The sequence below is a fragment of the Oceaniglobus indicus genome, from assembly GCF_002751875.1.
GTDB lineage: Bacteria > Pseudomonadota > Alphaproteobacteria > Rhodobacterales > Rhodobacteraceae > Oceaniglobus > Oceaniglobus indicus.
In genome coordinates this window covers 170664-225773 of record NZ_NMZM01000001.1, presented here as the reverse complement: position 1 = coordinate 225773, position 55110 = coordinate 170664, and the positions used below count along the sequence as shown (strand labels likewise).

Here is a 55110-nt window from a genome sequence, read left to right as displayed (position 1 = left end):
GGGAATCCGCAAGACTTCGCGCTGCACCGCGGCGTCACCGACCGACAGGCCGATGCGCGCCGCCTCGTTTTCAAGCGCGGTGCTGGCGACGACCTGTTGCAGGACGGCGCGATCCAGACCGAAGGCCTGGGCCTGTGCGAAACTGAACTGCTGGCCTGTCTGGGCCGAGAGCGAGCGCAGTTCCTGTTGCACGGCCCGCGCATAGCGATCGACCGAAATCTCGGTGTCGCCGACACGACCGATGCTGCGGATGTTGCCGCCGAAGTTCACCGCGCCAAAGCCGGCAAGGCCGACAATCAGCAACAGCAGAATGATCCAGACGAAGACGTCCGAAGCCTTCTTTCCCTTGCTTTTGGCCATATCGTCTCCCTCCGACAGCATTTCCGGCGATGCCGGTCTGGCGAAACTCCTATGACAGGGCGTTCAGGGGGGCAAGGGCCAAGGCCGGTGATGGGGGCCGGGCTGTCAGGCGGCGAAACCCTTCAGCCGGTCGAACAGGGTTGCGATGCCGGTGCGATCGACATTGGCGAACGCGATCCTGAGCTGGCGCCGGCCATTCGAATCGCCGGCCGGAGTGAACATCGTGCCGGGCAGCAAAAGCACCCCGGCCTCCTGAACCAAACGTTGCGCAAGCGCGTCCGAGGCCAGGTCGAACGGGTGCCGGGCATAGGCGAAGTAGGCGCCGCATCCCAGCAGTTGCCAGCCCGGCAGCGTCTTGAAACCGGTTTCGATCGCCGCGCGCCGGTCCAGGATCTCGGCCCGCTCGCCGGCCAGCCACGAATCGAGATTGCGCAATCCCCACAGCGCCGCGTGCTGGCCCAGTTGCGCCGGACAGATCGTCACCGTGTCGAGGAACTTCTCGACCTGCGCAAGCCGCGCGGTCGAGGCGGTCAGTGCGCCGACGCGATGACCGGTCAGCCGGTAGGCCTTGGAAAACGAATAGAGCTGAATCAGCGTCTCGGCCCAGTCGGGATCGCGGAACAGATCGTGGGGTGCGCCATCGCGGCTGTGAAAGTCGCGGTATGTCTCGTCCAGCAACAGGGCCACGCCGCGCGACCGGGCCAGGTCATAGAAGGCGCGCACGGTGTCGGCCGGGTATTCCGTGCCGCCGGGATTGTTCGGCGTGACCAGAACGATGGCGCGGGTGCGCGGCGTGATCAGGGCGGCGCAGGCGTCGGGGTCGGGCAGCAGGCTGTCGCCGGTGGCCAGCGGGACGGTGCGTATGCCCGACATGTCGAGCCACATCTTGTGGTTGAAATACCACGGGGTCGGCACGATCACCTCGTCACCCGGCACGGCCAAGGTTGCGATCGCCGCCGCGAAGGCCTGGTTGCAGCCCGACGTGATCGCAACCTGGTCGGCAGACACCGCGCCGCCATAGGCGTTGGACCAGCGCGCCGCGACCTCGGCCCGCAGCGCAGGCAGGCCCAGCACGGGGCCATAGAGGTGGGCCTGGGGCAGGTTCACCACCAGATCGGCCATATGCGCGCGCATGTCGGGGTGCGGCTGATCGACCGGGGCGGCCTGGCTGACGTTGATCAGGGGGCGTTCGGCGGCAAAGGTGATCCCTTCGAGCCACCGTCGCGCCTCCATCACCGGGGGCGGAAAGGTGGCGGCCATGTTCGGGTTCAGGGACAGGGGCATCGTTTGCTCCGCAACACGTTGGAATGCCTCCTTCTGCCCGCTTTCACGCCGGAACGAAAGCCATGCCGCGCACCGGATCGGTCAGGGAATGATGCGGTTGTATTTCGTGCCCTTCAGCGTAGCACCCGCAAGCAGGCCCGCCTGACCGAACACCACGGCGATCACCGGCGACAGCTGGGTCGTGGTGTCGGCGCTGACATTGCCGCCCTGATCGTTGGCGACGTATTTGACATCCGCGCCCGCGGCCCAGCCCGGCGACGAGCGGAAGTTGAACAGCGCGTCGTTGGTCATGAAGAACAGGACATGCGCATATTGCTGCGCGCCGATCTGCAACCCGATGCTGGCCTGCGTCGCGGAATAGTAATCGATCGTCTGACCCGCCACCTGCAGGGCGCCGCGCCCATAGGAGCCGCCGATGCCCAATCCCGCCTCGGTGACCAGCGGCATGATCAGCATGCCGGCCGATTTGTCACGCAGATCCTGCGTGGCCGGAAACGAGGAATAGAGATAGTTGAGCGTGCTGGAGACGCGGGCATCGATGGTTTCGGACCCCCGGCTGCCCAGGCCGTTGGAACAGGCGCCAGTGAACACGAGCGCGGACCCTGCACCGGCGAGGATGCTGCGACGGGAATGGATTTTCATCGGGGTTTGCCCTTTTACTGCCAATTGCCTCGGAAATGACGGCCTTATGTGACCGTTCTGGCGAAAGCATACGCGCCGGGCGCGCCAATGTCACCCGTCAAGGGCGTCTATGGGCGGGCTTCTGCCGTGGAATTGGCGCGGGCCGAAAGAGGGGGCGCTGCCCCCGCGGGCGCTGCCCGCTCCCCCGGAGTATTTCGGGCAGGAAAAAGCCGGCCCGGGTCGGTCAGCGGGGGCCGTTCAAGGCGCGCGCGATGCGCGGCGCGTAATAGGTCAGGATGCCGTCGCAGCCCGCCCGTTTGAACGCTATCAGGGATTCCGCCATGGCCAGTTCGCCGTCGATCCAGCCTTGCCGCGCCGCCGCCTCGATCATCGCGTATTCGCCGCTGACCTGATAGGCGAAGGTGGGGGCGCCGAAGCGGTCCTTGACCCTGCGGCAGACGTCCAGATAGGGCATTCCGGGTTTGACCATCACCATGTCGGCGCCTTCCGTCAGGTCGCGTTCGACAAGGCGCAGCGCCTCGTCGGAATTGGCCGGATCCATCTGATAGGTCTTCTTGTCGCCGGTCAGCGCGCCCGACGCCCCGACCGCATCGCGGAACGGACCGTAGAAGGCCGAGGCGTATTTCGCGGCATAGGACATGATGGCGACGTTGGTGTGCCCCGCGCCTTCCAGCGCGGCGCGCATGGCGGCGATGCGCCCGTCCATCATGTCGGACGGGCCTAGGATGTCGGCGCCGGCATCGGCCTGGGCCAGCGCCATCTTGACCAGCGCGGCCACGGTTTCGTCGTTGACGATCACGCCGTCGCGCACGATGCCGTCATGCCCGTTGATGTTGTAGGGGTCCAGCGCCACGTCGGTCATCACCGCGATGTCCGGCACCGCGGCCTTGATCGCGCGGATCGCTGTGTTGGACAGGTTGTCGGGGCTGAACGCCTCTTCGCAAAGCTGGGTCTTGAGCGCGGGATCCGTATAGGGGAACAGGCAGATCGCCGGGATGCCCAGATCGGCCGCCTCGCGCGCCGCCTCGACCACCAGGTCGATCGACAGGCGTTCGACCCCCGGCATCGAATGGATCGCCTCGCGCTGGCCTTCGCCGTCGCGCACGAACACGGGCCAGATCAGATCGCCCGTGGACAGGGTATTCTCGCGCGCGAGGGCGCGCAGGGGGGCGCTGGCCTTCAGGCGGCGGAAACGGGCGGCGGGAAAGCGGGCTGTCGTCATCGGCTGGCCTCATGTCTTGTCGCCCTTGGGTGGCATGGATGCCGCGCGGCCTCAAGACCTGTCGTCGCGATGTGCTTCGCGTCTGGCAATTCGACCGCCCGCTGAGTAGGGTCGCGCCGATTGAACCGCAGGAGCCGCGCGTGAACTGGTATACGGCCGTTTTCGAACTCATCGACATGCGATCCTTCTCAAACCTGTGGTACTGGATCGCGCTGGCGGCCGTGTGGTCCACCGCGTCGCATTGGGTTCTGGGCGTGCCCTTCGACATGGTCACACGGGCGCGCCGGTTCGGCGGTCAGGCGCAGGAGGATCTGGAGATCCTGGCGCGCATCAACGTCAACCGGTTGATGTTCATCGCGCGGGTGTCGGGACTGGGGCTGGTTTCGCTGGTGTCGATGCTGCTGACCGTGCTGCTGATCCTTGGGTTCTGGTATGACGTCGAATTCGCCCAGGCGGTGGTGCTGATCGCCCTGCCGCTGACGGCGGTGGGGGCGCTGTCGATGTCGACGGCCCGCCTGATCGAGGTGCAGGGCAGCGCCGGCGAAGACCTGCAGCGCCGCCTGTCGCGCCATCGTCTGGTGGTGCAGTTGATCGGCATCTTGTCGATCTTTGTCACCGCCATGTGGGGGATGTATCAGAACCTGGATGTGGGGCCCCTGGGGGGTTGATGGCGTTTGGCGATTGACACCGCCGCCCCCGCCGTTACCTCAACCGCCATGTCAAAGCCCGCACATATCACAGTTTCCGGCGCACCCGAAGGGTTCGACGCGCATCTGATCGCCGCTGAACTGGCGAAATCCGACGGCGCCGTCATCCATGTCGCGCGCGACGACAAGCGGCTGGCGGCCATGCGCGCGGCGCTGGCGTTCTTTGCGCCCCAGGCCACGGTCCTGAGCTTTCCGGCGTGGGATTGCCTGCCCTATGACCGCGTGTCGCCCAACGCCGACATTTCCGCCACCCGCATGGCGACGCTGGCGGCGCTGGCCCACGGGGTGCCGGGCAAGTTCATCCTGCTGACCACGCTGAACGCCGCGACCCAGCGGGTGCCGCCGCGGGCCGTGCTGCGCGAGGCGGCGTTTGCCGCCCGCGTCGGATCGCGCATCGACGAGGCGGCGTTGCGCACGTTCTTGGTGCGCATGGGGTTCACCCAGGCGCCGACGGTGATGGAGCCGGGTGATTACGCGGTGCGTGGCGGCATCATCGACGTCTGGCCGCCGGGCGAAATCGGTCCGGTCCGGCTGGACCTGTTCGGCGATGTGCTGGACGGCGCGCGCCGGTTCGATCCGGCGACCCAGCGGACCACCGAAAAGCTGTCGGTGGTGGAACTGGCGCCGGTGTCCGAGGTCATCCTGGACGAGGCGGCGATCACCCGGTTTCGTCAGAATTACCGCATCGAATTCGGCGCAGCGGGCACCGACGATCCGCTGTACGAAGCGGTCAGCGCGGGGCGAAAGCACGCCGGCATCGAACACTGGCTGCCGTTCTTTCATGAAACGCTTGAGACGTTGTTCGATTACCTGCCGGGTGCCACCATCGCGCTGGACGATCAATCGACGGCGGCGCGTCTGGCGCGCTGGGACGGGATCGCCGATCAATACGACAACCGGCGCGAGGCGATGACGTCTAAGGCGCGGGTCGATTCCGTTTACAAGCCCGCGCCGCCGGGCCTGCTTTATCTGGACGACGCCGCCTGGGAGGCGGCGGTCGCCGCGCACCGGCGGTTGCAGTTGAACCCGCTGCCCCAGGCAACCGGGCCGGGTGTGATCGACGCGGGCGGGCGCATCGGGCGCAATTTCGCGCCCGAACGCCAGCAGGAAAACCTGAGCCTGTTCGGCGCCCTGGCCGACCATGTTCGCGCGCGCCGCCAGGACGGTCAGGTGGTGATCGCCAGCTATTCGGACGGCGCGCGCGAACGCCTGACCGGGTTGATCGAGGACGAGGGGATCAGCCAGGTCACGCCGATCAGCGATTTCCGCGATATTCCCGAGGGTTCGGGCGGCGTGTTCCTTGCCGTCTGGCCGCTGGATCACGGGTTCACCGGCGATGGGCTGACGGTGATTTCCGAACAGGACGTGCTGGGCGACCGACTGATCCGGTCGGCCAAGCGCAAGAAACGCGCCGACAATTTCCTGACCGAGGTGCAGAGCCTCAGCCCCGGCGATCTGATCGTGCATGTCGATCACGGGGTCGGGATCTATCAAGGGCTTGAGGTGGTGCAGGCGCTGGGGGCCGCCCACGAATGCATCCTGCTGGAATACGCAGGCGGTGACCGGCTGTATCTGCCGGTCGAGAACATCGAACTGCTGTCGCGCTATGGCCACGAGGAAGGCCTGCTGGACAAGTTGGGCGGTGGTGCGTGGCAGGCCAAGAAGGCCCGCCTGAAACAGCGCATCCGCGAGATTGCCGACCGCCTGATCCGGGTTGCCGCCGAACGCGCCCTGCGCAGTGCCCCGGTGATGGAGCCCGAGCCCCACGCCTGGGACGCCTTTGCCGCGCGCTTCCCCTACGCCGAGACGGACGATCAGCAGGCCGCGATCGACGACGTGTTGCACGACATGGCCGCCGGATCGCCCATGGACCGGCTGATCTGCGGCGATGTCGGCTTCGGCAAGACCGAGGTGGCGATGCGCGCCGCCTTTGTCGCCGCCATGTCGGGCGCGCAGGTGGCGGTGATCGCGCCCACGACCCTTCTGGCGCGCCAACACTACAAATCCTTCGCCGACCGGTTCCGCGGCTTTCCGGTCAATGTCCGGCCGCTGTCGCGGTTCGTTTCGGCCAAGGAGGCCAACCTGACGCGGCAGGGTCTGGCCGACGGGCAGGTGGATATCGTGATCGGCACCCACGCGCTGCTGGCAAAATCGGTGCGGTTCAAGAACCTCGGGTTGCTGGTGATCGACGAGGAACAGCATTTTGGCGTCAATCACAAGGAACGGCTGAAGCAGATGCGCAGCGACGTGCATGTGCTGACCCTGACGGCGACGCCGATTCCGCGCACGCTGCAACTGTCGCTGACCGGCGTGCGCGATCTGTCGATCATCGGCACGCCGCCCGTCGACCGCTTGGCGATCCGCACCTATGTGTCCGAGTTCGACAGCCTGACCCTGCGCGAGGCGCTGTTGCGCGAACATTACCGCGGCGGGCAGAGCTTTGTCGTGGTGCCGCGCATTTCCGACATGCCCGAGATGGAGGCTTTCCTGACCGATCACGTCCCCGAGGTCAGTTTCGTCACCGCCACGGGGCAAATGGCGGCGGGTGATCTGGATGACCGGATGAACGCCTTCTACGACGGGAAATACGATGTATTGCTGGCAACGACAATCGTGGAATCCGGGCTGGATATTCCCACGGCCAACACGATGATCGTCCACCGCGCCGACATGTTCGGTCTGTCGCAGCTCTATCAGATCCGCGGCCGGGTCGGGCGGTCGAAAACCCGCGCCTATGCCTATCTGACGACGAAACCACGGGTGAGATTGACGCCAAGCGCCGAAAAACGTCTGCGTGTTCTGGGATCGCTGGATTCGCTGGGCGCCGGTTTCACGCTGGCGTCACAAGATCTGGACATCCGCGGTGCCGGCAACCTGGTGGGCGAGGAGCAATCCGGCCAGGTGCGCGAGGTCGGATACGAGTTGTATCAGTCGATGCTGGAAGAGGCGATCGCCAAGATCCGCTCGGGCGAACTCGAGGGGTTGCTGGATGCGTCCGAGGACCAGTGGGCACCGCAGATCAACCTGGGCGTGCCGGTGCTGATCCCCGAAGACTACGTGCCCGACCTGGACGTGCGGCTGGGCCTCTATCGCCGGCTGTCCACGCTGAGCAGCAAGGTTGAGCTGGAAGGGTTTGCCGCCGAACTGATCGACCGCTTCGGCAAACTGCCGCGCGAGGTGAACACCCTGCTGCTGGTCGTGCGGATCAAGGCGGAATGCAAGCGCGCCGGCATCGCCAAGCTGGACGCCGGGCCGAAGGGTGCGACCATCGCGTTTCACAACGACAAGTTCGCCAACCCCGCAGGTCTGGTGGCCTTCATCACCGACCAGAAGGGTCAGGCCAAGGTCAAGGGCAACAAGATCGTCGTGCTGCGCGACTGGACCAAGACCGCGGACCGCATCAAGGGCGCCTTCGCGATCTGTCAGGATCTGGCCCGCCATGTGCGCGACGCGCAGCCAGCGAAGACCTGAGGGCGCAAAGAAAAACGGGCAGGTCCGGTCGTGGACTGCCCGTTTCGATAGTGTGAAGATTTGCGGGACGTGGCCGGCTCAGGCACCGTAAACGGCGCGGTGCGCGATTTGCCGGGCGTCGCCCTGGTAGATGTTAAGATCCAGTGCAATGTCGTTCGGAAGCCGCGAAAGTTCGGCCACTGTGCGCCGATAGGCGAGGCGCTGGCGGATGGCGGTGCGGATCTGGTCGAAAAATGTCATCGTGGCGGTCCTTGGTTTGTGGTGCGGGATCATCCCCGTGGCCCACAGATGGTTGCCGCGGCACACCCCAACAACGCACGAAAACCGATGCCCGCCATGCGTTCGCTGCATGGTGCGGGCGATGCGGCTGCTGCCGGTGGCACAAAAAAAACCGGAAAAAACGGGACTTTCTTGGAACGCACGGGACGCCGCACGTGTTGGGGGCACAAATGTAACATCCGAAAGGAAACGACATGAAACTGATCACCGCATCCGCACTGGCCCTGAGCATCGTTGCAACCCCGGTTCTTGCCGACAATCACACCACGGCTGCCGCCACGCCGATGGAAACCGGCACCACCAGTGCCGACCTGATGGGCATGCGCGACATGCTGATCCGCACCCGCGACATTACCGGCGGTGAAGTCTATACCATGAACGAGGCCGACGACGAAGGCTGGGACGACGCCAACGGTTATGGCGCGATCGACTCCAACTGGAACGAGATCGGCGAGATCGAGGATATCGTCCTGTCGCGCGACGGCCAGATGAAGGGCATCGTGGCCGAGGTCGGTGGTTTCCTCGACATCGGTGACAAGCACGTCATGATCGCTCTGGACGATGTGCGTCTGGTCGCCACCGACGACAAGACCTACTCCTTCGTGACCCGGCTGAGCGAAGAGCAACTGGAGCAGATGGAAGGCGTCGACGAAGGCTTCTGGGACTGATTTCCAACATTCCGAGGATCGGGAGGCTCAGTGGCTTAGCCGACGCCTCGCGATCCGAAACACGCAAAGGCCCCGGCAGCATGACTGCCGGGGCTTTTTTGCTGTTCGGTCGTCGGACCAGAAACGTCGGAATCTGTCGGAACGTCGGACAGTTTCCGCGACTGAATGCCGTACCAGTTTCTCTTGGGCAGATTCCCGGAAACGAAAGCGCCCGCCGAGTGCGATCTCGGCGGGCGTCGCAGTCTCGCAAGTGCCCGCGTATTTTGGTAGTCTCGGGCGCTTTTGCCGGTTTCAGCCGGGGTGATCGGTCAGATCAGCTTGCCCATGGCCACGGCAGTGTCCGCCATCCGGTTCGAGAAGCCCCATTCGTTGTCATACCACGTCAGGATCCGGCACATATTGCCTTCCATCACGCGGGTCTGTTCGGTGTGGAAGATCGACGAATGGGGATCGTGGTTGAAATCGCTCGAAACCAGCTTTTCATCGGTATAGCCAAGAACGCCTTTCAGGCGGCCGTCGGCGGCGCTGCGGATCGCCTCGTTGATTTCCTCGACCGTGGTGTCGCGGGCGGCTTCGAACGTCAGGTCGACGACCGAAACGTTCGGGGTCGGCACCCGGATGGCCACACCATCGAGCTTGCCCGCCAGTTCGGGCAGAACAAGACCCACGGCCTTGGCGGCACCGGTCGAGGTCGGGATCATCGACAAGGCCGCGGCGCGGGCGCGATACAGATCCTTGTGCATCGTGTCCAATGTCGGCTGATCGCCGGTATAGCTGTGGATCGTCGTCATGAACCCCTTCTTGATGCCGATCGCGTCGTTCAGCACCTGCGCGACGGGCGACAGGCAGTTGGTGGTGCAGGACGCGTTCGAGACGACGATATCGTCCTTGGTCAGCACGTCGTCGTTGACGCCGAAAACGATGGTCTTGTCGGCGTCCGTGCCGGGGGCCGAGATCAGGACACGCTTGGATCCGTTCTCGAGATGCGCCTGGCACTTGTCCTTCGAGGTGAAGATGCCTGTGCATTCCAGAACGACATCGACATCGCCCCAGGGCAGGTCGGCGGGGTTGCGGATCGCCGTCACTTCCATCGGCCCGCGGCCGACATCAATGGTGGTTTCGGTCGTCGTCACCTGTGCGGGAAAGCGGCCGTGCACCGAATCATAGCGCAGCAGGTGTGCGTTGGTTTCCACCGGGCCCAGATCGTTGATCGCGACAACCTCGATGTCGGTTCGCCCGGATTCGATGATGGCGCGCAGCACGTTGCGCCCGATGCGCCCGAATCCGTTGATCGCTACCTTGACTGTCATCTCTCACGTCTCCTTGCCGAAGGGGTCGCGCCACGCGGCACCATGCCCCGTCCGCGCCTTGTCTTGTCCCCGGCCAACATGAGAATTTCGCGCCAAAGGTCAACCGCAGGTGCAGACCGTCAGCGCCAGAATGCGATGTATTCGACCAGACGCGCGAATTGTCGCGCCAGAAAGATCAGCATTCCCGATCCGGTCGCCAGGTCGTAGCCGATGAAACACAGGATCAGAAAGCCCAGCCAGAGGGCGATGGCATTGGTCATTCCGAAGGCTCCATGGGGGCGGATGTCGGGAAATCCTGACAGAGCATGGCGCGGCGCGAAAGTCCGCGCGAGGCGGAAGCCGGCGGACGTTGCAGTTTCGACGCGGATGCTGTTGGCTCGACCGGTTCGAACGGGGTGCAAAAGGGTCAGGCGATGAGGGATTTCTGTGGCTTTCTGGGCCGGTGTCTGTTGGCGGCGCTGTTTCTGGCGGGGGCCGTGCAGAAGGCGGCCGATCCGGGGCCGGCGATGGCACTTCTGGGCGAACGCGGGTTGCCCGAAGCGCTGATCTGGCCGGCTCTGGCGTTCAACGCCGCGCTGGCCCTTGCGTTGCTGTTGGGGTGGCGGCTGACGCCTGTGGCGTTGGGCGCCGCCGTCTATTGCATGGTCACCAGCGTGTTCCACTGGATACCCGACGATCCATGGCAGATGTCGATCTTCGTCAAGAACTGGGCGATTGCCGGCGGGTTCCTGACGTTGGCCGCGCAGGGCGGCGGGCGCTGGCGGATCGGGTCGGACCGTCCCTGACCCATGTGCGCCCGGACCTCGGCGGCCCGGGCGCGATACGGATCATCCCAGAAGGTCGCGGACTTTCTGCGCCGTTGCTTCGGCGGTGATGCCGAACTTCTCGAACAGCTCTTCCGCGGGGCCGGAGGCGCCGAAATCGTGCATGCCGATGAAGCCGGCCTTCTCGCGCTTGCCGCGCTCGCCGAACAGCCAGCGGTCCCAGCCGAACCGAACCGCCGCCTCGACGGCGACGCGGACCGGGCCGGCAGGCAGAACCTTGCGGCGGTATGCCTCGTCCTGCTGTTCGAAAAGCTCCCAGCAGGGCATCGACACGACACGGGTGCCGATGCCTTCGGCTTCCAGGATGTCACGGGCGGCCAGGGCCACGGACACTTCCGAACCGGTCGCCATGAGGATCGCGCGCCGCTTTTCTTCGGCGTCGCGCAGCACATACGCGCCCTGGGCGGTCAGGTTCCTGGTCTTGTGGTCCAGACGCACCGTCGGCAGCCCCTGACGGCTGAGCGCGAGGACCGATGGGGTGGTGTCGCTGCTCAGCGCGATTTCCCAGGCTTCCGCCGTCTCGATGGTGTCGGCGGGGCGGAACACGTTCATGTTCGGCGTCGCGCGCAGCATGGCCAGGTGTTCGACCGGCTGGTGTGTCGGGCCGTCTTCGCCCAGACCGATGGAATCGTGGGTCATGACATAAACCACGGGGGCCTTCATCAGCGCCGACAACCGCATGGCACCGCGCGCGTAATCGGTGAAGCACATGAAGGTGCCGCCATAGGGGCGCACACCACCGTGCAGCGCCAGGCCGTTCATCGCCGCCGCCATGCCGTGTTCGCGGATGCCATAATGGATATAACGGCCCTTGCGGTCTTCGGGGCTGAAGACGCCGAGATCGGCCGTCAGGGTGTTGTTCGAACCGGTCAGGTCGGCCGAGCCGCCGATGGTTTCCGGCATGATCGGGTTCACGACCTCAAGCACCATCTCCGACGATTTGCGTGTGGCGACCTTGGGCGCGCTTTCGCTGACCTGTTTTTTCAGGGCGCGGATCGTCGCGGTCAGCTTCTTGGGCGCTTCCATCGCGAACATGCGGTTGAACAGCGCCTGCTTGTTGTCCGACAGGTCGGCCAGCCGCTGTTCCCATTCGGTGCGGGCGGTGGCACCGCGGGCGCCGACCTGTTCCCACCACGATTTGATCTCGGCCGGGATTTCGAAGGCCGGGGCGTCCCAGCCATAGACCTTGCGCACATCGGCGATCAGATCGGCATCGGTCAGTGCACCGTGGCCCTTGGCGGTGTCCTGTGCCGACGATCCCAACGCGATATGCGTCTTGCAGGCGATCATCGACGGCTGGCCGGTCACTGCCTTGGCGGCCGTGATCGCGGCATCGATGGCCTCGGGGTCGTGGCCGTCACATTCCTGCACGTGCCAGCCCGAGGCGGCGAAACGCTGAAGCTGATCGGTGCGATCGGCGATCGACACCTTGCCGTCGATGGTGATGTCGTTGTTGTCCCAGAACACGATCAGGTTGCCGAGGCCCTGACGCCCGGCCAGGGCGATTGCCTCCTGGCTGACGCCTTCCATCAGACAGCCGTCGCCGGCCATGACCCAGGTGCGGTGATCGACGATCTTCTTGCCGAATCGCGCGCGCAGGGCTTCTTCGGCGATGGCGAAACCGACGGAATTGGCGATGCCCTGACCCAGCGGGCCGGTCGTCACCTCGATCCCCTTGGCGTGGCCGTATTCGGGGTGGCCGGCGGTCTTCGATCCCCACTGGCGGAAATTCCTGATCTCCTCGATCGTCATGTCGGCGTAGCCGGTCAGGTGCAGCAACCCGTATAGCAGCATCGAGCCATGGCCGGCCGACAGGATGAAGCGGTCGCGGTCGGCCCAGTCGGGCGCCGAGGCATCGAACTTCAGATGGCGCGAGAACAGCACGGTGGCGACATCCGCCATGCCCATGGGCATCCCCGAATGGCCCGAATTCGCGGCGGCCACGGCATCGAGTGTCAGTATCCGCAAGGCAGCGGCGCGCATCCAGTGATCGGGGTCGCGTTCGCGCAGGGTGGCGATATCCATGGTCGTGATCCTTTGGCTGATCCGGGTTGCAAGCGGTGATAGCAGGACAGCGGCCAAGATCAAGCGCGCGCAGTGCCGCCGGTGTGCGGTTAGGGGGCTGAAATCGGCTTTGACTTGGGTTTAAATGGTGCAAATGCCGGGTCTTTTGATTCGTCGGAATATTCCGGCATGGCCCCCCGCAGAGTGAGGACAGGTTGAAGATGAACGATTTGACCGAGTTGGAGCGCCGGGTTTCCGCCGCGCTGGACCGGATCGCCACCCATGTCGATCAGCTGGAACGTGCCCAACCCGCACCCGAGCCCGAACCGGAATCCGACCTGCCTCCGGCTGCCGAACTGATGGCCGACCTCGAAGCCGAGCGGGCGGTGACCGCCCAACTGGAAGAACGGGTGCGCGCGATCCGCGACAAGCAGGACAACCAGGTCGGCATCCTGCAATCCGACCTGTCGCTGGCCCGTGACCGGATCGCGCAGCTGGAAACCGAAAACGCCGCCCTGCGCGACGATGCGACAGCGGCCGTCGCAAAGAAGGACGACAGCGGCGGTGACGACACCGAAAAGCTGCGCGAGGAACTTGAAACCCTGCGCGCCGAGCGTAAGGCCGAACGCGCAGAACTGAACGCGCTGCTGAGCGCGTTGAAACCCATCGTCGAGGAAACCGCCAATGTCTGAGATCAAGATCACCGTCGGCGGTCGCGTCTTTGACGTGGCCTGCCAGGAGGGCGAAGAACATTACCTGCAAGCCGCCGCCAAGATGCTGGACATCGAGGCATCGGCGCTGGTCGGCCAGATCGGCCGTCTGCCCGAAGCGCGGATGTTGCTGATGGCCGGCCTGATGCTGGCCGACAAGACGGCGGGCATGGAGGAACAGGTGCGCGCCGGCGAACAGCAGATCCGCGCGCTGCAGACCCAGCTGGCCCAGGCCGGGGCCGAGATCGAGGCGCTGCGCAACGCACCACCGCCCGAAGCGGAACGCGTCGAGGTGCCGGTGATCCCGTCCTCGGTTATCGACACCCTTGCCGAAATGGCCGCCCGCGCCGAAAGCATCGCCGAAAGCGTCGAGGAAAAAGCCCGCGCCTGACCGACGCCAGACGACAGGCTGGGGAGGCGGCGGCAAGGCGGCGCGCGAGAAAGGAAAAACACCTGTCACGCGAGACGTGACAGGTGTTTGACTATTTCAAACCGCGGGCGCCGGGCGCTTCAATGTCCGGCGCGGCCCGGATCAGCCGTTGGCTTCGCGGATCTTGTCGGCGGCATCCTTGTCGAAGGACACGCCTTTTTCGGTAAACAGGGTGTCGAGTTCGCCCGAAAGGGTCATTTCGGTGATGATGTCACAACCGCCGACGAATTCACCCTTGACGTAGAGTTGCGGGATGGTGGGCCAGTCGGAATAATCCTTGATCCCCTGGCGCACGCCTTCGTCGGCCAGCACGTTCACATCGGTATATTCGACGCCCATGAAGTTCAGGACACCGGCCACGCGGCTGGAAAATCCGCATTGCGGCATCGTCTTGGTGCCCTTCATGAACAGCACGACATCGTTGGCGTCGACGGTCGTCTTGATCTGGGTCTGTGCGTCAGTCATCGGTCGCATCCTTCTTCGGTGTCAGACGCACGTTGTCTTTTTTCAGATAGGGACGAACGGCGCCGTAGGTGATGAGAAAAACGAGGCCGAATGCAAGAAGCATCGGCCAGCCTTCGGTGAACAGGTTGGCAAGAAGGGTCACGCGGAATCGGGCGCCCGCGTCGTCAGCGCCAGCGCGTGCAGCTCGCCGTTGGAGCCGTCCATCTTGCCCTTGAGGGCGGCGAACACGGCGCGCTGCTGCTGAACGCGGTTCATTCCCTTGAACGAGGCATCGACAACGAGGGCGGCGAAATGCGCGCCGTCGTCACCCTGGACCGTGATCTGCGCGTCCGGGAAGCTTTCGCGGATCAGTGCCTCGATTTCGCTGGCCTGTATGGGCATGTCATTTCCTTGTCTGCTGGTCGCAACCTAAGCGAGGTGCGGGGACGCTTCAAGATCCGGGGGCGCGCGGGGAAGGCGCGGATGCCTCCGGCGGGAGTATTTTCGTCAGTAAGAAGCCCCGGTGAGTGCCGCTTCGAAGGCCGAGCGATAGAGGCTGGAAAGCGTCTCGAGAGGATAGGATGTGGCCCCCAGCGTCACCGCGTCGCCCCCGAAGCGGCCCACGGTCTGAACCGGCACGCCCGCTTGCGCCGCGGCAAGCAGCAGCGCTTCGGAAGCGTCGAACGAACATGCGACAAGATAGCGCGCCTGATCCTCGCCGAACAGCTGGGCGATGTCGGCGCTGTCGAGGGTGACGCCGACCCCGGCCGCTTCGGCCAGTTCGAACGCCGCAAGGGCCAATCCGCCGTCGGACAGGTCCGTCACCGCCGAAAACAGGGTGCGGTTGTCGAGGATGAATTGACCGGCGGCGGCTTCGGCGGCCAGGTCGACCGGCGGCGCGTCGCCTTCGGCGCGGCCGAACGCCTCGGCCAGCAAGGCGGATTGACCGAGGTGGCCCAGGGTGGTGCCGATCACCAAGGCATAATCGCCATTGGCCGGGTGGCCCGCGATCAGGTCGTCGGGCTGGTCGATCAGGCCGACGGCGCCGATGGTCGGGGTCGGCAGGATGCCCGTGCCGTCGGTTTCGTTGTACAGCGACACGTTGCCCGAGACGATCGGCATGCCAAGCGCGGTGCAGGCGGCGCCGATCCCTTCGATGGCGCCCACAAGCTGGCCCATGATTTCCGGCTTTTCGGGGTTGCCGAAGTTCAGGTTGTCCGTGGTTGCAAGGGGGCGCGCGCCGACGCAGATCAGGTTGCGATAAGCCTCGGCCACCGCCTGTTTGCCGCCCTCGACCGGGTTCGCCATGACATAGCGCGGCGTCACGTCGGAGGTGAACGCCAGCATCTTGTCGGTGCCATGAACCCGGATCACCCCCGCGTTCAGGCCCGGCGTGCGCACGGTGTCGGCCATCACCTGGGTGTCGTATTGTTCATAGACCCACTGCTTGGCGGCGTAATTGGGCGAGGTGAGCAATGTGCGCAGCCCTTCCATCGGATCGATGTCGAGGGTTTCCTCGAACGGGTCCGCCGGAGGGGTCGCCACCCAGGGGCGGTCGTATTCCGGGGCGTTGCCGGACAGCGCGCGCAATGGCAGATCGGCCTTCACCTCGCCGTTCAGCAGAACCAGGAAGCGGTCTTCGGCGATGGTTTCGCCAACGATGGCAAAATCCAGGTCCCATTTGTCGAAGACGGCCTTGGCTTCGGCCTCTTTCTCGGGGCGCAGGACCATCAGCATCCGTTCCTGGGATTCCGACAGCATCATTTCATAGGCGGTCATGTCGGTTTCGCGCACCGGCACCTTTTCGAGATCCAGCCGCACGCCCAGACCGCCCTTGTCGCCCATTTCGACGGCCGAACAGGTCAGGCCGGCCGCGCCCATGTCCTGGATCGAAATGACCGCGCCGGTCGCCATAAGCTCGAGCGTGGCTTCCATCAGGCGTTTTTCGGTGAAGGGATCGCCCACCTGGACGGTCGGGCGCTTGTCCTCGATGGTGTCGTCGAACTCGGCGCTGGCCATGGTCGCACCGCCGACGCCGTCGCGTCCCGTTCGGGCCCCGAGATAGACCACGGGCATGCCGACGCCCGAGGCGGCGGAATAGAAGATCGCATCGGCATCGGCGAGGCCCGCGGCGAAGGCGTTGACCAGGCAGTTGCCGTTGTAGGAAGCGTCAAAGCGCACTTCGCCCCCCACGCAGGGCACGCCGAAGCAGTTGCCGTAACCGCCGACGCCCGCCACCACACCGCTGACAAGCTGTCGGGTTCTCGGGTGTGAGGGCAGGCCGAACGACAGGGCGTTCATCGCTGCAACCGGGCGCGCGCCCATGGTGAACACGTCGCGCAGGATGCCACCGACGCCCGTCGCGGCACCTTGGTAGGGTTCGATATACGAGGGATGGTTGTGGCTTTCCATCTTGAAGACGACGGCCTGGTTGTCGCCGATATCGACGACGCCGGCGTTTTCGCCGGGGCCACAGATGACCTGGGGTCCGGTGGTGGGCAGGGTGCGCAACCATTTCTTCGAGGACTTGTAGGAACAATGTTCGTTCCACATGGCCGAGAAGATGCCCAGCTCGGTAAATGTCGGTTCGCGACCGATGATGTCGAGAAGCCGCGCATATTCGTCGGGCTTGAGCCCGTGGGCGGCGATCAGGTCTTCGGTGATTTTCGGCTCTGGCATAATCGGTCTCCGCAAGCTGGCCATCTCATAACCAACACGCCGGCGAACGGAAAGAGGCACATGAAAAAGGGCGCCCCGCAAAGGGCGCCCCAAAAAATCGGTATCGGTGGAGATCAGCCCGGATTCTGGTCGTCGACCAGCATCATGAACTCATCCGTGGTCGTGTTGACCGAGAAGTTCCCGTCAGTAGTGTTCATGAAGTCGGACATCGGAAGCGTCACGTTCTTTTCCGGCATGTCGCCTTCGGTACCTTCCACCTGGATGATCAGGTTGGTGCCGCTAGTCGTGTCAACGGTCGACACCACCTTGCCAAGGATATCGCCGTTCGACGACATCACGACCGTGCCGGCCTGAACATCTTCGGCGCCGACCGGGCCGGCGATGTTTGCCGTGGCGGTCGTCGTCACATTGCCGCTGGCGGCCGTGGTGCCGGTTGCGGTCGATTCCTCGTCCTCGGTGCTGCTGCGTCCGACCGGGTCATCGTTTTCCGGCGTTTCGGAGGTTGCAGCCAGACCCGTTTCACCCGTGCTGCCCTGGCCTTCGGGATCCTTGTTGATGTCGGTGCCCAGCGGTGTCGTGCCGTCGATGACCGTGCCTTCACCCGACTGGATGCTGCCTTGACCGGCCGGATCGTCGTTGGTCTGTGCAAGCGCGACCGACGACATCAGCGTCAGGGCGGCAAGGGGGGCGGCGAATTTGAATGTCTTGTTCATGAGAGTCTCCGTATATGATGCAGTGCAAAGTGCGTTGGTTGGGATAGCAACGTGTTGGCTGGCCATAAGGTTGCAAAAAACCTGAATTTTTTGCGCCGCCAACGAAATCATTCCGCCTTACTGGGCGCTCTCTTCTTCGTCGTCATCCTCGGTGCTGCTGCGTCCGACCGGGTCGTCGTTTTCCGGCGTATCGGAGGTTGCGGCCAGACCGGTTTCGCCCGTGCTGCTTTCACCTTCGGGATCGTCGTTGATGTCGGTGCCCAGCGGGATGGTGCCGTCGATGACGGTGCCTTCGCCCGACTGGATGCTGCTCTGGCCGGCGGGGTCGTCGTTGGTCTGCGCGATGGCGACCGACGACATCAGCGTCAGGGCGGCGAGCGGGGCGGCGAATTTGAATGTCTTGCTCATGAGAGCCTCCGTGTTTCAGTCGACGCGAAGTGCGTCGGTTGGCGTAACAATGAACCGCGCCCCCGTTTGGTTGCATTGAAACCGTCGATTTCTGAAAAAAGGCCCGTTCGTCGCCAATCGCGGACCGGAGGGGCAAGACATCAAACGATGTCATGAAGCCAAAAAAAAGGCCGAGCACAAAGCTCGGCCAAGTCCAACAGGGAGGTAGAAGTGTCGCCGCGGTGCGGCGCCGCTTCTGATCAGTGACCTAGGCCTGTCATGGGCACGTTTCAAGAAGAATTCCGTCGTCCAATCGCAACCCTGTCATGCACCGCTTGCATGACTCGGGCGTCGCGGCGGCCTCAGATGTCGTGACCGCTGTCGCGCAGGCGCTGGCGGTGCGTCGCCAGTTCGCTGACCACGAAATCGCGGAAGGCCTGCACACGCTTGGTCTGACGCAATTCTTCCGGATAGGCCAGGAACACCGGCACATCGGACGATTCCGTATCGGGCAGGACGCGCACCAACTGTGGAAAGTCATCGACCAGGTAATCCGGCAGCACGCCGATCCCGAGGTTGCTGAGCACCGCCTGCAGCACTCCGAAATAGTTGTTGATCGTCAGCAGGGACGGCAGTTCATAGCTGAGCAATTCCTGGATCAGGATCGCGCCGGCGCTGACTTGTGGCGACATCGCGTTCTGACAGATCAGACGATGCGACGACATGTCGGACATGCGTTCCGGGGTGCCGTTTTTCTTCAGGTATTCGGGCGAGGCGTAAAGGCGCATGCGCACCGTCATCAGCCGCTTGCGGATCAGGTCGGCCTGACTGGGTTCCTTCATCCGGATCGCCAGGTCGGCTTCGCGCATCGGCAGATCCAGCACCCGTTCGTCCAGGATCAGGTCGATCTTCAGGCCCGGATACTTGGCATAAAGCGCGGGCAGGCGTGGTGCAAGGAACAGGCAGCCGAAACCGGTCGTGGTGGTGACACGCAGCTCGCCGAAGACCTCCTCCTCGCTGTCGCGGATCCGTGCGGCCGCGGCGTCAAGCCGTCGCGCCATCACGCGTGTCGCGTCGTGCAGCAGTTCGCCCTGTTCGGTCAGCATCAGGCCGCGCGCGTGACGATGGAACAGCGTTGCGTTCAGCATCTCTTCCAGCGCGCGAATCTGGCGCGAAACCGCTGATTGAGAAAGGTGCAGCGTATTCCCCGCGTGGGTCAGACTGCCCGCGTCGGCGACCGCGTGAAATATCCTGAGCTTGTCCCAATCCATGATGACAGGTCCATAGTTAGAAGCGGTTTTGTCGACGATCATCACTGTGTGCGTCACCGCGGTGAACATTGCAAACATTAACACGTCTTATGACGTATTTGCGAAGCGGCGGTCGCGTTTCGCGTTGACCGCGTCGGGCAAGGCGCGGGCCGCTGATGCAAAAGGCGCGATGGACTTTGCGGGCGAGCGGATTTATTTCCGATCCTCGAAGCGGGCACGCCGGCGTGCCGTTGCTTTGGATCCGCGACAATAACAGGAGCTGTCATGGCGGTCGGCATATTCGATTCGGGACTGGGCGGGCTGACGGTTCTGGATGCGGTGGCGCGCCGCCTTCCCGATATCCCGTTCGTGTACCTCGGGGACAACGCCCATGCGCCTTACGGTGTGCGCGATCCCGACGATGTGTATGATCTGACCTGTGCCGCGACCCAGACCTTGTTCGACAATGACTGTGACCTCGTGATTCTCGCCTGCAACACCGCCAGCGCGGCGGCCTTGCGGCGGATGCAGGAGGGGTGGCTGCCCGAGGGCAAGCGCGTGCTGGGCGTGTTCGTGCCATTGATCGAGGCGCTGACCGAACGCAGGTGGGGCGACAATTCACCGCCGCGCGAAGTGGCAGTGAAGAACGTCGCCCTGTTCGCAACCCCCGCCACGGTGCGCAGCCGCGCGTTCCAGCGCGAGCTGGCCTTTCGCGCCATCGGTGTGGATGTCGAGGCCCAGGCTTGCGGCGGCCTTGTCGATGCCATCGAGGACGGCGACATGATCCTGGCCGAAGCGCTGGTGCAAAGCCATGTCGAGGCGCTGAAACGCAAGATGCCGTTCCCCGAGGCCGCGATCCTGGGATGCACCCATTATCCGCTGATGGCCGATGCGTTCGCCCGTGCCCTGGGGCCCGACGTGCAGGTCTATTCGCAGGCCGATCTGGTGGCCGAAAGCCTGGCCGATTACCTGACGCGTCATCCCGGACGCATCGGGGCAGGGCGCGCGCCGGCGTTTCTGACGACCGGTGATCCGGTTCGCGTCTCGGCCCGTGCGACGCAGTTCCTGCGCCGTTCCGTCACCTTTCGCCCGGCATGATGTCCGTGGTATCAGGGCGCACGATCGTCTTCGAGGTCACGATATAGGGAGTCCCGACCCATGAGGGGGCTGAAAAAGAAACGCCGGATCCAGATCATCGCCCTTGCCGCGGTGACGCTGACGCTGTCCACGGCGCTGATCGGCTATGCGATGCGTGACGGGATCGCCTTCTTCCGCGCGCCCGCCCAGGTGATGGCCGATCCGCCAGCCCCGGGCGAGGTGTTTCGCATCGGCGGTCTGGTCGAGGATGGCACGCTGACGCGCGGTCAGGGCGAAACGGTGACCTTTGCCGTGACCGACGGGGCGGCCAGCGTTCGCGTCGCCTATACCGGGGTTCTGCCCGACCTGTTCGCCGAGGGGCAGGGTATGGTGGGCACCGGCCGCTACGTGGGCGGGGTGTTCGAGGCGTCCGAGATCCTGGCCAAGCATGACGAAAGCTATATGCCCAAAGAGGTCGTGGACGCGCTGAAGGAACAGGGCACTTATGTCGCGCCGGACGATCAGGTTCCGCCCTCTTAACCTCTGACGCGCATCTTTCCGTCCGACGACTTGGGCAGGAAAGGCGCACAGATGATTTCGGTTCAGACCATCGCAGACCAGATAATCGCCCGCGAGGGCGGTTTCGTGAACGACCCCGACGATCCGGGCGGTGCGACCAATCACGGGGTCACGATCGGCACGCTGCGCCGGTTGCGCCGTGATATCGACGGCGACGGCGACATCGATGTGGCGGATGTCAGGGCGCTGAGCCGGGGCGACGCGCGGGCGATCTTCCTTGAACATTACTTCGACCGGCCGCGAATTTCGGATCTGCCCGAAACGCTCCAGCCCAGCGTGTTCGACATGTATGTCAACGCCGGCGCCAACGCGGTGCGGATTCTGCAACGCCTGCTGACCGACATGGGACAAGGCGTGGCGGTGGACGGGATCATCGGCCCCCAGACGGCGGCGGCGGCGGCACTGGCCAATGCGGCCGCACCGGCCCACCTGGCCGACGCCTATGGCATCGCCCGGCGCAATTACTACTATGCACTGGCCGATGGGCGGCCGGCGTCGCGCAAATACGCCCGCCGGCGCGATGGCGGCAAGGGTGGCTGGATCACGCGCGCCGAGGAGTTCATCTCGCCACGCTATCACCTGACCCGGGCCGAACATGACCGGAGGGTCGCGGCATGGGACTGATCGACCGCCTGATGGGCTTGCTGTTTTCACAGCGCAACGTGATCGTCGAAACCGCCGAGGTGTTCCGCGAGAATGCCGAGGCCGCCAGCCAGCGCCATGCCGACCTCAACGCCGCCGCCCTGGCACAATTCGCCGCCGAATTCCAGCGTGCGCGCACCGGCCGGTTCGATTCCGTCATGGACGGCATCAACCGCATTCCGCGCCCGGCCATGGCACTGGGCACCGTCGGGCTGTTCGGCGCGGCGATGTGGGATCCGCTGTGGTTTGCCGAACGCATGGTGGGGCTGTCGGTGGTGCCCGAACCGCTTTGGTGGCTTCTGGGGGCGATCGTGTCGTTCTATTTCGGCGCACGGCACCAGGCCAAGGGGCAGGCGTTTCAGCGCGATGTCGCCACGACGATGGTCCGCGCCCCCGAAGCGATCCAGGCGTTGAAGGAACTGGACGGGATACGACAGGAGCGGGGCCATGAACCGGAAGAACACCTTGCATCGAACGGCCGTTCCACGCCGCCCCGGCGGGCCGCCCCCCGGCCCCGAGCCGCGCCGGACGGCAATGCGGCCCTCGATGACTGGCGCGCGGGCCATGGATGACGTCTGGCGCAATGTCATCGAGGCCCGTCTGACCGCCACCGAAACCCGTCAGGCGGTCGAGGAAGTGCACCGCCTGAACGTCGAAAAGCGGCTTGCGGCGATCGAGGATACGCTGAAATGGCTGGTTCGCCTGATCATCGGCGCCATCGTTCTGTCGGTCCTCGCCTTCGCAATGCAGGAAGGGCTGAGCCTGCGCTGATCCTGCGGCATCGACGCACGTTTGCGTAACCCGTATTGGCGTCGATGCGCGCGCAGGTTACTGTGCGCCCATGATTACAGAACTCGGACATTTCGCGCTGATCCTCGCCCTGATGGTCGCGCTTGTGCAGACGATCGTGCCCCTTGTCGGTGCGCACAACAGATGGGCCGGCTGGATGGCGGCCGGCGAACCCGCGGCCAAGGCCCAGGCGGTGCTGGTCGCGTTTTCCTTCGGTGCGCTGATGCATGCCTTCGTGACGTCCGATTTCTCCTTGCGCCTTGTTGTCGAGAACTCGCACACCCTGAAGCCGATGCTGTACAAGGTGGCCGGGGTCTGGGGCAATCACGAGGGTTCGCTTTTGCTGTGGTGCCTGATCCTTGCGGTGTTCGGCGCCTGTGCCGCGTGGTTCGGTGGCAACCTGCCCGATACCCTGCGCGCGCGCGTGCTGGCGGTGCAGGGATTCATCGGGGTCGCGTTCCTGGCGTTCCTGCTGTTCACCTCGAACCCGTTTGTGCGGCTTGGCACGCCGCCGTTCGACGGTCAGGATCTGAATCCGTTGTTGCAGGATCCGGGTTTGGCGTTTCATCCGCCGTTTTTGTATCTGGGCTATGTCGGTCTTTCCATGACCTTTGCCTTCGCGGTCGCCGCGCTTCTGGAAGGGCGGGTCGATGCCGCCTGGGGCCGGTGGGTGCGGCCCTGGACCCTGGCCGCCTGGATCTTCCTGACCATCGGCATCGCGCTGGGATCGTGGTGGGCCTATTACGAGCTGGGCTGGGGCGGTTTCTGGTTCTGGGATCCGGTCGAGAACGCATCCTTCATGCCGTGGCTGATCTCGGCCGCGCTGCTGCATTCCGCCATCGTGGTGGAAAAGCGCGAGGCACTGAAAAGCTGGACCATCCTGCTGGCGATCCTGGCGTTCGGATTTTCGCTGATCGGCACGTTTATCGTGCGCTCGGGCGTGCTGACATCTGTGCACGCGTTCGCCAATGATCCCGAGCGGGGGGTCTTCATCCTGCTGATCCTGGCGGTGTTCATGGGCGGCGCGCTGACGCTGTTCGCCGCCCGCGCCAGCGCGATGGAGGCGAAGGGAGTGTTTTCCACGTTCAGCCGCGAATCCGCGCTGGTGGCGAACAACATCCTGCTGACCGTGGCGTGTTTCGTCGTGTTCGTCGGCACCCTCTGGCCCTTGATCGCGGACCTTCTGTTCGCGCGCAAGCTGTCGGTGGGGGCGCCGTTCTTCAACGCCGCGTTCACGCCGTTCATGGTGGCGCTGGCGATGATCCTGCCGCTGGGCGCGCTGATGCCATGGAAACGGGCGCGGATCGGCCGGGTCATGCGCCCGCTCTGGGGCGCGCTGGCGCTGAGCATTGCGGCCGGCGCGCTGGTCTGGACGATGCAGACCGGGCGCGCGTTTCTGGCCCCCGTCGGTCTGATCCTGACACTTTGGGTGACCTTCGGCGTGATCGCCGATCTGTGGGTCAAGGCCGGGCGCGGCGATTTCGCCAGCCGGGCGCGCCGGTTGATCCACCTGCCGCGGGCCGAATGGGGCAAATCGACCGCGCATTTCGGCTTTGCCATCACGATCTTCGGCATCTGTGCCATGACCGCCTGGCAGACCGAGGATATCCGCATCGCGCAGGTGGGCGAACCGTTCGAGGTCGGCGCCTACACCGTCACCCTCGAGGACGTGCGCGAGGTGCAGGGGCCGAATTACCAATCGACGCTGGCCACGATCGCGCTGACGCGGGGCGGCAACACCCTGCGCCTGACGCCCGAGAAACGGTTCTATCCCGTTCAGGCCATGCCGACCACTGAAGCGGCCATTTCCAACGGTGTCTGGCGCGATCTCTACGTGGTGATCGGCGATCCTCAGGATGCGGGCGGCTGGGCCGTGCGGACGTATATCAAGCCGTTTGCCAACTGGATCTGGGCCGGCTGCATCATCATGGCGCTTGGCGGTGGTCTGTCGCTGTCCGACCGGCGCCACCGGGTGGCCGCGGGGGCCAGCCGCCGCCGCGCCGATGCGGTGCCGGCGGAATGACCGGGCGCGCGCTGATCCTGTGCGCGGTGCTGTTGGCGCCACCCGCTTTTGCCGTTCAACCGGACGAGATGCTTGACGATCCGGTTCTGGAATCGCGGGCGCGCGATCTGTCGCAGAACCTGCGCTGTCTTGTCTGCCGGAACGAGAACATCGACGAAAGCGATGCCGGGCTGGCCGCCGATCTGCGTGTGCTGGTGCGTGAACGCCTGGTGGCGGGCGATACCGACGAACAGGTGATCGCCTTCGTGGTCGATCGCTATGGCGAATACGTGCTGCTGAACCCGCCCGCGAATGGATCGACCCTGATCCTGTGGCTGGCGGGTCCGACGATGCTTTTGGGGGCGGGTGCCGTCGCCGCCCTCTATCTGCGCCGCCGCCGCCGGCTGCCGCCCGAACAGCCGCTGAGTGCGGACGAACAGGCAAGGTTGGACCGCATATTGGGCCGGTGACGGAGCGTTCCTCTTTGCGCAGCGGACCGCGCGCGCCATGGTCGGGGCAGGCCGCGAAAGGAACCCCGATGCACTATGACACGATCCGCCTGACCGTCGAGAACGACATTGCCACACTGACGTTGAACCGCCCGCAGGTGATGAACGCGCTGAACACAGCGATGCGCGCCGAGATCCTGCACGCCGTCAAGGATGCGGCAACCCGCGCCCGCGTTCTGGTGATGACCGGCGAAGGGCGCGCGTTCTGTTCGGGCCAGGATCTGGGCGATGGCGGCAACGCGGCCACCATGGATCTGGAACGCACGCTGCGCGAAGAATACGTGCCGATGCTGAAGGCGATCTTCGACTGTCCGATCCCGACGATCTGTGCCGTGAATGGCGCGGCCGCGGGAGCGGGGGCCAATCTGGCGCTGGCGTGTGACGTGGTGATCGCTTGCGAATCCGCCGTGTTCCTTCAGGCGTTCACGCGGATCGGGTTGATCCCCGATGCCGGCGGAACCTATTGGCTGCCACGCCAGATGGGTGCGGCCAAGGCCATGGGTGCCGCGCTGTTCGCGGAACCGATCAGTGCGCGCGAGGCCGCCGACTGGGGCATGATCTGGGAGGCGGTGGCCGACGCCGATTTCGCCAATCACTGGCACGACCGCGCGCTGAAACTGGCCCAGGGCCCGACGCTGGCCTATCGCCACATCAAGGCTGCCCTCCGCGGCAGTTTCGACAACACGCTGGACGATCAACTGGCGCTTGAGGCGCGGTTGCAGGGCGATTGCGGCACGTCGCACGATTTCCGCGAAGGGGTGATGGCGTTCCTCGAAAAGCGTCCGGCGAAATACGAAGGGCACTAGGGGCGGAACCTGTCATCCATGGCGTAAGACGCAACAGGCCCCGGACATTGTCCGGGGCCCGTTCGATTGCCGGGGATCGTCGGAACCGTCCGGGACTCAGCGGTTCTCGACGTCGACATAGTCGCGCTGGGTCGGGCCCTGGTACAACTGGCGCGGGCGGCCGATTTTCAGCTGCGGGTCGGAGATCTGTTCCTTCCACTGCGAGATCCAGCCGACGGTGCGCGCCAGCGCGAAGATCGGCGTGAACATGGATGTGGGGAATCCCATGGCGTCCAGGATGATGCCCGAGTAGAAATCGACGTTCGGATACAGCTTCTTTTCCGCGAAATACGGATCTTCCAGCGCCAGGCGTTCCAGCTCCTTGGCCACCTGAAGGGTGGGGTTGTTCTCGATCCCCATCAGCTCCAGCACTTCGTCGGCCGACTTCTTCATCACCGTCGCACGCGGATCGAAGTTCTTGTAGACGCGGTGGCCAAAGCCCATCAGGCGGAACGGATCGTTCTTGTCCTTGGCGCGGGCGATGTATTCGGGAATGCGGTCAACCGTCCCGATTTCGCGCAGCATTTCCAGGCAGGCCTGGTTGGCGCCGCCGTGGGCCGGACCCCACAGACAGGCGATGCCGGCCGCAATGCAGGCGAAGGGGTTGGCACCCGATGACGAGGCCAGCCGGACGGTCGAGGTCGAGGCATTCTGTTCGTGATCCGCATGCAGCGTGAAGATCCGGTCCATCGCACGGCTGAGGATCGGGTTGACCTGGTATTCCTCGGCCGGGACGGAAAAGCACATCCGAAGGAAGTTCGACGCGTAATCCAGATCGTTGCGCGGATAAACGAAGGGCTGACCGATCGAGTATTTATAGGCCATGGCGGCGATCGTCGGCATCTTGGCGATCAGGCGGATCGATGCGACCTCGCGCTGGTGTTCGTCGCTGATATCGGTGCTGTCGTGATAGAACGCCGACATCGCGCCGACCACACCCACCATGGTTGCCATCGGATGCGCATCGCGCCGGAATCCACGGAAGAAATAGTGCATCTGTTCGTGGATCATGGTGTGATTGGTCACCAGATGCTCGAACTTTTCGATCTGCTCGCCGGTCGGCAGTTCGCCGTAGAGCAGCAGGTAGCACACCTCGAGGAAATGCGACTTTTCCGCCAGCTGGTCGATGGGATAGCCGCGGTGCAGCAGGATGCCCTCGTCACCGTCGATGTAAGTGATTTCGCTGTCGCAGGCGGCGGTGGACGTGAAACCGGGATCGTAGGTGAAGACACCGCCCTGACCATAGAGCTTGCGGATGTCGATCACGTTCGGACCGGCGGTGCCCTCGAGCACCGGCAATTCGATGCTCTTGTCGCCGAACGTCAGCGTCGCGGTTTTCGAGGTGTCTGCCATTGCGAATCCTTCCTTGTCGGGGTGTTCCCGCCCATGGCGGGTTCATCTGTTGTTGACGCGGACGACCCGGATCGGCCCATCACGCGCTGGTAAAATCCGCCAATCGGGCAAGAGTTTCCTCGCGTCCAATGACGAGCATCATGTCGAACACGCTGGGTGTCGCGGTACGTCCGGCAAGAACGGCACGCAAGGGTTGAGCGAGCTTTCCCAGACCTACGCCCTGCTGTTCTGCAAACGCGGCGATCCTGTTCTCCAGATCATCGCGTGTCCAAATAGCGTCTTGCAGATGCGGCGTCAATTCACCCAGCCTTTGGCGCGCCGCCTCGTCCAGCAGTTTGGCGGCCTTCGAATCCGGCTCGATCGGACGTGACGTCAGACAAAAATGCGCCTTTTCAAGGATATCGGGAAAAGACTTGGCACGGTCCTTGAGACAATACATCGCATTTTCCAAATCCCGCGCCTGATCTTCGGCAAGCGCCGGCAGGCCGGCCACCTGCAGATATTCGGCAATCTCGGACACCAGCGCGGCGTCGTCCATCATCGCGATATGCTGGCCCGACAGATGGGCCAGCTTCTTGGCGTCCAGGCGCGCCGGCGCCTTGCCGATTCCCTCGAGCCCGAACCACGAGATGGCCTGCTCGGTCGTGAACACCTCGTCGTTGCCATGGCCCCAGCCCAACCGTGCAAGGTAATTGCGCATGGCCGCGGCCGGGTATCCTTGGGCCTGGTATTCATGCACACCCAACGCGCCGTGACGCTTGGACAGCTTCTTGCCGTCCTCGCCGTGAATCAGCGGGATGTGCGCCCAGACCGGCACGTCCCAACCCATCGCGCGGTATACCAGCATCTGGCGCGCGGCATTGTTCAGGTGATCGTCCCCCCGGATCACGTGGGTCACGCCCATGTCGTGGTCGTCCACGACGACCGCCAGCATATAGGTGGGCGTGCCGTCCGAGCGCAGGACGATCATGTCGTCCAGCTGATCGTTGCGGATCGTCACGTCACCCTGCACGCGGTCCGCGATAACGGTGGTGCCATCCAGCGGGGCCTTGACGCGAATGGCGAAGGAGGCGTCAGGATGGGTCGCCGGATCGGCGTCGCGCCAGGGCGAGCGATAGAGTGTCGAGCGTCCCTCGGCCCGCGCGGCTTCGCGCGCGGTCTCGATCTCTTCCGGCGTGGCGAAACACTTGTAGGCGGTGCCGGCGGCCAGCATCTGCTGCGCGACCTCGATATGGCGCGGACGGTTGGCCGACTGGCTGACCGCGTCGCCGTCCCACTCAAGTCCAAGCCACCGCAACCCCTGAAAAATTGCCGCGGTGGCATCGGCGTCCGAACGGGCCAGATCGGTATCCTCGATCCGAAGAAGGAACGTTCCGCCCTCGGCCTTGGCATAAAGCCAGTTGAACAACGCCGTGCGTGCGCCGCCGATGTGCAGATACCCCGTGGGCGAAGGCGCAAAGCGGGTGACAACGGGCTGGGGCATGGGCGTTAACTTTCTGGAAACCGTGGTGTGGCTAGGGTCAAGGGCGGTCTAGACAATGGCGGGGGCGAGAACAAGAGTGGCGCCGTGGCGGTATATGGCATCGGTCATCGATGGTCAGCGCGGCGCGCTGTTTCCATGGGTTCCCGTCTGCCTCGGGATCGGCATCGGTTTCTATTTCCTGCTGCCCGGCGAACCTGCGGCGCCGGTCTGGGCCGCGCTCGCGGGCGGGGTCGCCGTTGCCACCGCCGGACTGCTCTGGCGCGGGCCGGCCCGTCATCCTGTCGTCGTGGCGATCGTCCTGGTCGGGGTTGGCGTGCTGGTGGCCGGCCTGCGCTGCTGGAGCGTGGGCGACACCGTGCTTGCCTTCCGCTATTACGGGCCGGTGCAGGGAAGGATCGTGGCGATGGACCGCTCGGCCAGCGATGCCGTGCGCCTGACCTTGGCCGATGTGGTGCTGGATGACACCGATCCCGCGCGCACGCCCGGCCTTGTGCGCATCTCGCTCCATGGCGACCATTCGGGCACCGTTCCGCAGCCGGGAAAGACCGTGATGGTGACGGCGCACCTGTCCGCGCCCGACGGCCCGGTCGAGCCGGGCGGTTTCGATTTCCAGCGCATGGCGTGGTTTCGCGGACTCGGCGCCGTTGGCTATGCCCGAAGTCCGCTTCTGGCGGTCGAACCGGCCGGCGGGTTCGTGGACGTGGCGCGGTGGCGGATGGCCATTTCCGCGCGCGTACGCGCGCATTTGCCCGGTGAAGTCGGTGCTTTCGCTGCCGCGATCACGACCGGCGACCGGTCCGCCATGTCGCAAGAGACGCTGGCCGATCTGCGCGCGTCCAACCTGGCCCATCTGTTGGCGATCTCGGGCCTGCACATGGGGCTTTTATGCAGCCTGATCTTCGGTGGCGTCCGGGGGGTGCTGGCGCTGTTTCCCGCCGTCGCCCTGGTGTGGCCGCTCAAGAAGATCGCCGCGATCGCGGCGCTGATGGCGGGGGCGCTTTACCTGATGCTGTCGGGCGGCAACGTCGCCACGCAACGGGCCTTCATCATGGTGGCGGTGATGTTCGTTGCGGTCCTGCTGGACCGTCGCGCGCTGACCCTGCGCGCTGTGGCGGTCGCCGCGATCATCGTGCTGATGCTGCGCCCGGAAAGCCTGACGGAGCCCGGTTTCCAGATGTCGTTCGCCGCAACCACCGCTCTGGTTGGCGTATTCCGGATTCTGAACGGATTTGACGGACGCAGGATGCCGAAGGTTCTGCGCCCGGTGATGGCGGTCGTCATCTCGTCCGCGGTGGCGGGTGCTGCCACGGCGCCCATCGCGGCGGCACATTTCAACATGGTGTCGCATTTCGGCCTGTTGGCCAACCTGGTTTCCGTGCCCTTGATGGGCAGTGTTGTGATGCCCGGGGCCATCCTTGCTGCGGTCCTCGCGCCGTTCGGTCTGGACTGGATCGGGCTGGCGGTGATGGACCCGGCGATCCGGTGGATCTTGGGCGTGGCACACTGGATCGCAACGCGCCCCGGGGCGTTGGGCCATGTCGTCGCACCCCAGGCGGTCGTGCTGCCGCTGATGGCGCTTGGCGCGCTCTGGCTGATCCTGTGGCGCGGTTGGGGCCGGCTGGCGGGTGTGGCACCAGTGGCTCTGGGGCTGATATTCTGGGTCCAGACGGAACGCCCGGCCTTGCTGGTATCGCCCAGCGGCAAGTTGATCGGCGTCATGACGCCCGAGGGCCGCGCCTTGAACAAGCCTCGCGGCGATGGCTTCGTCGCCCGAAGCTGGCTGGAGAACGACGGCGATCTTCCGGTACAGGAAGAGGCCGCCGAACGGCCCGGGTTTGAGAGCCTGGGCAGTCTGTCGCGCCTGCGGATCGGCGATCTGCACGTCAGCCACCTGAGCGGTCGGGGCGCGGCGCAACGCCTGGGCGAGGCCTGCCAAGGGGCAAACCTTGTCATCCTGGCCGCCGTCAACGAAACGGATCCGCCGACCGGCTGCGAGGTGATCGATGCACGGATCCTTCGCGAGACCGGTGGCCTGGCCTTCGTTGTCAGCGGCCAAACGCTGCGCCGTGTCGCGACGCGGTCGGAGTTGGGTGAAAGGCCCTGGAACCGATAGAGCCGGCGTTTATCCCGAGCTGGTGGGAAGCGGCCAAGCGGAGTGCACCACTCACGTTTCTCGGGAACGACCGGAAATGCCCGGACCATTCATCGTGGCGGCAGTCCCCGGACCCAACGGTCAGTAGGTTCGGATCAGGCCCACCAGGCGCCCCTGAACCTTGACCTGATCGTCGCGGTAAACCCGTGTCTCATAGGCGGGATTGGCGGCCTCGAGCGCGATCGAGCTGCCGTTGCGGCGGAACCGTTTCAGGGTGGCTTCCTGATCCTCGACCAAGGCGACGACGATATCGCCTGATTCTGCCGTGTTCACCTCGCGGATTACGACGACATCGCCATCGTTGATGCCCGCGTCGATCATCGAATCGCCTCGCACCTCCAGCGCATAGTGGTTGCCCTTGCCGCCGACCATGGCGCCGGGAACGGCAACGCGGTGAGATTCGTGGTTGATCGCCTCGATCGGGACACCGGCCGCGATCTGGCCCATCACCGGAAGTTCCACGGCATGCACCTGAACATCCAGGGCCCGGTTGGGGCGCGCCTGATCCGGCCTGTCGCCGTTGATGACCTTGGGGTTGAACCCGGCGGTTTCCATGGCGTCGGGAAGCTTGACGATCTCCAGCGCGCGGGCGCGGTGCGCGAGGCGGCGGATGAATCCACGTTCCTCAAGTGCGGTGATCAGGCGATGGATGCCCGATTTCGACCGCAGATCCAGCGCATCCTTCATTTCATCGAACGAGGGCGGCACACCATCGCGTTGCACCCGTTTGTTGATGAAATCGAGCAGTTCCAACTGTTTGCGCGTAAGCAATGGATAATCCCCCCGGAGGAATGAAAGCGAAGTGTCGCCAAGCGTTCCCTTGGTGTTCTAGGGATGTTCTTGCTTTGTGTCAAGAGTTTGGGAATATCCAGGCCCGAACACTACATCCGATCAGATCGCGAGATAGGTGACGGTTTCCCGGGCGGCGCGCGGCGGGTCGTTCGGCGGCCGCAGGATCAGGGCGTTCGAGGCGGCGAGAATCCCGGTCAGCGCGCTGTCCTGACTGTTGGCGACATGCAGCGATCCGGCGCGCAGGGTGGCGCGCATGTAGTGTTCGCGCGCGCCGTTCGCGTCCAGCGCCTGCGCCAGCGGCGCCATCGCGCGGGGGGCGGGGGCACGGCCCAGATCCAGCATGGCCCGCACGGCGGGCAAGAGGAAAACGTGACCGCACACCATGGCCGAGACGGGATTGCCGGGCAGGCCCAGCATCGGAACCCCGTCCAGCCGCCCGGCCATCAGCGGTTTGCCGGGGCGCATGGCGATTTTGTAGAACGCACGCTCAAGCCCGCGGTTGGCCGCGACCTTGCCGACCAGATCGTGATCGCCCACCGAGGCACCGCCGATGGTCACGATCAGATCGCTGCCGGCGGCCATGTCGAACACCGATCCCAGCGCGGCCTCGGTGTCGCGGGCGATGGGCAGGATGCGGGCCAGGCCGCCCGCGGCATCGACCATCGCCGCCAACCCGAAGATGTTGGATGCCGTGATCTGGTCGGCACGGGGCGTTTCGCCCGGCATCACCAATTCATCGCCCGTCGCGATCAGCGCGACCTCGGGTCGGCGGCGCACTTTGACCTCGGGCACGTTCATCGCCGCGATCAGCACGAGATCCGAGGCGCTCAGCCGGGCGCCCGGGAAATGTTCATGACCGGCCGGAAAATCGGCGCCGGCGGGACGGATGTGCGGCCCACCGTCCAGCGACTGGCCCAACGTGATGCGATTACCCTCGCGGGTCACGTCCTCCTGGATGATGACGCGATCAGCGCCCCGCGGAAGCGGCGCACCGGTGAAGATGCGCAGGGCCTGACCCGAGCCCACCGCCAGATCCGACACGTGACCGGCGGCGTTTTCACCGATCACGTCGAACCGGGCACCGGGCCGCGCGGCGCCGCCGTCGATGGCATACCCGTCCATGGCCGAAGCATCGAACGGCGGTTGCGCGCGCGATGCACGCACCGGTTCGGCCAGAACCCGACCCGCCGCGTGGCGCAGCGGAACGGTTTCGGTGTCGAGCGGCGTGATCAGGTCGAACACCCTGGCCAGCGCGTCGTCGACCGAAATCATGGTGCAGTGAAGCGGCCGGTCTTGCCGCCGTCCTTGAGGGTGACGTGGATCGCGCCGATTTCCATCATCTTGTCGACCGCCTTGACCATGTCATAGACGGTCAGGCAGGCGGTCGAGACGGCGGTCAACGCCTCCATCTCGACGCCGGTCTGGCCGGTGGTCTTCACGGTGGCACTGACCTGGATGCCGGGCAGATCGTCGTCCGGCGTCAGGTCCAGCGATACCGAGGTCACGGGCAGCGGATGGCAGAGCGGGATCAGATCGGCCGTGCGCTTGGCGCCCATGATGCCGGCCAGCCGCGCGACGCCCAGGACATCACCCTTTTTGGCCCGCCCCTGAACGATCAGGGCCAACGTGTCGAGATGCATGCGGACATGACCCGTGGCGGTGGCGATGCGGGCGGTGGCCGGCTTGGCCGAGACATCCACCATGTGGGCGTGGCCCTCGGCGTCGAAATGGGTCAGGGCCATCGGTTCAGCGTCCCGGCGCGGTCAGGGGATCGGCCAGCAACGCGCGGGTTGCCGCGGTGACGTCATCCTGGCGCATCAGCGATTCGCCGATCAGGAAACAGCGCGCGCCATAGCGCGCCAGATCGGCCAGATCCTCGGGCGTGGACAACCCCGATTCCGCGACGATCACGCGATCCTGCGCCACCCGGCGCGACAGGTTGCGCGAGGTGTCGAGAGAGGTCTCGAAGGTTTTCAGATCCCGGTTGTTGATGCCCATCAGCGGTGACGACAACAGGTGGGCGCGTTCGAGTTCTTCTTCGTCGTGCACCTCGAGCAGCACGTCCATGCCCCATTCGCCGGCCGCGGCTTCCAGTTCGGCCGCCTGCGCGTCGGTCACGGTGGCAAGGATGATCAGGATGCAATCGGCGCCCAGCGCCCGCGCCTCGGCCACCTGATAGGGGTCATACATGAAATCCTTGCGCAGCACCGGCAGCGATGTCGCGTCGCGCGCGGCGATCAGGAAGCTGTCGTCGCCCTGGAAGGACGGCCCGTCGGTCAGCACCGACAGGCAGGTGGCGCCACCTTCCTCATAGGCCCGGGCCAGGGCGGGCGGATCGAAATCGGCGCGGATCAGACCCTTGGACGGGCTGGCCTTCTTGATCTCGGTAATGAGGCCGTAACCCGTTCGCATGTCGCGCCGCAGGGCGGCCGCAAAACCACGCGGCGCCGACGCGGTGCGTGCCGCGACCTCGACCTCGGCCAGCGGGCGGGCGGCCTTGCGGGTTTCGATCTCGTCCAGCTTGTAGGCCTTGATGCGGTCCAGCACTGTCATCGGGGATCTCCTGTGGCGGCCGGGGCGGGGGCGCTGCCCCCCGGCGCAGGCGCCGTCCCCCGGAGTATTTCGATCAGTAAGAAGGTCAGGATGCAAGTGTCACGAGGGCGTGGCGCTTCTTGCCGGCGCTAAGCTTGACCGGGGACTGAAGCTGTGCCGTGTCGAGCATCAGGCCCGCGTCGGTCAGCGGTTCATCGTTCAGCCGGGCGCCGTTTTCGGCAATCAGGCGCTTGGCCTCCTTGCCGGTTTTCGCAAGGCCCGCGCGCACGAGGAGCTGGACGATAGAGATGCCGGGATCGGCTTCGGCCCGCGCCAGCGTCAGGGTCGGCAGGTCGTCGCCCATGCCGCCCTTCTCGAACACCTCGCGGGCCGTTTCCTCGGCCGTGCGGGCCGCGTCGGCGCCGTGACACAGGGTCGTGATCTCGTTGGCGAGGATAATTTTGGCGGCGTTGATCTCGGACCCTTGCAGCGCGCCCAGACGATCGCATTCGTCCAGCGGCAGTTCGGTATAGAGGCGGGCGAAGCGGCCGACATCGGCGTCGGTGGTGTTGCGCCAGAACTGCCAGAATTCATAGGGCGAACGCATGTCGGCGTTCAGCCAGACGGCCCCGTCGGCCGACTTGCCCATCTTGCGCCCGTCCGAGGTGGTGAGCAGCGGCGAGGTCAGCCCGAAGATCTGGTGATCCAGCACCCGGCGCGTCAGGTCGATGCCGTTGATGATGTTGCCCCACTGGTCCGACCCGCCCATCTGCAACACGCAGCCATAGCGGCGGTTCAGCTCGAGGAAGTCATAGGCCTGGAGGATCATGTAGTTGAATTCGAGAAAGCTGAGGGATTGTTCGCGGTCGAGACGGGATTTGACCGATTCGAAGGCCAGCATCCGGTTGACCGAGAAATGCCGCCCGATGTCGCGCAGGAAGTCGAGGTAGTTCAGATTGTCCAGCCACTCGGCGTTGTTCAGCATCAGCGCATCGGTCGCGCCGTCGCCGTAGGTCAGGTATTTCGCGAAGACCTGCTTCATGCCGTCGATGTTGCCGTCGATGGCGGCGGCGTCCAGAAGCGGGCGTTCGTCGGCGCGGAAACTGGGATCGCCCACCTTGGTGGTGCCGCCGCCCATCAGGGTGATCGGCTTGTGCCCCGTCTTCTGCAACCAGCGCAGCATCATGATGTTCAGCAGATGCCCGACATGCAGCGACTTCGCCGTCGCATCATAGCCGATATAGGTCGGCACAACCCCCGCGAGCATGGCATCGTCGAGCGCTTGCAGGTCGGTGCAATCGGCGAGAAAGCCACGCGAGATCATCACGTGCAGAAAATCGGATTTCGGGTGGTAGGTCATCTGTTCATCGTCCACTCTTGGCGCATGGTGGCGTCTATATCGGGGTGGGACGTGAAGGGAAAGAGCATGGCGGATCTGAAGGCGGCATTGGCGCGCGGCCCGGTCTGGGCGCTTGGCGCGATGTCGGGCACGTCGCTGGACGGTGTCGACGCGGCCATGGTGCTGAGCGATGGCGAGACCATCTTCGGCTTCGGCGACACCCGGTATCGCGCGTATTCCGACGCGGAACGCGCGGTGCTGAAGGCGGCCCTGGGCGCCTGGGATGGATCCGAGGCCGCCATCGAGATCATCGAGGCCGCCCACGCCGAGGTTCTGTCGGGCTTCGACGGCATCGACATCGTCGGGTTCCACGGCCAGACCCTGGCCCACGAGCCGCGCGGCCGCGGCACACGGCAGGTGGGCGATGGCCGCGTGTTGGCGCAGGTGCTGGGCGTGCCGGTGGTCTGGGACTTTCGCACGGCCGATGTCGAGATGGGCGGCGAGGGGGCGCCGCTGGCGCCGTTCTATCATTTCGCCTGTACGCGCTGGATCGGGGCCGATGCGCCGCTGGCGTTTCTGAACCTCGGCGGGGTCGGCAACCTGACCTGGGTCGATCCGGCGGTTGCGCGGCCCGAGTTGCCGGGGGCCTGCGTCGCCTTCGACACCGGTCCGGCCAATGCGCCGCTGAACGATTTCATGGGCCTGCGACGGGAGCTTGCGTTTGATGACGCTGGCGACCTGGCCGCCCGGGGCGATCCGGACGCTGCGGTACTTGAGCGGCTCATGGGACAGGGGTATTTCCGCAGAATGCCACCCAAATCTCTGGACAGGAACGATTTTGCGTGGCTGGCGGATGCCGTCGCACCTCTTTCGGATGCGGACGGCGCGGCGACCCTGACGGCTGCCATCGCCCTGAGCGTGGCCGCCGGGATGGAACATTGTCCAAGGCCCCCGGCCCGTATTCTGGTCACCGGCGGCGGGCGGCACAATCCGGTGGTGATGGACATGCTGCGCGCCACGCTCGGCTGTCCGGTCGGCCCGGTCGAGGAGGCCGGGCTGGACGGTGACATGCTGGAGGCGCAGGCCTTCGGCCACCTCGCGGTGCGCGTGGCACGGGGCTTGCCGACGTCCTGTCCGTCGACCACCGGTGTCTCGGCGGCCATAGGCGGCGGCGTCGTAAGCGTGCCGCAGGGGTGAGGCGGCGCGCGCGGCCGTGCTCAGCTGTGGCTTTCGCCAGCCCCGGCATGGCAGCCCGATCCGATCCGGGCGCCAAGGTGCAGCGGTGTCGGGTCGGGGCCGAACAGATATCCGGTCACGTGTTGACCCATCCAATCCATCGTCGTGGCGAAAAGCAGCGGCGCGTCATCCGCGATGTCGGGGCGTGAGCGGCCGGTATCCTGAACGAAAGTTCCGGATTTGCTGAATCCGAGCTGTTGCATGTAATTCGCGGCGAGAACCGATTCGCGCATCGAAACACCGCATCCGTGGCGATAGGATACGAGGGCTTCGTAAACGTAGAATTCAGGCAGGAAATACCCGGTGCCGCCCGATCGCAGGTAGATCGTGGGGCGTTGGGAGTTTCCGTTCGCGGCCCAATGGGCGGCAATAGCGCTGGCATCGTTCTGCAGGATAGCCATATGCCGACCGAACGTCGCTGGCGTGATGAATTCGTATTCCGCGTAAGCCGCGTTCAAGAACGGCAAACGCGTCAACGGTGCCGGGTTCGTGCCGGCGAATGTCACCACGGCGATGATCACCGTCTGCCAACCCACCATCAGCACGGGAAGAACCCGCGGCGCGTTGCCCAGGGACAGCGACAGAACGAGGGCAGCGCCCATGAGGTAGGGCACGAACAACCGATATCCGAACATCATGTGCTGACCGGATGCGCGGCTAGCATAGAGCAGGAAAAGGACGGCACTGAAAGCGGCGCCCCTAAGAAGGGCACGAGACAGCGGTGGCCGGTCACCCAAGGCCGGGGCACGGGCGAAAAATATGACGGCGATCAGGCCCGAAAGCAGCACGAAGTTCAAAAGCGCCGAAAGGCTGTCGATCGGGGGGCGGCCGCCGAGCGCGAACTTGAGGTAGTAGGACGTCGGGAAGATATCGCCGTAATAGAGCGCCGAAAACAACAGCCAGGCGGACGCCAGAGCGATGCTGAGCGCCGCGGCAACCCAAAGTGCCGGACGGCGGTATTCGACCAAGACGATCGCCAGCAGGATCGGTGTCGTCACCAGGATACTGTCATGGCGGGTCAGGAACATGAGCGCGCCGAGCACCCCCAACAGGATGAAGTCGCGGGTTTCCGCGGCTCCGTTCCGGCTCATCACCACCAGTCGCGACACGAACAGCGTGCAGAGAAACGCCAGTATCGGCGTTTCCAGGCCACCGACCGTCCAAAGTGCGAGAAACGGCGAAAACAGCGAAAGTGTGGTGAACACCAAAAGCGCCGGCCCACGCAAGCCGGTCTCGCGGATGGCCGCAAGCCAACCCGCAAGCACCAGCCCCGGTGCGATAATGCGGTAGGCTGCGACGGGATCGAGCCCGCAATAGGCCAATGCCGCCTCGAGCAGCGCGTGCAGGGGCGAGGTCAAAGCCGAGACCTGCTCGCCCACGTTATAGACAAGACCGTGGCCTGCGGCCGCGTTCTGCGCATAACGTCCGACGATATAGGCATCGTCGGCCACAAACGGCCAGAACAGCGCGCAAAGGGACAGGAAGACGATGGCGCTACCGGCGATCACGGCGCGGTCCATGTCAAGCGGGCGGGTCGGGCTGGAAGGATCAATGGCTGTCATGGCCAAGGATTTTCAGCCTGTTCAGGCGCCAATAAGGCAGTTTTCTGGCATGAACGGGAAAAGTTTCATGCGTGACGGGCGCGCTTTCGCCGGCCCGTGGTTTCCGCGTCGCGCATCAAGGATGCAGGGTGTTCGTTTGTGATCCCGACTGCGGGTTGGGCGTGATTGCCGCCTCAGATCCCGCGATAGGGTTCGACGTATTGCAGGGCCATGTCCCATGGGAAGAAGATCCACGTGTCCTGGCTGACCTCGGTGATGAAGGTGTCGACCATGGGGCGGCCCTTGGGTTTGGCATAGACCGCGGCGTAATGGGCCTTGGGATAGAGCGCGCGCACCAGTTCAAGGGTGCGGCCCGAATCCACCAGGTCATCGACGATCAGGATGCCGGTCCCGTCGCCCATCAGCTCGTGATCCGGCGATTTCAGGACGCGGGCTTCGGATTGGCTCTGGTGATCGTAGGATTTGACGGAAATGGTGTCGACGGTGCGGATGTCCAACTCGCGGCTGACGATCATGGCGGGTGCCATGCCACCGCGGGTGATCGCGACCACCGCACGCCAGCCCATGTCCTGCGGACCCTGCCCATCCAGCCGCCACGCCAGGGCGCGGCTGTCGCGATGGATCTGGTCCCAACTGATGTGAAAGCCTTTTTCGTGGGGCAGGCGGCTCTCGTCTCGGGTGGTGTTCATGGTGGGCCCTCGGGTGTTGCACGGTGTGGCGATTTCTAACGAGCCGGGACGATGATGGAAAGGCGCGAAAATCAGGCCGCGCCGAATGTGACCTGGCGCGATTGCGCCGCGACGTCACCGATCCGTGCCGGCCGGCCCGTGTTGAAAAGCGCGCGGCGGTATTTACCTGTCCGGTGAACAAGGAGAAGAGCCATGGACATGAGCAGTGTGATCCAAGCCCTGAGCGCAATCGGCGCAACCTGTGCCATCGTCGGCTGGAGCGTGGCGGCGAAGGCCACCGTCGGCGCCCAGACCCAACGCATCCGGGTGAGCAACCGCAGGCATCACCGACCCTGAGCGTCAGGCGTTCAGGTTTTCGTGATGTCCGGCGAATCCACCGCCTTCATTCCGACGACGTGATAGCCGGCATCGACGTGCAGGTTTTCGCCGGTCGTGCCCGACCCAAGGTCGGACAGAAGGAACAGCGCCGCCTTGCCGACCTCTTCCTGGGTGACGTTGCGGCGCAGGGGCGAGTTATACTCGTTCCACTTCATGATATAGCGGAAGTCGCCGATCCCCGACGCGGCAAGCGTCTTGATCGGGCCGGCGGAAATCGCGTTCACGCGGATGCCGTCGCGGCCCAGATCCTCGGCCAGGTATTTCACCGACGCTTCCAGTGCGGCCTTGGCGACACCCATGACGTTGTAATGCGGCATGACCTTTTCGGCGCCGTAATAGGTGAGGGTCAGCGCCGAGGCGCCCGGCTTCATCAGCTTTTCGGCGCGCTGCATGACGGCGGTGAAGGAATAGACCGAGATGTCCATCGACATGCGGAAATTTTCGCGGCTGGTGTCGACATAGCGGCCGCGCAATTCGGTCTTGTCCGAGAACCCGATGGCGTGAACCACGAAATCCAGACCGCCCCAGCGTTGCTTGATCTCGGCGAACAGCGCATCCATCGAAGCCGCGTTGCCGACGTCGCAAGGCAGGATGAAATCCGATCCGACCTCGGCCGCAAGCGGCGTGACCCGTTTCAGCAGGGATTCACCTTGGTAGGAAAAGCAAAGATCGGCCCCCGCATCGCCGCAGGCCTTGGCGACGCCCCAGGCGATGGACTTGTCATTGGCCAGCCCCATGATCAGTCCGCGCTTGCCCGCCAGCAACTGGTTCGTCATGTGGTTTGCCCTCGTGCGATCTTACATTCCGATTTCGTTTAGGCCATTGTCGACTCATCGGCAAGTGCGGCAACGACAGGCGGAAACCACACCATGAGCGACACGACCACCCCCACCGAAAGCATCTTCGGCGCGACCGATCCCTTTGCGCTGGCGCAGGCGTGGATGGACGAGGCGGCGGCGACGGAACCCAACGATCCCAATGCCATCGCGCTTGCCACCGTGGATCCCGACGGGATGCCGAACGTGCGCGTCGTGCTGCTGAAAGAGATCGAGGCCGACGCCTTCGTGTTCTATACCAATTATGAAGGCGACAAGGGCCGCGAGATCGACGCAACGGGTGTGGCGTCGTTCGTGATGCATTGGAAAACGCTGCGCCGCCAGGTGCGGGTGCGCGGGCACGTCAGCCGCGAGGACGGCGCGCTGGCCGACGAATATTATAACTCGCGCCCGCTGGACAGCCGGCTGGGGGCCTGGGCATCGGCACAGTCGCGCCCACTGGACGATCGCCAGACCCTGATCGACGGCGTCGAGGCGGCGCGCGAGAAGTTCGGCGATTCACCGCCGCGTCCGCCGTTCTGGGGTGGCTATCGGATTCGCCCCGTCTCGTTCGAGTTCTGGCACGACGGCGCGTTCCGCCTGCATGACCGTGAACGCTGGTTGCCCGACGAGACACAGGGAAAATGGCAGACGCGACGCCTGTATCCCTGAATCCCACCTCCCCGAAAACGGCTTTGCGTTGCGCGTTTTATCTGGATCGTTTACGCGATCCTTGATAAGTCAAGAGAAACGCGGTTCGGTCAGAACGGTCGGGCGGGAAAGGAAAGGAGGCGCCGGGGAAATCGGCGCTTGCAGGGAAGCGGTTGGACCAAGGCGAGACACTGGAAACCACCGACGGACACGTCAAGTGGTTCGATCCAGGAAAGGGATTCGGGTTCGTAGTGGCGGACGATGGTGGCGCGGACATTCTGCTTCACGCGAATGTGCTGCGCAATTTCGGCCAGAGTTCCGTGGCGGACGGCGCCCGGGTTCGTATCCGGGTGCAGCAAACCCAGCGCGGAATACAGGCGGTCGAAGTTCTGTCGATCGAGGCCCCGACCCCCCAGATGCAGGGCGATGAGGGCGCTGAAAACGGGCGCAAGTGCGATTTCTTCGATCCCGGCCTGGTCGGTGGCCCGCCCCAGCCGGCCCGCATCAAGTGGTTCGACAAGGTCAAGGGATTTGGATTTGCCAATGTGTTCGGCAGCTCCGAGGACATCTTCGTGCATATCGAGGTCTTGCGTCGCGGCGGATTGGCGGATTTACAGGCCGGCGAAGCCATCGCGATCCGCGTAGCGGACGGCGCGCGTGGCAAGCTTGCGACGGAGATCGGCATATGGGACACGGCGGCGCAGACGGATCAATCGCCTTCATGACTGCGGTTCAAGGGCGGTTCGGCCGGATGCTGCGATACGCGCTTGCGCTGTCGTTGATCGGCGCGCCGGTTGCCGCAGCCTGCCGCGCGGATGTCGCGGAATTGCGCGGAGACTGGGGCAAGGCGCGTTTCGCGGTCGAGGTGGCCGATGACGATGCGGAACGCGCGCAAGGTCTGATGCACCGCGAAAAGATGGCGCGCGGTGCCGGAATGCTGTTCGTCTATCCCGAACCCCGGGCGGCTTCGTTCTGGATGCGCAACACCCTGATCCCGCTGGACATGATCTTTCTGGATCGCACCGGCACCGTCCAGAAGGTGCACGTCAACGCGCGCCCGCTGGATGAAACGCCGATCGCGGGGGGTGACGACATCCTGCTGGTGCTGGAAATCAACGGCGGCCTGTCCGAGGTTTACGGCATCGCGCCGGGCACCGAGCTGCGCCATCCCGACGTGCCGCAGGATGCAGCCGCGTGGCCTTGCCCGCCGGAATGATAGCCCTCACGGCGCGGGGATAACCTTTTTCGGCGTCGGGTCCGCCTCGCGCGACAGCCGCATCAGCCACCAGGCCAGCGATGAACAGATCAAGGTGCCGATCATCAGCGGATAGATCGTGCCGTTGAACGCCAGCCCGATGGGGATCGCGATGCACACGCCCAGCGTCGTGCCCACGGCGCCCACCACCGAAGCCGCCATGCCCGCGATATGGCCCATGGGTTGCAGGGCAAGCGCGTTGATGTTGCCGAAGGTCAGCCCCGCCATGGCAAAGATCGACACGGCCCAGAGCAGGAACGCCGGAAAGGTCAGCGCCGCGGGGATCGCGTCAAGCAGGCCCGCGGCCAGAAGCACCGCCGACAGCGCCATCTGCATTGCATAGGCACCCATCGCCATGCGCCGCATTCCCAACCGCATGACAAGCGTGGCGTTCAGAACCGTGCTGCTGCCCGACACCAGCGCGATCCCCATGAACCACAGCGGGAATGTCTCGCGCACTCCGAAGACGGTGCCGAAAACCTGCTGGACCGAGCTGAGGAACGCAAACATCTGGCCCTGGCCCAGCGTCAGCACCGCGATATAGATTCGCACCATCGGATGCTTCAGCACCTCGATCAATGCTGCCTTCAGCGATGCCGGGCGCAGGGGGCGGCGCGCCTCGGGCGCCAGCGTTTCGGGCTGGCGCACGGCCAGCCAGGTCAGCCCGATCAGCGCGAAGATCATGAACGCGCCGAAGATCGACCGCCAGCCGAAGGCGGCGATCACCAGCGATCCGACGAAGGGCGCGATGGCGGGGATCATGATGAAGATCATCATCACGAACGACAGAACCCGGGCCATCTCGCGGCCTTCGAAGCGGTCGCGGATGATGGCGGTGGACACGATCCTGGGGCCGGCCGCGCCCAGACCCTGGAGAATGCGCGCCAACAACATCGTCTCGAGGCTGGGCGCAATCGTGGCCAGCGCCGCGCCGCCGAGATACAGCGCAAAGCCGAGATAGATCGCAGGCTTGCGCCCCATGGCATCCGAAACGGGGCCGGCAAACAACGTCCCGATGCCCATGCCGAACAGGAAGGATGTCAGGATCAACTGCGCCGCGTTCGGGTTGCCCGGGCTCAGTTCGTCGGCGATGCGCGGCAGGACCGGCAGCATGGCGTCGATGGAGAAGGCCACCATCGCCATCATGACCGCCATGAGCGCGACGAATTCCGGCCGTGACAGGGTTTTGGTGGGCGCAGTCATCTGGTGGTCTTTCTGTCTGTGGCAAGGCGGGTCTGGCAGATCGGCGCGGGGCCGGTCACTGGATGACGTCGTCGGGCCCGGGGGACGCCATCTGTTGTTCCAGATCATCCAGCACCTTGTTCCACAGATCGGTGGGCTGGGCCCCGGGCAGCGCGTGGGTGGACGCCACGATAAAGGTGGGCACGCCGGTCACACCGCGCTTGCGGGTATGGGCGTCACGGGCGCGGATGTCGTCGCTGTCGGCGTCGCCCGCCAGCAGGCGTTCGGTCACGGCGGCGTCCATGCCGATGCCATCGGCGATGTCGACCAGCACGGCGGTGTCGCCGATGTCGCGCCCTTCCTGGAAATAGGCCTTGAACAGCCGGTCCACGGCAAAGGTCTGGCGCTGCTCCAACCCGGCCCAGTGGATCAACCGATGGGCGTTCAGCGTATTCGGGGTGCGCGTGATCGCGGCCCAGTCGATGTCGATCCCCACCGCCGCGGCGGTCTTTTCGATGGGGGCATAGGCACGCACGGCCTCGTCGCGGCCGCCGAACTTGGCTTCCAGATAGGCGCGGCGGTCCATCCCTTGGGGGGGCATGTCGGGGTTCAGTTGGAAGGGGTGCCATTCCAGAACGAAGGGATGATCGGGGCGCGCGATCAGGGCACGGTCGAGATAGGTCTTGCCGATGAAGCACCAGGGACAAATCGGATCTGACAAAATATCGAGCTTGACGGTCTGCATGGGGTCTCCGGCGTGGCGGTGGTTCGTCGTTACTATGCCTGTCCCCCGGGGATGTCACGCCTGAGTGCCGGTAGAAATCGGGCGCGCATACCGTAAGCGGGAAGGCGGGTCGTCGAATATTCTAAACGGCCGGATTTCGCTATGTGTGCGCTGACGCACAGCGCGCCGGGCGTGCGATGCCGCATCAGTAAAGAAGTTTACAAACGGGGATGATGGGGAGTTACGACGGCATCCGCCGGCAAGGCGCGCGCCAATTGCATCCGTCAGTCGAGCGTTATCGGAAACAATCCGGCGGCGCTGGCACCACCGGATCCATTTTTCTTCGGGCGGGCCTGCGGTTGTGCGGGCGGGATTATTCCTGCTTCCACCAGACATCTGGCAGGAACCCTTGCCAGTCGCCATAGATCGACACGCGGTCCTCGGGGTATTTCAGGTCTGCGGCATGGGCCAGCCGGCCGATGGCGGAATACCAGATCGGTATGACATAGCGCCCGGTCGTAAGCACCCGGTCCAATGCCTTGACCGCAGCCGTGAATTCGTCCTGGTCGTCGGTATTCAGCATGGTTTCGATCATCGCGTCGATGGCCGGATTGTCGGCGCCCATCCAGTTCAGCGATCCCGGCGTGTCGGCCGCGTCGGAGCCCCAGTAATACCGCTGTTCGTTGCCCGGCGACAGGGACAGGGTGCGCAGATAGAAGGTCATGCCGAAGTCGAACGCCTTGGTGCGTTCCGCGTATTGGGCGGCATCGATGGGCGTGACCGTGGGTGAGATGCCCAGCCGATTCAGGGCGCGGGTGAAGATGTTGACCATCTGGCCGCTGTTGCCACCCCCCATGATCGACGTCGCACCCTGGTTCAGCAGGATCTCGAACGTCAGGGGGCGGCCGTCGGCGTCGACCATCCGGCCGTCCCGCACCACATAGCCGGCCTCGTTCAGCAGATCCATGGCGGCGCGGATGCCGGCCCGGTTGCGCCGTGAGCCGTCAGAGACGGGCAGGTCGTACCCCTCAAGCGCGCCGGGCAGCAGATCGTCGGAGAAGGGCTCGAGCAGGGCGCGCACGCGGCCTGTGGCGGGGCCGTGGTCCATGGCCAGCACCGAGTTGTCGAAATACGACCGGATGCGCGGCTGTGCGCCGTCGTTCAGCGTCTGGTTGATGAATTCGAAGTTGAACGCATGCAGCATCGCCTGGCGCACGCGCCAGTCGTCGAACGGGGCCGTGCGGGTGTTCATGGCAAAGCCCGCGATGCCGGTGGGCCGTTCGTTGGGGATTTCGGATTTCACCACGGCGCCCGAGGTCACGGCCGGGAAGGAATAGCCGTTTTGCCATTTCGCGGCGTTCAGCTCGCGATAGGCGGTGATCTCTCCGGCCTTGAATGCCTCGAACGCGACTTCGCTGTCGAAGAAGTATTCATAGCGGATGGTATCCAGATTGTGCTGCCCGCGCATGGCCGGCAGATCGGCGGCCCACCAGTCGCGGTCGCGGTCGAGTTCGATGAAGCGGCCGGGTTCGAATGCGCCGATGGTATAGGGGCCCGATCCGATCGGCGTAAGCTCAAGCGTGGATTGTCCGAAATCGCGCCCCTCGTATTGCGCCTTTTTCAGGATCGGGCGCAGTCCCAGGATCAACGGAAGCTCACGATCCTTCGCGTTGAAGGTGAAGCGGATGCTGCGGGGGCCTGTAATCTCGGTCTTTTCGACCTTGTTCCAGGCGCCGAGATATCTTGGATGGCCTTCGGTGCCCAAGGTTTCGAACGACCACTTCACATCTTCGACGGTCACGGGCGAGCCGTCCGAGAACCGGACCTCGGGGCGCAGGGTGAATTCGACCCACTCACGCTCGGGGCCGGTTTCGATGGTTTCGGCCAGAAGGCCGTAAAGCGTGAAGGGTTCATCCCAGGAGCGCGCCATAAGGCTTTGAAATACGAAGACGCCGACCCCGTAGGGCGGGTTGCCCTTCAGGATGTGGGGATTCAGGCTGTCGAAACCGCCGCTTTCTGCGAAAACGATCCGCCCGCCCTTGGGGGCGTCCGGGTTCACATAGGGAAACGCGGCAAAGCCCGGATCGAGCGCCGGTTCGCCATACATCGCGATCGCATGGGACGGCTCGGCGCGGCCGATGGTCGGGCCGACACAGAGCGCCAGCACCAGGGTCAGGAGGCTCAGCTTGACGCGTGATCTGGGGCTGCTCATCGCGGGATCATCCTTTCGGTGGCTGCCTGGGTTATGCTCAACGTATTGCGATCCTGTGGGGTTCGCAATTTTTTACCCTTGGATAAGTCGTTGGAATTGCGTATAAGGAAGTCACTGCTCGATAGGTTTCTTGCCTGTATGAAACCTGCCTCAATAACTTGACGCCCGCCTCGTGCGGGCGTTTTTTTTGGGCTCGAGCAGGTCATTTTCCGCTCTCCTATCCTTGGTCGCGTCGGTGGGCAAGTGTGCGTTTGCACGCTCAAGCCCTTGCTTTGTTGGGTTTCCGAAGGTGTTTGCGACTTTGCAAACTTTGCAAAGGCCAGGGTCGCGCATTGGGGTCGCCGCTGTGTCGCCACGCGCGTTGTGCCGCGATTTGCGCCCGTCACCCCGGACGAATCATCGCGAATCGATTGGCAATGATCGTGGAAAATCGTTGTGTTTCGGCACGGTTGCCCTGTTCTTTGGACGCCCGGTGAATACATTGACCAAAACGCAAACCACGAAGGAAGCCCTGCCATGTCATTGAACCAGAAAACCGCCGTGATCACCGGATCGAACTCGGGCATCGGACTGGGCATCGCGCGTGAGCTGGCCAAGGCCGGCGCGAACGTCGTTCTGAATTCCTATACCGATACCGACGAGGACCATGCGCTGGCCGCCGACATGGCCGCCGAGTTCGGCGTCGAGGTGCGCTATGTCTCGGCTGACCTCAGCGATGGCGACGCCGCACGGGGATTGATCGAACGGGCGGGCGCGTGTGACATCCTGGTGAACAACGCCGGGATCCAGCATGTCGCGGCCATCGACAAGTTTCCGACCGACAAGTGGAACGCGATCATCGCCATCAACCTGTCGTCGGCGTTCCACACCACCGCGGTCGCGCTGCCGATGATGCGGGCGGCCGGTTGGGGCAGGGTGATCAACATCGCGTCGGCGCATGGTCTGACGGCGTCGCCCTACAAGTCGGCCTATATCGCCGCGAAACACGGCATCGTCGGGCTGTCCAAGACGGTCGCACTGGAGACGGCGCGCGAACCGATCACCTGCAACGCGATCTGTCCCGGCTATGTCCTGACACCGCTGGTCGAATCCCAGATCCCCGATCAGATGGAAACCCACAACATGGACCGCGAAACGGTGATCCGGGAAGTGATGCTGGAGCGGCAGCCGAGCAAGGAGTTCGCCACGGTCGAACAGCTGGGCGGCACTGCGGTGTTCCTCTGTTCGGACGCCGCGGCACAGATCACCGGCACGACGATTTCGGTCGATGGCGGCTGGACCGCGTTGTAAGGGTCGGCAGGGATCTACGGCTGCCGGCTGGCCGCCCCTCCGGGCCGCCGGATTGCGCGTCGGGGGCGGGTGCCTCCGGCGGGAGTATTTTCAGCAAGAAAAAGCCGGGCGTATGTCCGGCGGAATGGGGCATGACGCATGACCGTTAAGAGGATCAATCTTGCCTTGCAGGGCGGGGGTGCCCACGGTGCCTTCACCTGGGGCGTGCTGGACCGTATGCTGGAGGACGAGACGCTGGAGGTGGCGGCGATTTCCGGCACGTCGGCCGGCGCGCTGAATGGTGCCGCGGTGAAATCGGGGCTGGCCAGCGGCGGGCGCGATGCGGCGCGGGCCAATCTGGACTGGCTGTGGGGTCAGGTCGGAGCGCTGAATGCGCCGGGGCTGGAGCAATGGATGTCGGCGCTTTCGCCCTCGACCGCGACCCTCAGCACGTTGATCGAACAGTCGTTGCCGTTCAGCATGGTCAGCAGCATTACCCGCGTGGCCAGCCCCTATGCGCTGGGGGCGCTGTTCAACAATCCGTTGCAGCGCATTGTCGAGCGGTTCGCCTATGACAAGGTTCACGCGGACCGCGGGCCGCGCCTGACGATCTGTGCCACCAACGTGCGCACCGGCAAGATCCGGCTGTTCACCGGCGATCAGATCACGCCGGACGCGATCATGGCGTCGGCCTGTCTGCCGACGGTGTTCCAGGCGGTGGAAATTCCCGACGGCGACCGCATGGAATCCTATTGGGATGGGGGTTACACCGGCAATCCGGCGCTGTTCCCGCTGTTCGAGAAGGATCTGCCGGACGATATCGTCGTGGTGAACATCAACCCGATCGTACGCGAAAAGGTGCCGCAGACGCCCGGCGAGATCGCCAACCGGATCAACGAGATCAGCTTCAATACCTCGCTGCTGCGCGAATTGCGCGCGATCCGCTTCGTGCAACGTCTGCTGGAGTCCGACCAGCTGCACAAGGACGCGATGAAATACGTCCTGGTCCACATGATCGCGGACGACGCGTTGATGAACGATCTGAACGTGGCCACCAAGCAGTTGCCGACGCCGGTGGTGCTGTCGCGGCTGAAGGCGGCCGGCCGGGCGGCGGCCGACGGGTTCCTGGCGCAGCACCGCGACGACCTGAACCAGCGCTGCACCGTCGATCTGGAAGAGATGTTCGGCTGAAACCTAGGGGGTGTCGGCGCTATGGCCGACCTTCAGCTGCGCCGCGCCCTTGCCGCCCGGATAGACCAAGCCGGCAGAAATCACCAGTTTCGCTGCGTCCTCGACCGTCATGTCAAGCTCGTGCACGTCTTCGGCGTCGACGAACAGCAGGAACCCCGAGGTGGGATTGGGTGTCGTCGGCAAGAACACCGTGACCTTGCGCCCGTCACCCGGCAACCGGGCCGCGATTTCGCCTTTCGCGTCGGTCGAGATGAACGCGATGGCCCAGAGGCCGCGGCGCGGATATTCGATCATGCACGCCTTGTCGAAGCTGGTGTCGGTCTGGGCGAATACGGTTTCGGCGATCTGTTTCAACCCGTTGTAGATCGACCTTACCACGGGCATCCGATCCACCAGGCCTTCGCCCCAGCGCAACAGCGAACGTCCGATCAACCCCTTGGCCAGCCAGCCGACGATCACGGTGAACACCAAGAAAATGATCACCCCGACACCGCGCAGGTTGATCCCGATGTAGTTTTCCGGCCGGAAGCGGCCCGGCACGAAGGGCAGCACCCAACCATCGACCCAGCCGGCAACGGACCAGATCAGCCAGACGGTCAGCCCGATGGGGGCAATCACCACCAGGCCGGTCAGAAAGCTGGCGCGCAGGCTACCCAAAGGGCCGCGCCGTTTGCGGTGGTCGTGATCGTCGGGGGAATGTCCGGTCATGCGGGGGGGTATCGTCCTGTATTACCGGATCAATCTAGGCACGGGCGAGGGGCGGCGCAACGGGTCTTGCGCGCGCCGCCGGGGATTCCGTTTCAGGGGCCGGGATTGCGGATCGTGACGATTTCCTGCGCGATCCGCGCCGCCACCCGGGCGTTGTTCAGCACCAGGGCGATATTGGCACGCAGGGATTGACCTTCGGTCAGCTCATAGATCCGGGCCAGCAGGAACGGTGTCACCGACTTTGCCGTGATGCCCTGGGCTTCGGCCTCGCGCACGGCGCGCTCGATGATGGGGTTCAGAACCTCGGGCGCGATCTCGTCGGCCGCGGGGATCGGGTTGGCGACCAGCTGACCCCCGGGCAGGCCCATGCGGGTGCGGATCACATGCGCGGCCGCGATATCCTCGGCCGTGTCCATGCGCAGCGGTGCGCCCAGCCCCGAATCGCGCGACCAGAAGGCCGGAAACGCGTCCTGGCCCACGGCAATCACCGGCACGCCGAAGGTTTCCAGCACCTCCAGCGTCTTGGGGATGTCGAGGATGGCCTTGGCGCCCGCCGCCACGACCGTCACCGCGGTCTGTGAAAGTTCGCGCAGGTCGGCGGAGATGTCGAAGCTGGTCTCGGCCCCGCGATGCACACCGCCAATGCCGCCGGTCGCGAACACCTCGATCCCGGCCAGACGGGCCGCGATCATCGTTGCGGCCACGGTGGTGGCACCGGTGCCGCGGGTGGCGATGCAGGCGGCCAGATCGGCGCGCGACAGCTTGGCCACGCTTTCGGCTTGCCCAAGCTGTGTCAACTCGTCCTTCGAGAGGCCGATATGCAGCCGACCGTCCATCACCGCGATCGTCGCCGGAACCGCGCCGCCGCGGCGCAGGGTCTCTTCGACCAGCATCGCGGTTTCGACGTTTTGCGGATAGGGCATGCCGTGGGTGATGATCGTGCTTTCAAGGGCGACGATGGGCGCACCCTCTTTGCGGGCAGCGGCGACTTCTTCGGAAAAACGCAGGGGCAGGGACATCAGTTCACATCTCCGGAAATATAATCTGCGGCTGCGCGCAGGGCGCGGTTCAGAGCGGTTGGCGCCGGCTCACCGGCGAGGGTCGCGACGATATGCGCCGCCATGAAGGTATCTCCGGCGCCGGTGACGCGGGTCACCAGAACGGCCGGCGGCATGGCGGACAAGACCCCGTCGGGACCGGCCTCGGCCACGGCGGCGGCGCCATTCGTCACCAGAACCCGATGCGCGCCGCGCGCAACCAGCGCGTTGGCGGCTTCGGAGGCGCTGTCAAAGCGGGTCTGCATCAGCAATCCCGCCTCTTCGAGGTTCAGGTAAAGCGTGACACGTGGATGATCCAGCAACGCCAGCAGCCGCTCGGCCTTGCCGGGCGATGCGGGGGCGACGCGCAGATCGGCGCACGCAAACAACGGGCTTTCGGCGATCTCGGCCAGCAACGCGGGCGTCAGGTTGCCGTCCAGCGCCACGGTTCCGGCAAACGGCGCGTCCGGCGCGCCCAACCGACCGTCGGACAGGGGGTGCAGGATCTTGGCGCCGGCGGCTTCCAGCGAATGGGCGTCGGCGATGGCCGCGATCAGCCCGTTGGCGCCTTCGATCGCCATGTAACGGTCGGTCGGCAAATCGTCCGAGCGATAGACATGATCGGTAATCATGCCCATGCGGGTTGCTGCCGCGATCAGCTCGTCACCTTCGCTGTCGCGTCCCACGGCGCTGAGCAGCGTCGGCGCGAGACCGAAACGCCCCAGCGTCATCGCGATGTTCATGGCGACGCCGCCGGGCACGCGCGTGATCCGGCCGGGAACGTCGCTGCCGGCGCGCATGTGCGCGTTGGACCGACCAATCACGTCCCAGAGGACCGACCCGATACAGAGGATTCCCGTCGTGCTCATCCGATGCTTGTGGAGCAGGTTTTGACGTGGCGCAAGTCCAAGACATGCCCGGCCGGCACGGGCGCGGGGTGGATCGCGCGCCGGGATTCGAGTATTTGTATCGGTAAGAAATACCGACCTTATCACCGACCGAAATACCCGTCTTCGGCCTCACCGAAGCCGGACCTTGCATTTGGCGCGATGCGGGTGTATTTGCGCGGCACTTCACAGGTGGGGCTTGGGCCTTGCGGGAGAGACATCCCCGCAGGTCCGCCGGTTGAGCGCATGCTCTGTTGGCCCTGCCGAGGATAGAAACCGGAAAAGGACCAATATAATGGCGCTTCCAGACTTCACTCTGCGTCAGCTTCTCGAAGCTGGCGTTCACTATGGCCACCAGACCCAGCGCTGGAACCCGCGGATGCAGGAATTCATCTACGGCGACCGCAATGGCATCCACATCATGGACCTGACCCAGACGGTTCCGATGCTGGACAAGGCGCTTCAGGTCATCCGCGACACCGTGGCCAAGAACGGCCGCATCCTGTTTGTCGGCACCAAGCGTCAGGCGCAAAAGCCGATCGCCGACGCCGCCGAAAAATGCGCGCAGTATTACATGAACCACCGCTGGCTGGGTGGTACGCTGACCAACTGGAAGACCGTTTCGCAGTCGATCAACCGCCTGAAGAGCATCGACGAGAAGATGGAGCAGGGCGCCGAGGGCCTGACCAAGCGCGAGCGTCTATCGATGGAACGTGACCAGGGCAAGCTGAACGCGTCCCTTGGTGGTATCCGCGAGATGGGTGGCGTGCCGGACCTGTTGTTCGTCATCGACGTCAACAAGGAAGACCTGGCCATCATGGAAGCCAAGAAGCTGGGCATTCCCGTGGTTGCGGTCGTCGATTCGAACTGTTCGCCCGATGGGATCGACTACATCATCCCGGGCAACGACGACGCGGCGCGTGCGATCGCGCTCTACTGCGATCTGGCGGCCCGTGCCGCGCTGGACGGCATGTCCGCCCAGATGAGCGCCGCCGGCGTTGACATGGGTGCGCTGGAAGACGCCGCCGCCGAGGAAGCCCTGGCCGAGCAAGGCGGCGACATGCCGCTGGGCGACACCAAGAGCGACGGCAGCGTCATCCCCGATGGCGCCCCGCTGGACCTGGACAACAAGCCGGTCGAACAGAAGATCTGACCGGAGCCGCTCCGACAGAGATTTCTGGATGCGTGCCCCGGCACGCATCCGTTCCCGCATTGCATGAGAAGGAAAGCCGAGCCATGGCGATCACCGCTGCACAAGTGAAAGAACTGCGCGACACCTCGGGTGCCGGCATGATGGATGCCAAGAAGGCATTGACCGAAACCGATGGCGACATGGAAGCGGCCATCGATTGGCTGCGCACCAAGGGTCTGGCCAAGGCGGCCAAGAAATCCGGACGCACCGCGGCCGAGGGCCTCGTGGCCGTCAAGGTCGACGGAACCACCGGCATCGCCGTCGAGGTGAACTCGGAAACCGATTTCGTCGGCAAGAACGCCGATTTCCAGAAGATGGTGTCGTCGATCGCCGATGCCGCCTTGGGCGCTGACGATCTGGAAGCGCTGAAGAAGACCGAGATCGACGGCAAGCCGGTCGAAACGATCGTCACCGATGCCATCGCAAAGATCGGCGAGAACATGTCGGTCCGCCGCATGGCCAGGATCACGGGCGCCTCGGTCGTCTCCTACGTTCACAACGCCGCCGCCGAAGGCATGGGCAAGATCGGTGTGCTGGTGGCGATGTCCGGCGACAACGTCGAATTCGGCCGCCAGGTCGCCATGCACATCGCCGCGGTGAACCCCGCGTCCCTGTCCGAGAACGATCTGGACCCGGCCGTGGTCGAGAAGGAAAAGCAGGTCCAGATGGACATCGCCCGCGAGTCCGGCAAGCCGGAAGCCGTGATCGAGAAGATGATCGTCGGACGGATGAACAAGTTCCTGAGCGAAGTGACCTTGGTCAACCAGTCGTTCGTGGTGAACCCCGATCTGACCGTCGGCCAGGCGGCCAAGGATGCAGGCGTCGAGATCACCGGCTTCGTGCGTCTTGAGGTCGGCGAAGGCATCGAAGTGGTGAAGGAAGATTTCGCCGCCGAAGTCGCCAAGGCGGCAAAGGGCTAAACACCTTAGATATCAGAACAATGAAAGGCGTCCCTCACGGACGCCTTTTTTGTTTCTGGGTGTAATTTGTTCGCGGGCGAAGGTTCACGGATGGTGCGCGCGGGACATACGCACCATCCGCATCGCGCCAGTCCTAAGGGGATGCGGACCGGTGCGTCTTGATCCGGTTACACCCTCGGGTCCGATCGAATCACAAGTTGGATCCCCCCGGGTGACGCCCGATCAATACTGGACGCCACCCGGAAAGTCGCTCCTTGGCATTAATGCCACCACTCACGGAACGCTGCCAAAGTGAAAGTTTACGTCGCGTCAGTAAAGTAAGGATTTCCATACCTTTATGGTGCAGGTGGGGCCAACCCGGGTTGATGCGCCAGGCTCACAAGATCATTGAAGTCATTGTTCCAAAACAAAAATCTGGTTTTGAAGCGAGGCCTTCAGCACCGCTTGGGCGGTCGTTTCGACGTCCAGCGCCTCGCGGGCCAGGCGCAGGTGTTTTTCGACCGTCACGGGGGTCAGGCCCATGATCGCGGCGGCGTCCTGGATCGTCTTGCCGTCGCGCACCCATTCCAACGCTTCGCACTGACGTTTCGTCAGCTGGCGGGAGGGGGTGGAGTAGGGCAGCTGGATCATCTTGAGATGCGCCACCGTGTTCATCACCGTCAGATCGCGGCCGTGTTCGGCCCAGATCTCCTCGACATCGTCTTGGGTCATTCCGCGCCGCGCCGTGAGGCCGATCGCACCCTTGTTGCGGATCGAGGCATCGCGGAAGGAAATGGAATAACCCGCGATTACATCATGATGCGCGTTGAAATCGAGAACCTTTCGTTCTTGTGGCGACAGGTTGTCATGCTGTTCGGCAAGCCAGCTCCAACTGCAGGCGCCGTGATTTTCGACCGCCCAACGCACCATCGGCGCATTGAAATAGAGACCTTCGTTGATGAACCCCTCGACATACGCGGGATCATGGTTGGTCATGATCAGGAAATCCTTGCGATCGCCGAACCCATGGGCCGAATGAAACCGGGTAAAGCCATAAAGCAGCCGGTCAAAGCCATAGCCCGCCATCTTTTCGCAATGCAGACGCCAGACGCCTTCGACGCTTGTGGCCTGAACGAGGTGTTCAAGATATTTGATCATGGCCGGTTCCCGTGTTCAGAGGCGGTTCTGGCTGCCCGAGACCAAAGGGTAATGCGGCGTCAACGGATCTGTCGATAAAGTTCTGACCGGATGGCGCAGGTTTCGCGCGCGTTATGCCGCCATCTTTGGCAGATGCGCCGTTCTGATGCTCCCCGTAATTTACATAATACTGATTATGAGAGTCAAGGATTTGACAAGCCCGGCCTGCCCAGCCGAGCCTTGCGCTCACACCGACGGCACGCCGTCTGATGGTTTCACGAATGCGCGGTCAGTTCTTCGGCCGTGCCACGTCGGCGTCCGCATCACCGTCCGGTGCCTGGCCATAGCTCATGCGCTTCATCTGGCCGATCACCCGTTCCATTTCGCTGTCGGACAGGATTGGCGGCTCGCCCAGTGTCAGGGCCTGCACATACATCCGTGCCAGGGTCTCGACCTCGACCGCCATCCAGATCGCCGATGCCATCGTCTTTCCCAATGCGATTTGGCCGTGTTGACCAAGCAAGCACGCCAGCCGACCCTCCAGCGCCTCGACCGCCAGCTGCGACAGTTCAGCCGTTCCGAACGTGGCATATGGCGCACAGCGGATA

57 protein-coding genes (2 of these 57 running past the window's edge) are annotated in these 55110 nt (G+C 64.5%); 24 read left to right on the top strand and 33 right to left on the bottom strand.

Annotation, left to right across the window (positions count from 1 at the left end):
• From CFP68_RS01045 to hemB, 4 genes are all read right to left on the bottom strand, one after another.
• Positions 1 to 360, bottom strand: partial view of a peptidylprolyl isomerase gene (locus CFP68_RS01045; RefSeq protein WP_099824156.1) — the beginning only. The gene continues 1491 nt to the left of window position 1, outside the view; the window shows 360 of its 1851 coding nt (coding positions 1-360); it begins with the start codon at positions 358 to 360; the stop codon falls past the left edge of the window.
• A 105-nt stretch (positions 361 to 465) separates the two neighbouring features.
• On the bottom strand, positions 466 to 1644 hold the full coding sequence (locus tag CFP68_RS01040) for an aminotransferase (protein ID WP_099823553.1): 1179 nt from the start codon (positions 1642 to 1644) through the stop codon (positions 466 to 468).
• Between the two features lie 81 nt (positions 1645 to 1725).
• Positions 1726 to 2286 carry a lipid-binding SYLF domain-containing protein gene (locus tag CFP68_RS01035; RefSeq protein ID WP_099823551.1) on the bottom strand — a complete coding sequence of 187 codons (561 nt, stop codon included), beginning with the start codon at positions 2284 to 2286 and terminating at the stop codon, positions 1726 to 1728.
• Positions 2287 to 2509: 223 nt separating this feature from the next.
• Positions 2510 to 3508: a porphobilinogen synthase gene (gene hemB, locus CFP68_RS01030; RefSeq protein ID WP_099823549.1), complete on the bottom strand. Its 999-nt coding sequence runs from the start codon at positions 3506 to 3508 to the stop codon at positions 2510 to 2512.
• A 140-nt stretch (positions 3509 to 3648) separates the two neighbouring features.
• Here hemB and CFP68_RS01025 point away from each other — a divergent pair, with 140 nt between their 5' ends.
• Together CFP68_RS01025 and mfd are read left to right on the top strand one after the other, a co-directional pair.
• Entirely contained in the window at positions 3649 to 4176 is a 528-nt protein-coding gene (locus CFP68_RS01025) for a component of SufBCD complex (protein ID WP_099824154.1), read from the top strand.
• A 48-nt stretch (positions 4177 to 4224) separates the two neighbouring features.
• The gene (gene mfd, locus CFP68_RS01020) at positions 4225 to 7686 is read left to right on the top strand and encodes a transcription-repair coupling factor (RefSeq protein ID WP_099823546.1); all 3462 of its coding nucleotides are present in this window, start codon (positions 4225 to 4227) and stop codon (positions 7684 to 7686) included.
• 78 nt (positions 7687 to 7764) lie between these two features.
• Here mfd and CFP68_RS18170 read toward each other — a convergent pair whose 3' ends face one another.
• On the bottom strand, positions 7765 to 7926 hold the full coding sequence (locus CFP68_RS18170; protein ID WP_145953374.1) for a YjiS-like domain-containing protein: 162 nt from the start codon (positions 7924 to 7926) through the stop codon (positions 7765 to 7767).
• A gap of 233 nt (positions 7927 to 8159) precedes the next feature.
• Here CFP68_RS18170 and CFP68_RS01015 point away from each other — a divergent pair, with 233 nt between their 5' ends.
• Entirely contained in the window at positions 8160 to 8633 is a 474-nt protein-coding gene (locus tag CFP68_RS01015; protein ID WP_099823543.1) for a PRC-barrel domain-containing protein, read from the top strand.
• A gap of 308 nt (positions 8634 to 8941) precedes the next feature.
• On the opposite strand, the gene gap is transcribed toward CFP68_RS01015, so the two are convergent.
• The gene (gap, locus tag CFP68_RS01010) at positions 8942 to 9943 is read right to left on the bottom strand and encodes a type I glyceraldehyde-3-phosphate dehydrogenase (RefSeq protein WP_099823540.1); all 1002 of its coding nucleotides are present in this window, start codon (positions 9941 to 9943) and stop codon (positions 8942 to 8944) included.
• A 119-nt stretch (positions 9944 to 10062) separates the two neighbouring features.
• Positions 10063 to 10203, bottom strand: coding sequence for a hypothetical protein (locus CFP68_RS18165; protein WP_099823538.1), 141 nt, complete (start codon positions 10201 to 10203; stop codon positions 10063 to 10065).
• 153 nt (positions 10204 to 10356) lie between these two features.
• Here CFP68_RS18165 and CFP68_RS01000 point away from each other — a divergent pair, with 153 nt between their 5' ends.
• Entirely contained in the window at positions 10357 to 10728 is a 372-nt protein-coding gene (locus CFP68_RS01000; RefSeq protein ID WP_099824152.1) for a DoxX family protein, read from the top strand.
• 42 nt (positions 10729 to 10770) lie between these two features.
• On the opposite strand, the gene tkt is transcribed toward CFP68_RS01000, so the two are convergent.
• The gene (gene tkt, locus CFP68_RS00995) at positions 10771 to 12792 is read right to left on the bottom strand and encodes a transketolase (RefSeq protein ID WP_099823535.1); all 2022 of its coding nucleotides are present in this window, start codon (positions 12790 to 12792) and stop codon (positions 10771 to 10773) included.
• Between the two features lie 200 nt (positions 12793 to 12992).
• Between tkt and CFP68_RS00990 the strand changes: the two genes are divergently transcribed.
• Positions 12993 to 13463, top strand: a complete 471-nt coding sequence (locus CFP68_RS00990; RefSeq protein WP_145953373.1) for a hypothetical protein — start codon at positions 12993 to 12995, stop codon at positions 13461 to 13463.
• Entirely contained in the window at positions 13456 to 13872 is a 417-nt protein-coding gene (locus CFP68_RS00985; RefSeq protein ID WP_099823530.1) for a cell division protein ZapA, read from the top strand. The genes CFP68_RS00990 and CFP68_RS00985 overlap by 8 nt, the downstream gene beginning before the upstream one ends.
• A 141-nt stretch (positions 13873 to 14013) precedes the next feature.
• On the opposite strand, the gene grxD is transcribed toward CFP68_RS00985, so the two are convergent.
• From grxD to CFP68_RS00955, 7 genes are all read right to left on the bottom strand, one after another.
• The gene (gene grxD, locus CFP68_RS00980) at positions 14014 to 14376 is read right to left on the bottom strand and encodes a Grx4 family monothiol glutaredoxin (RefSeq protein ID WP_099823528.1); all 363 of its coding nucleotides are present in this window, start codon (positions 14374 to 14376) and stop codon (positions 14014 to 14016) included.
• Positions 14369 to 14518: a hypothetical protein gene (locus CFP68_RS18035; protein WP_158234110.1), complete on the bottom strand. Its 150-nt coding sequence runs from the start codon at positions 14516 to 14518 to the stop codon at positions 14369 to 14371. The genes grxD and CFP68_RS18035 overlap by 8 nt, the downstream gene beginning before the upstream one ends.
• Positions 14515 to 14757 (bottom strand): BolA family protein, encoded by a 243-nt coding sequence (locus CFP68_RS00975; RefSeq protein ID WP_099823526.1) that lies wholly within the window; start codon positions 14755 to 14757, stop codon positions 14515 to 14517. Before CFP68_RS00975 ends, CFP68_RS18035 begins: the two co-directional genes overlap by 4 nt.
• A 105-nt stretch (positions 14758 to 14862) precedes the next feature.
• Entirely contained in the window at positions 14863 to 17034 is a 2172-nt protein-coding gene (gene purL / locus CFP68_RS00970; protein WP_099823524.1) for a phosphoribosylformylglycinamidine synthase subunit PurL, read from the bottom strand.
• A gap of 113 nt (positions 17035 to 17147) precedes the next feature.
• Positions 17148 to 17747 carry a hypothetical protein gene (locus tag CFP68_RS00965; RefSeq protein ID WP_099823522.1) on the bottom strand — a complete coding sequence of 200 codons (600 nt, stop codon included), beginning with the start codon at positions 17745 to 17747 and terminating at the stop codon, positions 17148 to 17150.
• Between the two features lie 117 nt (positions 17748 to 17864).
• The gene (locus tag CFP68_RS00960; protein WP_099823520.1) at positions 17865 to 18155 is read right to left on the bottom strand and encodes a hypothetical protein; all 291 of its coding nucleotides are present in this window, start codon (positions 18153 to 18155) and stop codon (positions 17865 to 17867) included.
• Between the two features lie 341 nt (positions 18156 to 18496).
• Positions 18497 to 19405, bottom strand: coding sequence for a LysR family transcriptional regulator (locus tag CFP68_RS00955; protein ID WP_099824150.1), 909 nt, complete (start codon positions 19403 to 19405; stop codon positions 18497 to 18499).
• Positions 19406 to 19669: 264 nt separating this feature from the next.
• Between CFP68_RS00955 and CFP68_RS00950 the strand changes: the two genes are divergently transcribed.
• The 8 genes from CFP68_RS00950 (at position 19670) to CFP68_RS00915 (ending at position 25788) form a co-directional block, all read left to right on the top strand.
• Entirely contained in the window at positions 19670 to 20482 is an 813-nt protein-coding gene (locus CFP68_RS00950; protein ID WP_099823518.1) for a glutamate racemase, read from the top strand.
• Between the two features lie 60 nt (positions 20483 to 20542).
• Positions 20543 to 21001 carry a cytochrome c maturation protein CcmE gene (gene ccmE / locus CFP68_RS00945; protein WP_099823516.1) on the top strand — a complete coding sequence of 153 codons (459 nt, stop codon included), beginning with the start codon at positions 20543 to 20545 and terminating at the stop codon, positions 20999 to 21001.
• Between the two features lie 51 nt (positions 21002 to 21052).
• Positions 21053 to 21664, top strand: coding sequence for a holin-associated N-acetylmuramidase (locus CFP68_RS00940; RefSeq protein WP_099823514.1), 612 nt, complete (start codon positions 21053 to 21055; stop codon positions 21662 to 21664).
• Complete coding sequence (locus CFP68_RS00935) at positions 21655 to 22254, top strand: holin family protein (RefSeq protein ID WP_099823512.1); 600 nt, start codon at positions 21655 to 21657, stop codon at positions 22252 to 22254. The genes CFP68_RS00940 and CFP68_RS00935 overlap by 10 nt, the downstream gene beginning before the upstream one ends.
• Positions 22247 to 22453, top strand: a complete 207-nt coding sequence (locus CFP68_RS00930) for a hemolysin XhlA family protein (protein WP_099823509.1) — start codon at positions 22247 to 22249, stop codon at positions 22451 to 22453. The genes CFP68_RS00935 and CFP68_RS00930 overlap by 8 nt, the downstream gene beginning before the upstream one ends.
• A gap of 70 nt (positions 22454 to 22523) precedes the next feature.
• On the top strand, positions 22524 to 24494 hold the full coding sequence (locus CFP68_RS00925; protein ID WP_099823507.1) for a heme lyase CcmF/NrfE family subunit: 1971 nt from the start codon (positions 22524 to 22526) through the stop codon (positions 24492 to 24494).
• Positions 24491 to 24943: a cytochrome c-type biogenesis protein gene (locus tag CFP68_RS00920; RefSeq protein WP_099823505.1), complete on the top strand. Its 453-nt coding sequence runs from the start codon at positions 24491 to 24493 to the stop codon at positions 24941 to 24943. The genes CFP68_RS00925 and CFP68_RS00920 overlap by 4 nt, the downstream gene beginning before the upstream one ends.
• Positions 24944 to 25011: 68 nt before the next feature.
• Positions 25012 to 25788, top strand: coding sequence for an enoyl-CoA hydratase-related protein (locus CFP68_RS00915; RefSeq protein ID WP_099823503.1), 777 nt, complete (start codon positions 25012 to 25014; stop codon positions 25786 to 25788).
• Between the two features lie 96 nt (positions 25789 to 25884).
• On the opposite strand, the gene CFP68_RS00910 is transcribed toward CFP68_RS00915, so the two are convergent.
• Positions 25885 to 27180, bottom strand: coding sequence for a citrate synthase (locus CFP68_RS00910; protein WP_099823501.1), 1296 nt, complete (start codon positions 27178 to 27180; stop codon positions 25885 to 25887).
• Between the two features lie 79 nt (positions 27181 to 27259).
• On the bottom strand, positions 27260 to 28663 hold the full coding sequence (gltX, locus tag CFP68_RS00905) for a glutamate--tRNA ligase (RefSeq protein ID WP_099823499.1): 1404 nt from the start codon (positions 28661 to 28663) through the stop codon (positions 27260 to 27262).
• A gap of 94 nt (positions 28664 to 28757) precedes the next feature.
• Here gltX and CFP68_RS00900 point away from each other — a divergent pair, with 94 nt between their 5' ends.
• On the top strand, positions 28758 to 30776 hold the full coding sequence (locus CFP68_RS00900) for a ComEC/Rec2 family competence protein (RefSeq protein ID WP_241523900.1): 2019 nt from the start codon (positions 28758 to 28760) through the stop codon (positions 30774 to 30776).
• Positions 30777 to 30896: 120 nt separating this feature from the next.
• Here CFP68_RS00900 and lexA read toward each other — a convergent pair whose 3' ends face one another.
• From lexA to tyrS, 5 genes are all read right to left on the bottom strand, one after another.
• Positions 30897 to 31586 (bottom strand): transcriptional repressor LexA, encoded by a 690-nt coding sequence (lexA, locus tag CFP68_RS00895; protein ID WP_099823495.1) that lies wholly within the window; start codon positions 31584 to 31586, stop codon positions 30897 to 30899.
• 120 nt (positions 31587 to 31706) lie between these two features.
• Positions 31707 to 32879: a molybdopterin molybdotransferase MoeA gene (locus CFP68_RS00890; protein ID WP_099823492.1), complete on the bottom strand. Its 1173-nt coding sequence runs from the start codon at positions 32877 to 32879 to the stop codon at positions 31707 to 31709.
• Complete coding sequence (moaC, locus tag CFP68_RS00885) at positions 32876 to 33349, bottom strand: cyclic pyranopterin monophosphate synthase MoaC (protein WP_099823490.1); 474 nt, start codon at positions 33347 to 33349, stop codon at positions 32876 to 32878. Before moaC ends, CFP68_RS00890 begins: the two co-directional genes overlap by 4 nt.
• A 4-nt stretch (positions 33350 to 33353) precedes the next feature.
• Positions 33354 to 34160, bottom strand: coding sequence for an indole-3-glycerol phosphate synthase TrpC (trpC, locus tag CFP68_RS00880; RefSeq protein ID WP_099823489.1), 807 nt, complete (start codon positions 34158 to 34160; stop codon positions 33354 to 33356).
• An 85-nt stretch (positions 34161 to 34245) separates the two neighbouring features.
• On the bottom strand, positions 34246 to 35499 hold the full coding sequence (tyrS, locus tag CFP68_RS00875) for a tyrosine--tRNA ligase (RefSeq protein ID WP_099824148.1): 1254 nt from the start codon (positions 35497 to 35499) through the stop codon (positions 34246 to 34248).
• Positions 35500 to 35565: 66 nt separating this feature from the next.
• Between tyrS and CFP68_RS00870 the strand changes: the two genes are divergently transcribed.
• A complete protein-coding gene (locus tag CFP68_RS00870; protein WP_099823487.1) occupies positions 35566 to 36675 on the top strand; it encodes an anhydro-N-acetylmuramic acid kinase in 1110 nt (369 codons plus the stop codon).
• A 20-nt stretch (positions 36676 to 36695) separates the two neighbouring features.
• Here the strand turns inward: CFP68_RS00870 and CFP68_RS00865 are convergent, their stop codons facing one another.
• Both CFP68_RS00865 and gpt read right to left on the bottom strand, forming a co-directional pair.
• Positions 36696 to 38276, bottom strand: a complete 1581-nt coding sequence (locus tag CFP68_RS00865) for a hypothetical protein (protein ID WP_145953372.1) — start codon at positions 38274 to 38276, stop codon at positions 36696 to 36698.
• A gap of 173 nt (positions 38277 to 38449) precedes the next feature.
• Positions 38450 to 38965 (bottom strand): xanthine phosphoribosyltransferase, encoded by a 516-nt coding sequence (gpt, locus tag CFP68_RS00860; RefSeq protein WP_099823483.1) that lies wholly within the window; start codon positions 38963 to 38965, stop codon positions 38450 to 38452.
• Positions 38966 to 39157: 192 nt separating this feature from the next.
• On the opposite strand from gpt, the gene CFP68_RS18030 reads away from it, so the two are divergent.
• On the top strand, positions 39158 to 39301 hold the full coding sequence (locus CFP68_RS18030) for a hypothetical protein (protein ID WP_158234109.1): 144 nt from the start codon (positions 39158 to 39160) through the stop codon (positions 39299 to 39301).
• Positions 39302 to 39312: 11 nt separating this feature from the next.
• On the opposite strand, the gene fabI is transcribed toward CFP68_RS18030, so the two are convergent.
• Positions 39313 to 40119, bottom strand: a complete 807-nt coding sequence (fabI, locus tag CFP68_RS00850) for an enoyl-ACP reductase FabI (protein WP_099823479.1) — start codon at positions 40117 to 40119, stop codon at positions 39313 to 39315.
• Between the two features lie 93 nt (positions 40120 to 40212).
• On the opposite strand from fabI, the gene pdxH reads away from it, so the two are divergent.
• The 3 genes from pdxH to CFP68_RS00835 all read left to right on the top strand — a co-directional run bounded on the left by pdxH (position 40213) and on the right by CFP68_RS00835 (position 42025).
• Complete coding sequence (pdxH, locus tag CFP68_RS00845) at positions 40213 to 40830, top strand: pyridoxamine 5'-phosphate oxidase (protein ID WP_099823476.1); 618 nt, start codon at positions 40213 to 40215, stop codon at positions 40828 to 40830.
• A gap of 152 nt (positions 40831 to 40982) precedes the next feature.
• The gene (locus CFP68_RS00840; protein WP_169961440.1) at positions 40983 to 41534 is read left to right on the top strand and encodes a cold-shock protein; all 552 of its coding nucleotides are present in this window, start codon (positions 40983 to 40985) and stop codon (positions 41532 to 41534) included.
• Complete coding sequence (locus tag CFP68_RS00835) at positions 41531 to 42025, top strand: DUF192 domain-containing protein (RefSeq protein WP_420915807.1); 495 nt, start codon at positions 41531 to 41533, stop codon at positions 42023 to 42025. The genes CFP68_RS00840 and CFP68_RS00835 overlap by 4 nt, the downstream gene beginning before the upstream one ends.
• 6 nt (positions 42026 to 42031) lie before the next feature.
• Here the strand turns inward: CFP68_RS00835 and CFP68_RS00830 are convergent, their stop codons facing one another.
• The 3 genes from CFP68_RS00830 to CFP68_RS00820 all read right to left on the bottom strand — a co-directional run bounded on the left by CFP68_RS00830 (position 42032) and on the right by CFP68_RS00820 (position 46182).
• Positions 42032 to 43267 carry a multidrug effflux MFS transporter gene (locus CFP68_RS00830; RefSeq protein ID WP_099823473.1) on the bottom strand — a complete coding sequence of 412 codons (1236 nt, stop codon included), beginning with the start codon at positions 43265 to 43267 and terminating at the stop codon, positions 42032 to 42034.
• A gap of 55 nt (positions 43268 to 43322) precedes the next feature.
• Positions 43323 to 43991: a DsbA family oxidoreductase gene (locus CFP68_RS00825; protein ID WP_099823470.1), complete on the bottom strand. Its 669-nt coding sequence runs from the start codon at positions 43989 to 43991 to the stop codon at positions 43323 to 43325.
• A gap of 352 nt (positions 43992 to 44343) precedes the next feature.
• Positions 44344 to 46182: an extracellular solute-binding protein gene (locus tag CFP68_RS00820; protein WP_099823468.1), complete on the bottom strand. Its 1839-nt coding sequence runs from the start codon at positions 46180 to 46182 to the stop codon at positions 44344 to 44346.
• 516 nt (positions 46183 to 46698) lie between these two features.
• Here CFP68_RS00820 and CFP68_RS00815 point away from each other — a divergent pair.
• The gene (locus CFP68_RS00815; RefSeq protein ID WP_099823465.1) at positions 46699 to 47472 is read left to right on the top strand and encodes a 3-hydroxybutyrate dehydrogenase; all 774 of its coding nucleotides are present in this window, start codon (positions 46699 to 46701) and stop codon (positions 47470 to 47472) included.
• Between the two features lie 138 nt (positions 47473 to 47610).
• Positions 47611 to 48642, top strand: coding sequence for a patatin-like phospholipase family protein (locus CFP68_RS00810; protein WP_099823463.1), 1032 nt, complete (start codon positions 47611 to 47613; stop codon positions 48640 to 48642).
• Between the two features lie 3 nt (positions 48643 to 48645).
• Here the strand turns inward: CFP68_RS00810 and CFP68_RS00805 are convergent, their stop codons facing one another.
• The 3 genes from CFP68_RS00805 to CFP68_RS00795 all read right to left on the bottom strand — a co-directional run bounded on the left by CFP68_RS00805 (position 48646) and on the right by CFP68_RS00795 (position 51256).
• Complete coding sequence (locus CFP68_RS00805) at positions 48646 to 49350, bottom strand: DUF502 domain-containing protein (RefSeq protein ID WP_099823460.1); 705 nt, start codon at positions 49348 to 49350, stop codon at positions 48646 to 48648.
• A 92-nt stretch (positions 49351 to 49442) separates the two neighbouring features.
• Complete coding sequence (locus tag CFP68_RS00800) at positions 49443 to 50369, bottom strand: pseudouridine-5'-phosphate glycosidase (protein ID WP_099823457.1); 927 nt, start codon at positions 50367 to 50369, stop codon at positions 49443 to 49445.
• Positions 50369 to 51256 (bottom strand): PfkB family carbohydrate kinase, encoded by an 888-nt coding sequence (locus CFP68_RS00795; RefSeq protein WP_099823455.1) that lies wholly within the window; start codon positions 51254 to 51256, stop codon positions 50369 to 50371. The genes CFP68_RS00800 and CFP68_RS00795 overlap by 1 nt, the downstream gene beginning before the upstream one ends.
• A 313-nt stretch (positions 51257 to 51569) precedes the next feature.
• Here CFP68_RS00795 and rpsB point away from each other — a divergent pair, with 313 nt between their 5' ends.
• Together rpsB and tsf are read left to right on the top strand one after the other, a co-directional pair.
• Positions 51570 to 52427: a 30S ribosomal protein S2 gene (gene rpsB / locus CFP68_RS00790; RefSeq protein ID WP_099823452.1), complete on the top strand. Its 858-nt coding sequence runs from the start codon at positions 51570 to 51572 to the stop codon at positions 52425 to 52427.
• Between the two features lie 83 nt (positions 52428 to 52510).
• The gene (tsf, locus tag CFP68_RS00785; protein ID WP_099823449.1) at positions 52511 to 53386 is read left to right on the top strand and encodes a translation elongation factor Ts; all 876 of its coding nucleotides are present in this window, start codon (positions 52511 to 52513) and stop codon (positions 53384 to 53386) included.
• A 393-nt stretch (positions 53387 to 53779) separates the two neighbouring features.
• On the opposite strand, the gene CFP68_RS00780 is transcribed toward tsf, so the two are convergent.
• Positions 53780 to 54523 (bottom strand): LuxR family transcriptional regulator, encoded by a 744-nt coding sequence (locus CFP68_RS00780; RefSeq protein WP_099823447.1) that lies wholly within the window; start codon positions 54521 to 54523, stop codon positions 53780 to 53782.
• Between the two features lie 268 nt (positions 54524 to 54791).
• Positions 54792 to 55110, bottom strand: partial view of a class II aldolase/adducin family protein gene (locus tag CFP68_RS00775; RefSeq protein WP_099823445.1) — the 3' end only. Its footprint extends 368 nt past the window's final position; only the last 319 of its 687 coding nucleotides appear in the window; its start codon lies beyond the right edge, outside the window — the gene reads right to left on this strand; its stop codon occupies positions 54792 to 54794.

Excerpts from the sequence above, each read along its gene's own strand:
- CFP68_RS01040 (WP_099823553.1), bottom strand. The coding sequence starts at position 1,644 with ATGCCCCTGTCCCTGAACCCGAACATGGCCGCCACCTTTCCGCCCCCG.
- CFP68_RS01035 (WP_099823551.1), bottom strand. The coding sequence starts at position 2,286 with ATGAAAATCCATTCCCGTCGCAGCATCCTCGCCGGTGCAGGGTCCGCG.
- hemB (WP_099823549.1), bottom strand. The coding sequence starts at position 3,508 with ATGACGACAGCCCGCTTTCCCGCCGCCCGTTTCCGCCGCCTGAAGGCC.
- mfd (WP_099823546.1), top strand. The coding sequence starts at position 4,225 with ATGTCAAAGCCCGCACATATCACAGTTTCCGGCGCACCCGAAGGGTTC.
- CFP68_RS18170 (WP_145953374.1), bottom strand. The coding sequence starts at position 7,926 with ATGACATTTTTCGACCAGATCCGCACCGCCATCCGCCAGCGCCTCGCC.
- CFP68_RS01015 (WP_099823543.1), top strand. The coding sequence starts at position 8,160 with ATGAAACTGATCACCGCATCCGCACTGGCCCTGAGCATCGTTGCAACC.
- gap (WP_099823540.1), bottom strand. The coding sequence starts at position 9,943 with ATGACAGTCAAGGTAGCGATCAACGGATTCGGGCGCATCGGGCGCAAC.
- CFP68_RS18165 (WP_099823538.1), bottom strand. The coding sequence starts at position 10,203 with ATGACCAATGCCATCGCCCTCTGGCTGGGCTTTCTGATCCTGTGTTTC.
- CFP68_RS01000 (WP_099824152.1), top strand. The coding sequence starts at position 10,357 with ATGAGGGATTTCTGTGGCTTTCTGGGCCGGTGTCTGTTGGCGGCGCTG.
- tkt (WP_099823535.1), bottom strand. The coding sequence starts at position 12,792 with ATGGATATCGCCACCCTGCGCGAACGCGACCCCGATCACTGGATGCGC.
- CFP68_RS00990 (WP_145953373.1), top strand. The coding sequence starts at position 12,993 with ATGAACGATTTGACCGAGTTGGAGCGCCGGGTTTCCGCCGCGCTGGAC.
- CFP68_RS00985 (WP_099823530.1), top strand. The coding sequence starts at position 13,456 with ATGTCTGAGATCAAGATCACCGTCGGCGGTCGCGTCTTTGACGTGGCC.
- grxD (WP_099823528.1), bottom strand. The coding sequence starts at position 14,376 with ATGACTGACGCACAGACCCAGATCAAGACGACCGTCGACGCCAACGAT.
- CFP68_RS00975 (WP_099823526.1), bottom strand. The coding sequence starts at position 14,757 with ATGCCCATACAGGCCAGCGAAATCGAGGCACTGATCCGCGAAAGCTTC.
- purL (WP_099823524.1), bottom strand. The coding sequence starts at position 17,034 with ATGCCAGAGCCGAAAATCACCGAAGACCTGATCGCCGCCCACGGGCTC.
- CFP68_RS00965 (WP_099823522.1), bottom strand. The coding sequence starts at position 17,747 with ATGAACAAGACATTCAAATTCGCCGCCCCCCTTGCCGCCCTGACGCTG.
- CFP68_RS00960 (WP_099823520.1), bottom strand. The coding sequence starts at position 18,155 with ATGAGCAAGACATTCAAATTCGCCGCCCCGCTCGCCGCCCTGACGCTG.
- CFP68_RS00955 (WP_099824150.1), bottom strand. The coding sequence starts at position 19,405 with ATGGATTGGGACAAGCTCAGGATATTTCACGCGGTCGCCGACGCGGGC.
- CFP68_RS00950 (WP_099823518.1), top strand. The coding sequence starts at position 19,670 with ATGGCGGTCGGCATATTCGATTCGGGACTGGGCGGGCTGACGGTTCTG.
- ccmE (WP_099823516.1), top strand. The coding sequence starts at position 20,543 with ATGAGGGGGCTGAAAAAGAAACGCCGGATCCAGATCATCGCCCTTGCC.
- CFP68_RS00940 (WP_099823514.1), top strand. The coding sequence starts at position 21,053 with ATGATTTCGGTTCAGACCATCGCAGACCAGATAATCGCCCGCGAGGGC.
- CFP68_RS00935 (WP_099823512.1), top strand. The coding sequence starts at position 21,655 with ATGGGACTGATCGACCGCCTGATGGGCTTGCTGTTTTCACAGCGCAAC.
- CFP68_RS00930 (WP_099823509.1), top strand. The coding sequence starts at position 22,247 with ATGGATGACGTCTGGCGCAATGTCATCGAGGCCCGTCTGACCGCCACC.
- CFP68_RS00925 (WP_099823507.1), top strand. The coding sequence starts at position 22,524 with ATGATTACAGAACTCGGACATTTCGCGCTGATCCTCGCCCTGATGGTC.
- CFP68_RS00920 (WP_099823505.1), top strand. The coding sequence starts at position 24,491 with ATGACCGGGCGCGCGCTGATCCTGTGCGCGGTGCTGTTGGCGCCACCC.
- CFP68_RS00915 (WP_099823503.1), top strand. The coding sequence starts at position 25,012 with ATGCACTATGACACGATCCGCCTGACCGTCGAGAACGACATTGCCACA.
- CFP68_RS00910 (WP_099823501.1), bottom strand. The coding sequence starts at position 27,180 with ATGGCAGACACCTCGAAAACCGCGACGCTGACGTTCGGCGACAAGAGC.
- gltX (WP_099823499.1), bottom strand. The coding sequence starts at position 28,663 with ATGCCCCAGCCCGTTGTCACCCGCTTTGCGCCTTCGCCCACGGGGTAT.
- CFP68_RS00900 (WP_241523900.1), top strand. The coding sequence starts at position 28,758 with ATGGCATCGGTCATCGATGGTCAGCGCGGCGCGCTGTTTCCATGGGTT.
- CFP68_RS00890 (WP_099823492.1), bottom strand. The coding sequence starts at position 32,879 with ATGATTTCGGTCGACGACGCGCTGGCCAGGGTGTTCGACCTGATCACG.
- moaC (WP_099823490.1), bottom strand. The coding sequence starts at position 33,349 with ATGGCCCTGACCCATTTCGACGCCGAGGGCCACGCCCACATGGTGGAT.
- trpC (WP_099823489.1), bottom strand. The coding sequence starts at position 34,160 with ATGACAGTGCTGGACCGCATCAAGGCCTACAAGCTGGACGAGATCGAA.
- tyrS (WP_099824148.1), bottom strand. The coding sequence starts at position 35,499 with ATGACCTACCACCCGAAATCCGATTTTCTGCACGTGATGATCTCGCGT.
- CFP68_RS00870 (WP_099823487.1), top strand. The coding sequence starts at position 35,566 with ATGGCGGATCTGAAGGCGGCATTGGCGCGCGGCCCGGTCTGGGCGCTT.
- CFP68_RS00865 (WP_145953372.1), bottom strand. The coding sequence starts at position 38,276 with ATGACAGCCATTGATCCTTCCAGCCCGACCCGCCCGCTTGACATGGAC.
- gpt (WP_099823483.1), bottom strand. The coding sequence starts at position 38,965 with ATGAACACCACCCGAGACGAGAGCCGCCTGCCCCACGAAAAAGGCTTT.
- CFP68_RS18030 (WP_158234109.1), top strand. The coding sequence starts at position 39,158 with ATGGACATGAGCAGTGTGATCCAAGCCCTGAGCGCAATCGGCGCAACC.
- fabI (WP_099823479.1), bottom strand. The coding sequence starts at position 40,119 with ATGACGAACCAGTTGCTGGCGGGCAAGCGCGGACTGATCATGGGGCTG.
- pdxH (WP_099823476.1), top strand. The coding sequence starts at position 40,213 with ATGAGCGACACGACCACCCCCACCGAAAGCATCTTCGGCGCGACCGAT.
- CFP68_RS00835 (WP_420915807.1), top strand. The coding sequence starts at position 41,531 with ATGACTGCGGTTCAAGGGCGGTTCGGCCGGATGCTGCGATACGCGCTT.
- CFP68_RS00830 (WP_099823473.1), bottom strand. The coding sequence starts at position 43,267 with ATGACTGCGCCCACCAAAACCCTGTCACGGCCGGAATTCGTCGCGCTC.
- CFP68_RS00825 (WP_099823470.1), bottom strand. The coding sequence starts at position 43,991 with ATGCAGACCGTCAAGCTCGATATTTTGTCAGATCCGATTTGTCCCTGG.
- CFP68_RS00820 (WP_099823468.1), bottom strand. The coding sequence starts at position 46,182 with ATGAGCAGCCCCAGATCACGCGTCAAGCTGAGCCTCCTGACCCTGGTG.
- CFP68_RS00815 (WP_099823465.1), top strand. The coding sequence starts at position 46,699 with ATGTCATTGAACCAGAAAACCGCCGTGATCACCGGATCGAACTCGGGC.
- CFP68_RS00810 (WP_099823463.1), top strand. The coding sequence starts at position 47,611 with ATGACCGTTAAGAGGATCAATCTTGCCTTGCAGGGCGGGGGTGCCCAC.
- CFP68_RS00805 (WP_099823460.1), bottom strand. The coding sequence starts at position 49,350 with ATGACCGGACATTCCCCCGACGATCACGACCACCGCAAACGGCGCGGC.
- CFP68_RS00800 (WP_099823457.1), bottom strand. The coding sequence starts at position 50,369 with ATGTCCCTGCCCCTGCGTTTTTCCGAAGAAGTCGCCGCTGCCCGCAAA.
- CFP68_RS00795 (WP_099823455.1), bottom strand. The coding sequence starts at position 51,256 with ATGAGCACGACGGGAATCCTCTGTATCGGGTCGGTCCTCTGGGACGTG.
- rpsB (WP_099823452.1), top strand. The coding sequence starts at position 51,570 with ATGGCGCTTCCAGACTTCACTCTGCGTCAGCTTCTCGAAGCTGGCGTT.
- tsf (WP_099823449.1), top strand. The coding sequence starts at position 52,511 with ATGGCGATCACCGCTGCACAAGTGAAAGAACTGCGCGACACCTCGGGT.
- CFP68_RS00780 (WP_099823447.1), bottom strand. The coding sequence starts at position 54,523 with ATGATCAAATATCTTGAACACCTCGTTCAGGCCACAAGCGTCGAAGGC.